At 68.0% G+C, this 56,797-nt stretch carries 49 protein-coding genes, 1 pseudogene and 2 riboswitches (1 of these 52 cut by a window edge); of the genes and pseudogenes, 18 read left to right on the top strand and 32 right to left on the bottom strand.

Annotated elements, in window-relative coordinates; translation table 11 throughout:
• The 3 genes from AC1DDH_RS14610 to AC1DDH_RS14600 form a co-directional block, all read right to left on the bottom strand.
• Positions 1-289: the 5' end (the start) of a GNAT family N-acetyltransferase gene (locus AC1DDH_RS14610; RefSeq protein WP_476955709.1), read on the bottom strand. 719 nt of this gene lie to the left of the window's left edge; the window shows 289 of its 1,008 coding nt (coding positions 1-289); its start codon is at positions 287-289; its stop codon lies off the left edge, out of view.
• Positions 290-291: 2 nt separating this feature from the next.
• Complete coding sequence (locus tag AC1DDH_RS14605) at positions 292-1,677, bottom strand: glycine--tRNA ligase (protein WP_028278290.1); 1,386 nt, start codon at positions 1,675-1,677, stop codon at positions 292-294.
• 136 nt (positions 1,678-1,813) lie between these two features.
• On the bottom strand, positions 1,814-2,779 hold the full coding sequence (locus AC1DDH_RS14600) for a DMT family transporter (protein WP_476849379.1): 966 nt from the start codon (positions 2,777-2,779) through the stop codon (positions 1,814-1,816).
• A gap of 33 nt (positions 2,780-2,812) precedes the next feature.
• Here AC1DDH_RS14600 and AC1DDH_RS14595 point away from each other — a divergent pair, with 33 nt between their 5' ends.
• Positions 2,813-3,049 (top strand): RNA-binding S4 domain-containing protein, encoded by a 237-nt coding sequence (locus tag AC1DDH_RS14595; RefSeq protein WP_018774572.1) that lies wholly within the window; start codon positions 2,813-2,815, stop codon positions 3,047-3,049.
• A gap of 47 nt (positions 3,050-3,096) precedes the next feature.
• On the opposite strand, the gene AC1DDH_RS14590 is transcribed toward AC1DDH_RS14595, so the two are convergent.
• Positions 3,097-3,753, bottom strand: a complete 657-nt coding sequence (locus AC1DDH_RS14590; RefSeq protein ID WP_476871577.1) for an alpha/beta hydrolase — start codon at positions 3,751-3,753, stop codon at positions 3,097-3,099.
• 94 nt (positions 3,754-3,847) lie between these two features.
• Between AC1DDH_RS14590 and AC1DDH_RS14585 the strand changes: the two genes are divergently transcribed.
• Together AC1DDH_RS14585 and AC1DDH_RS14580 are read left to right on the top strand one after the other, a co-directional pair.
• Positions 3,848-4,720, top strand: a complete 873-nt coding sequence (locus AC1DDH_RS14585; RefSeq protein ID WP_043437127.1) for an SGNH/GDSL hydrolase family protein — start codon at positions 3,848-3,850, stop codon at positions 4,718-4,720.
• 113 nt (positions 4,721-4,833) lie between these two features.
• Complete coding sequence (locus AC1DDH_RS14580; protein ID WP_476955728.1) at positions 4,834-5,460, top strand: hypothetical protein; 627 nt, start codon at positions 4,834-4,836, stop codon at positions 5,458-5,460.
• Here AC1DDH_RS14580 and AC1DDH_RS14575 read toward each other — a convergent pair.
• The 3 genes from AC1DDH_RS14575 to mmsB form a co-directional block, all read right to left on the bottom strand.
• Complete coding sequence (locus tag AC1DDH_RS14575; protein WP_476955708.1) at positions 5,457-6,023, bottom strand: isochorismatase family protein; 567 nt, start codon at positions 6,021-6,023, stop codon at positions 5,457-5,459. The two genes, AC1DDH_RS14580 and AC1DDH_RS14575, sit on opposite strands and share 4 nt — an antisense overlap.
• A 135-nt stretch (positions 6,024-6,158) precedes the next feature.
• Positions 6,159-7,643: a CoA-acylating methylmalonate-semialdehyde dehydrogenase gene (locus tag AC1DDH_RS14570; RefSeq protein WP_476887200.1), complete on the bottom strand. Its 1,485-nt coding sequence runs from the start codon at positions 7,641-7,643 to the stop codon at positions 6,159-6,161.
• Positions 7,644-7,696: 53 nt separating this feature from the next.
• Positions 7,697-8,599 carry a 3-hydroxyisobutyrate dehydrogenase gene (mmsB, locus tag AC1DDH_RS14565; RefSeq protein ID WP_243179644.1) on the bottom strand — a complete coding sequence of 301 codons (903 nt, stop codon included), beginning with the start codon at positions 8,597-8,599 and terminating at the stop codon, positions 7,697-7,699.
• 201 nt (positions 8,600-8,800) lie between these two features.
• On the opposite strand from mmsB, the gene AC1DDH_RS14560 reads away from it, so the two are divergent.
• The gene (locus AC1DDH_RS14560; RefSeq protein ID WP_223914225.1) at positions 8,801-9,700 is read left to right on the top strand and encodes a LysR family transcriptional regulator; all 900 of its coding nucleotides are present in this window, start codon (positions 8,801-8,803) and stop codon (positions 9,698-9,700) included.
• Between the two features lie 140 nt (positions 9,701-9,840).
• Here the strand turns inward: AC1DDH_RS14560 and AC1DDH_RS14555 are convergent, their stop codons facing one another.
• The 3 genes from AC1DDH_RS14555 to AC1DDH_RS14545 form a co-directional block, all read right to left on the bottom strand.
• Positions 9,841-11,223, bottom strand: a complete 1,383-nt coding sequence (locus AC1DDH_RS14555) for an MFS transporter (protein ID WP_476849373.1) — start codon at positions 11,221-11,223, stop codon at positions 9,841-9,843.
• A gap of 166 nt (positions 11,224-11,389) precedes the next feature.
• On the bottom strand, positions 11,390-12,529 hold the full coding sequence (gene metX / locus AC1DDH_RS14550) for a homoserine O-acetyltransferase MetX (RefSeq protein WP_476872751.1): 1,140 nt from the start codon (positions 12,527-12,529) through the stop codon (positions 11,390-11,392).
• 11 nt (positions 12,530-12,540) lie between these two features.
• Positions 12,541-12,656: riboswitch (SAM riboswitch) on the bottom strand.
• Between the two features lie 183 nt (positions 12,657-12,839).
• Positions 12,840-14,156, bottom strand: coding sequence for a bifunctional o-acetylhomoserine/o-acetylserine sulfhydrylase (locus tag AC1DDH_RS14545; protein WP_476887199.1), 1,317 nt, complete (start codon positions 14,154-14,156; stop codon positions 12,840-12,842).
• 61 nt (positions 14,157-14,217) lie between these two features.
• Positions 14,218-14,333, bottom strand: a riboswitch (SAM riboswitch).
• A 169-nt stretch (positions 14,334-14,502) separates the two neighbouring features.
• On the opposite strand from AC1DDH_RS14545, the gene AC1DDH_RS14540 reads away from it, so the two are divergent.
• Positions 14,503-15,141 (top strand): VOC family protein, encoded by a 639-nt coding sequence (locus tag AC1DDH_RS14540; protein WP_223914077.1) that lies wholly within the window; start codon positions 14,503-14,505, stop codon positions 15,139-15,141.
• Between the two features lie 174 nt (positions 15,142-15,315).
• On the opposite strand, the gene AC1DDH_RS14535 is transcribed toward AC1DDH_RS14540, so the two are convergent.
• On the bottom strand, positions 15,316-16,083 hold the full coding sequence (locus AC1DDH_RS14535) for a CPBP family intramembrane glutamic endopeptidase (RefSeq protein WP_476872749.1): 768 nt from the start codon (positions 16,081-16,083) through the stop codon (positions 15,316-15,318).
• 100 nt (positions 16,084-16,183) lie between these two features.
• Here AC1DDH_RS14535 and AC1DDH_RS14530 point away from each other — a divergent pair, with 100 nt between their 5' ends.
• Positions 16,184-16,864 carry a histidine phosphatase family protein gene (locus tag AC1DDH_RS14530; protein WP_028278302.1) on the top strand — a complete coding sequence of 227 codons (681 nt, stop codon included), beginning with the start codon at positions 16,184-16,186 and terminating at the stop codon, positions 16,862-16,864.
• Positions 16,865-16,911: 47 nt separating this feature from the next.
• On the opposite strand, the gene AC1DDH_RS14525 is transcribed toward AC1DDH_RS14530, so the two are convergent.
• From AC1DDH_RS14525 to tdh, 4 genes are all read right to left on the bottom strand, one after another.
• Entirely contained in the window at positions 16,912-18,144 is a 1,233-nt protein-coding gene (locus AC1DDH_RS14525) for an amidohydrolase family protein (RefSeq protein WP_476871581.1), read from the bottom strand.
• A gap of 11 nt (positions 18,145-18,155) precedes the next feature.
• The gene (locus AC1DDH_RS14520) at positions 18,156-19,292 is read right to left on the bottom strand and encodes an NAD(P)/FAD-dependent oxidoreductase (RefSeq protein ID WP_230008567.1); all 1,137 of its coding nucleotides are present in this window, start codon (positions 19,290-19,292) and stop codon (positions 18,156-18,158) included.
• Positions 19,293-20,058: 766 nt separating this feature from the next.
• On the bottom strand, positions 20,059-21,270 hold the full coding sequence (locus tag AC1DDH_RS14515) for a glycine C-acetyltransferase (protein ID WP_476932206.1): 1,212 nt from the start codon (positions 21,268-21,270) through the stop codon (positions 20,059-20,061).
• A 97-nt stretch (positions 21,271-21,367) separates the two neighbouring features.
• Positions 21,368-22,414 (bottom strand): L-threonine 3-dehydrogenase, encoded by a 1,047-nt coding sequence (tdh, locus tag AC1DDH_RS14510; RefSeq protein ID WP_476871583.1) that lies wholly within the window; start codon positions 22,412-22,414, stop codon positions 21,368-21,370.
• 180 nt (positions 22,415-22,594) lie between these two features.
• Here tdh and AC1DDH_RS14505 point away from each other — a divergent pair, with 180 nt between their 5' ends.
• A complete protein-coding gene (locus AC1DDH_RS14505; protein WP_476955707.1) occupies positions 22,595-23,503 on the top strand; it encodes a LysR family transcriptional regulator in 909 nt (302 codons plus the stop codon).
• Between the two features lie 3 nt (positions 23,504-23,506).
• On the opposite strand, the gene gatB is transcribed toward AC1DDH_RS14505, so the two are convergent.
• The 4 genes from gatB to AC1DDH_RS14485 form a co-directional block, all read right to left on the bottom strand.
• A complete protein-coding gene (gatB, locus tag AC1DDH_RS14500; RefSeq protein WP_476955706.1) occupies positions 23,507-25,012 on the bottom strand; it encodes an Asp-tRNA(Asn)/Glu-tRNA(Gln) amidotransferase subunit GatB in 1,506 nt (501 codons plus the stop codon).
• Positions 25,012-26,577, bottom strand: coding sequence for an Asp-tRNA(Asn)/Glu-tRNA(Gln) amidotransferase subunit GatA (gatA, locus tag AC1DDH_RS14495; protein ID WP_476887196.1), 1,566 nt, complete (start codon positions 26,575-26,577; stop codon positions 25,012-25,014). The genes gatB and gatA overlap by 1 nt, the downstream gene beginning before the upstream one ends.
• Positions 26,578-26,581: 4 nt before the next feature.
• Positions 26,582-26,878, bottom strand: coding sequence for an Asp-tRNA(Asn)/Glu-tRNA(Gln) amidotransferase subunit GatC (gatC, locus tag AC1DDH_RS14490; protein ID WP_026537696.1), 297 nt, complete (start codon positions 26,876-26,878; stop codon positions 26,582-26,584).
• A gap of 176 nt (positions 26,879-27,054) precedes the next feature.
• Positions 27,055-28,536, bottom strand: a complete 1,482-nt coding sequence (locus AC1DDH_RS14485) for a CitMHS family transporter (protein WP_476955705.1) — start codon at positions 28,534-28,536, stop codon at positions 27,055-27,057.
• A gap of 169 nt (positions 28,537-28,705) precedes the next feature.
• On the opposite strand from AC1DDH_RS14485, the gene AC1DDH_RS14480 reads away from it, so the two are divergent.
• Together AC1DDH_RS14480 and AC1DDH_RS14475 are read left to right on the top strand one after the other, a co-directional pair.
• Positions 28,706-30,460: a sensor histidine kinase gene (locus tag AC1DDH_RS14480; RefSeq protein WP_476955704.1), complete on the top strand. Its 1,755-nt coding sequence runs from the start codon at positions 28,706-28,708 to the stop codon at positions 30,458-30,460.
• Entirely contained in the window at positions 30,453-31,124 is a 672-nt protein-coding gene (locus AC1DDH_RS14475; protein ID WP_223914086.1) for a response regulator, read from the top strand. Before AC1DDH_RS14480 ends, AC1DDH_RS14475 begins: the two co-directional genes overlap by 8 nt.
• Here the strand turns inward: AC1DDH_RS14475 and AC1DDH_RS14470 are convergent.
• The 11 genes from AC1DDH_RS14470 to AC1DDH_RS14420 all read right to left on the bottom strand — a co-directional run bounded on the left by AC1DDH_RS14470 (position 31,121) and on the right by AC1DDH_RS14420 (position 43,374).
• Positions 31,121-32,836 carry a SulP family inorganic anion transporter gene (locus tag AC1DDH_RS14470; RefSeq protein ID WP_476872744.1) on the bottom strand — a complete coding sequence of 572 codons (1,716 nt, stop codon included), beginning with the start codon at positions 32,834-32,836 and terminating at the stop codon, positions 31,121-31,123. The genes AC1DDH_RS14475 and AC1DDH_RS14470 overlap by 4 nt on opposite strands.
• An 82-nt stretch (positions 32,837-32,918) precedes the next feature.
• Entirely contained in the window at positions 32,919-33,302 is a 384-nt protein-coding gene (locus tag AC1DDH_RS14465) for a RidA family protein (protein WP_476849359.1), read from the bottom strand.
• 114 nt (positions 33,303-33,416) lie between these two features.
• Complete coding sequence (locus AC1DDH_RS14460) at positions 33,417-33,920, bottom strand: GNAT family N-acetyltransferase (RefSeq protein WP_476955703.1); 504 nt, start codon at positions 33,918-33,920, stop codon at positions 33,417-33,419.
• Between the two features lie 112 nt (positions 33,921-34,032).
• The gene (locus AC1DDH_RS14455) at positions 34,033-34,869 is read right to left on the bottom strand and encodes an inositol monophosphatase family protein (RefSeq protein ID WP_476955702.1); all 837 of its coding nucleotides are present in this window, start codon (positions 34,867-34,869) and stop codon (positions 34,033-34,035) included.
• Positions 34,866-37,193: an NAD-dependent DNA ligase LigA gene (ligA, locus tag AC1DDH_RS14450; protein ID WP_476955701.1), complete on the bottom strand. Its 2,328-nt coding sequence runs from the start codon at positions 37,191-37,193 to the stop codon at positions 34,866-34,868. The genes AC1DDH_RS14455 and ligA overlap by 4 nt, the downstream gene beginning before the upstream one ends.
• Before the next feature lie 132 nt (positions 37,194-37,325).
• Entirely contained in the window at positions 37,326-38,507 is a 1,182-nt protein-coding gene (locus AC1DDH_RS14445; RefSeq protein WP_476887191.1) for an MFS transporter, read from the bottom strand.
• Between the two features lie 53 nt (positions 38,508-38,560).
• Positions 38,561-39,349 carry a PP2C family protein-serine/threonine phosphatase gene (locus AC1DDH_RS14440; protein WP_476955700.1) on the bottom strand — a complete coding sequence of 263 codons (789 nt, stop codon included), beginning with the start codon at positions 39,347-39,349 and terminating at the stop codon, positions 38,561-38,563.
• Between the two features lie 154 nt (positions 39,350-39,503).
• Positions 39,504-40,778 carry an adenylate/guanylate cyclase domain-containing protein gene (locus AC1DDH_RS14435; protein ID WP_476887189.1) on the bottom strand — a complete coding sequence of 425 codons (1,275 nt, stop codon included), beginning with the start codon at positions 40,776-40,778 and terminating at the stop codon, positions 39,504-39,506.
• Complete coding sequence (locus AC1DDH_RS14430) at positions 40,768-41,367, bottom strand: PH domain-containing protein (protein WP_476887188.1); 600 nt, start codon at positions 41,365-41,367, stop codon at positions 40,768-40,770. Before AC1DDH_RS14430 ends, AC1DDH_RS14435 begins: the two co-directional genes overlap by 11 nt.
• Positions 41,360-42,298: a biotin--[acetyl-CoA-carboxylase] ligase gene (locus AC1DDH_RS14425; RefSeq protein ID WP_476955699.1), complete on the bottom strand. Its 939-nt coding sequence runs from the start codon at positions 42,296-42,298 to the stop codon at positions 41,360-41,362. The genes AC1DDH_RS14430 and AC1DDH_RS14425 overlap by 8 nt, the downstream gene beginning before the upstream one ends.
• A 185-nt stretch (positions 42,299-42,483) precedes the next feature.
• Positions 42,484-43,374 carry an SDR family oxidoreductase gene (locus AC1DDH_RS14420; RefSeq protein ID WP_476955698.1) on the bottom strand — a complete coding sequence of 297 codons (891 nt, stop codon included), beginning with the start codon at positions 43,372-43,374 and terminating at the stop codon, positions 42,484-42,486.
• A gap of 204 nt (positions 43,375-43,578) precedes the next feature.
• On the opposite strand from AC1DDH_RS14420, the gene AC1DDH_RS14415 reads away from it, so the two are divergent.
• From AC1DDH_RS14415 to AC1DDH_RS14395, 5 genes are all read left to right on the top strand, one after another.
• Entirely contained in the window at positions 43,579-45,162 is a 1,584-nt protein-coding gene (locus AC1DDH_RS14415) for an acyl-CoA carboxylase subunit beta (RefSeq protein WP_079551557.1), read from the top strand.
• A 77-nt stretch (positions 45,163-45,239) separates the two neighbouring features.
• Positions 45,240-45,473, top strand: a complete 234-nt coding sequence (locus tag AC1DDH_RS14410) for an acyl-CoA carboxylase subunit epsilon (protein ID WP_459385969.1) — start codon at positions 45,240-45,242, stop codon at positions 45,471-45,473.
• Between the two features lie 120 nt (positions 45,474-45,593).
• Positions 45,594-47,294, top strand: a complete 1,701-nt coding sequence (locus AC1DDH_RS14405; protein ID WP_476955697.1) for a DUF885 domain-containing protein — start codon at positions 45,594-45,596, stop codon at positions 47,292-47,294.
• 630 nt (positions 47,295-47,924) lie between these two features.
• Positions 47,925-49,394, top strand: a complete 1,470-nt coding sequence (locus tag AC1DDH_RS14400) for a glycoside hydrolase family 71 protein (RefSeq protein ID WP_476955696.1) — start codon at positions 47,925-47,927, stop codon at positions 49,392-49,394.
• Between the two features lie 257 nt (positions 49,395-49,651).
• Positions 49,652-51,106: a dicarboxylate/amino acid:cation symporter gene (locus AC1DDH_RS14395; protein WP_476955695.1), complete on the top strand. Its 1,455-nt coding sequence runs from the start codon at positions 49,652-49,654 to the stop codon at positions 51,104-51,106.
• A 103-nt stretch (positions 51,107-51,209) separates the two neighbouring features.
• Here the strand turns inward: AC1DDH_RS14395 and AC1DDH_RS14390 are convergent, their stop codons facing one another.
• Positions 51,210-51,752 (bottom strand): hypothetical protein, encoded by a 543-nt coding sequence (locus tag AC1DDH_RS14390; protein WP_476955694.1) that lies wholly within the window; start codon positions 51,750-51,752, stop codon positions 51,210-51,212.
• A gap of 205 nt (positions 51,753-51,957) precedes the next feature.
• Here AC1DDH_RS14390 and AC1DDH_RS14385 point away from each other — a divergent pair, with 205 nt between their 5' ends.
• The 4 genes from AC1DDH_RS14385 to AC1DDH_RS14370 all read left to right on the top strand — a co-directional run bounded on the left by AC1DDH_RS14385 (position 51,958) and on the right by AC1DDH_RS14370 (position 56,455).
• Positions 51,958-52,356 (top strand): YbjQ family protein, encoded by a 399-nt coding sequence (locus tag AC1DDH_RS14385; protein ID WP_476871593.1) that lies wholly within the window; start codon positions 51,958-51,960, stop codon positions 52,354-52,356.
• A gap of 74 nt (positions 52,357-52,430) precedes the next feature.
• Positions 52,431-53,132, top strand: a complete 702-nt coding sequence (locus tag AC1DDH_RS14380) for a TetR/AcrR family transcriptional regulator (protein WP_476947762.1) — start codon at positions 52,431-52,433, stop codon at positions 53,130-53,132.
• Position 53,133: 1 nt separating this feature from the next.
• A complete protein-coding gene (locus AC1DDH_RS14375; protein ID WP_476955693.1) occupies positions 53,134-55,680 on the top strand; it encodes an MMPL family transporter in 2,547 nt (848 codons plus the stop codon).
• Between the two features lie 199 nt (positions 55,681-55,879).
• Positions 55,880-56,455: a hypothetical protein gene (locus tag AC1DDH_RS14370; RefSeq protein ID WP_476932193.1), complete on the top strand. Its 576-nt coding sequence runs from the start codon at positions 55,880-55,882 to the stop codon at positions 56,453-56,455.
• Between the two features lie 58 nt (positions 56,456-56,513).
• Here the strand turns inward: AC1DDH_RS14370 and AC1DDH_RS14365 are convergent.
• Positions 56,514-56,797: pseudogene (locus AC1DDH_RS14365) on the bottom strand (HNH endonuclease); the annotation flags it as partial.

Raw genomic sequence — 56,797 nt, 5'->3', positions numbered from 1 at the left:
TGGTCAGCAGTGTGGACCCGAGGCCGGCGCGGCGGTGGTCCCGGGCGACCTCGACATACGCCCAGAGCCGTTCAGGGTGCAGCGAGGCCTCGTGGACCACGGCGGCCGCCACCGGAATGGCGACACCGTCCACAACGTCCTCGGCCACGATGCAGCGGCGCCATGGGGAATTGCCCGAGGGCGACAGCGTCCCGCGGAACTGTCCGGCCTGGACGGTCTCAGGGCCGCCCCAGATTTCCAGCAGCGCGAGGTCGTCGCCTTCCCGCCATTCCCGGTATGCGATGGCCATGTTCAGGCGCCGATCAGCCGTGCGGCCAGGTAGCCCTCCACCTTGTCCAGGGAGACGCGTTCCTGGCTCATGGTGTCGCGTTCGCGGATGGTGACGGCCTGGTCCTCGAGCGTGTCGAAGTCCACGGTGATGCAGAACGGGGTGCCGATCTCGTCCTGGCGGCGGTAGCGGCGGCCGATGGCGCCGGCGTCGTCGAACTCGATGTTCCAGCTCTTGCGCAGCTGCGCTGCGAGGTCCTTGGCCTTCGGGGACAGGTCCTCGTTGCGGCTCAGCGGCAGCACGGCCGCCTTCACCGGCGCCAGGCGCGGATCGAGCTTGAGCACGGTGCGGATGTCCACCCCGCCCTTGGCGTTGGGGGCCTCGTCCTCGGTGTAGGCATCGATCATGAAGGCCATGAACGAACGGGTGAGGCCGGCCGCGGGCTCGATCACATACGGGGTGTAGCGTTCGTTGGTGGCCTGGTTGAAGTAGCTCAGGTCCGCGCCGGAGGCCTTGGCGTGGGTGGAGAGGTCAAAGTCGGTGCGGTTGGCGATGCCCTCGAGCTCGCCCCACTCCGAGCCCTGGAATCCGAAACGGTATTCGATGTCCGTGGTGCCCTTGGAGTAGTGGCTGAGCTTGTCCAGCGGGTGCTCGAAGAAGCGCAGGTTCTCTTCGCGGATGCCCAGGCCCGTGTACCAGGACATGCGTTCCTTCATCCAGTACTCGTGCCACTGCTCGTCGGTGCCGGGCTCGACGAAGAATTCCATCTCCATCTGCTCGAACTCGCGGGTGCGGAAGATGAAGTTTCCGGGCGTGATCTCGTTGCGGAAGGACTTGCCGATCTGGCCGATGCCGAAGGGCGGCTTCTTCCGCGAGGTGGTCAGGACGTTGGAAAAGTTCACGAAGATGCCCTGGGCCGTTTCGGGCCGCAGGTAGTGCAGGCCTTCTTCGCTGGCGACGGGGCCAAGGTAGGTCTTGAGCAGCCCGGAGAATTCATGCGGCTCAGTCCACTGGCCGCGGGTGCCGCAGTTGGCGCAGGCGATGTCCTTGAGGCCGTTCTCGGCGGGACGGCCCTTCTTCTCCTCGTACTCTTCCTCGAGGTGGTCCGCGCGGTAACGCTTGTGGCAGGACAGGCACTCCACCAGCGGGTCGGAGAACACATCGACGTGGCCGGAGGCCTCCCACACCTGACGGGGCAGGATGACGGAGGAATCCAGGCCTACGACGTCGTCGCGGCCGCGGACCACGGACTGCCACCACTGGCGCTTGATGTTTTCCTTGAGCTCGGCGCCGAGCGGGCCGTAGTCCCACGCAGAACGGGAGCCACCATAGATTTCACCGGCCTGGAAAACGAATCCCCGGCGCTTGGCGAGGGAAATGATCTGGTCGAGGACGGATTTTGCTGCCATGGGAACTCCAATTTTCTACAGGGCCGCTGGGTGCGGTCCGTGGTGTTGGCCCCGGGACGCCGGCTGGTTGCCGGCCGGGACAATACGAACAAAGCGATACGAACAGTGCAATGCAAACTCCAAGCCTACCGGCCCGCTACCGCTTCAGCGCGCCCTTGGGCCAGGGCAGGGTGGCCAGGACGATGGCGCCGAGCGTCAGGATGGTGCCGAGGACCGTCGGGAGGGCGATCACCGTTCCGGGCACCGGCAATATGAGGTCCAGTCCGAGGGACCCCAGAAGCTGGCCGGCGATCATGCCGAGGCCGGTGACCAGCACGCCCAGGCTGCGGACCAGGAGGGCGCCGATGCCGATGAAGATGCAGCCGAGCGGGCCGCCAAGGTAGTACCACCACTGCGCCGGGAGGGGGCTGCCGGCCCCGGCCACGGCGAGTTTGATCAGCCATGCCACCCACAGCAGGGCCGCTCCGGCGATGAAGTTCACGAATGTCGCGGCGATGGGGGTGCCGTAGTGCACGGTGGCTGTGCCGTTCATGGCCTGCTGGAAACTCATCAGGAACCCGGCCAGGAGCGGAAGCATCACTGGGACCAGCAACTGCAGCCCGGATTCCCCGGCGCTGAACCTGGGCGACACCGCCCAGGCGACGGCGGCGACGGTGAGCACACTGCCGATCACCCGGATGCCGGTAATGGGCCTCTTCCCCGCCGGTCCGATCCCCATCCGGTCCACCAGCAGGCCGCTGAGGGTCTGCCCCGTCACGGCGGCCACCGTGAAGAGGGCGACGCCGAGCAGTCCCACGGTGAAGGACTGGGCGAAGACGAAGAGGGCACCGATGCAGCCGGCCAGGACGTAGTACGGCGGAAACTGCCGTTCGCGCACGGCCGGCAGGATCCGCGCCAGCCCTGCCCGGCCCCGGGGCAAGGCCAGGGAAATGACCGTCATGACCAGCAGTCCGGTGCTGAAGCTGACGACGGCGGCACCGATTCCGTCCCCCAGCGCCACCCCGAGGGCGCCGTTGATCCGGCCCTGGATCGGGATGAACAGTCCCGTCGCGACGGCCATGGGCAGGCCGACGATTAGCGGAAGACGGCGGTGATGGGTCATAGGTGCCACCTTAGGTCAGGCATTATTGCTTGTATGAGCAATCCGGAATTCGAAGACATCACTATCCGCGACAGCATGATCCGGCTGGGCCAGCTGCTGAAACTTGCGAATCTGGTCGAGGACGGCGTGGAGGCCGCGGAACTGATCAAGAACGGGCTGGTGAAGGTCAACGGCGAAATCGACGAGCGCCGCGGCCGCCAACTGCACGACGGCGACACCGTCACCGTGAACGGCCGGACCGTGCGGATCAGCGCGCCCCCGGCCGCCTAGCCGCCTGTCCCGGCGTCGCTTCCCGGCGCACAACTTCTCCGGCGCGCCTACTTCTTGGCGTTGAGCACCACGTGCGTGAGGAACTCCGAGACGTGGCCGATCTCCTGCTGGTTGATGCCGTGCCACATGCCCGTGTAGAGGACCTTGGTGAGCAACACGTGCTTGCGCACCCAGCCGACGGTGTAGTCGATCTTGTCCTCGGTGATCACGGGGTCCTGCTGGTCCCGCCCCCAGAACAGCGGCACAGTGCCGTCCAGTTCGCCGTCGCGGAAGCTGGGGTCATCGCCGGCATCGACGACAAAACCTGACAGCCCGACGACGGCGGCAAAGTCCGCCGGCCGCTGCCGCAGCAGCGTGGTGGCCATGGCCATGCCCATCGAGAACCCCAACAGCGTCACCGACGGGTGGTTGGCTTTGACGCCGTCGAGCCAGTCCTGAACGTAGCCTGCCGCGACCTTGACGGCGTCGAGCGAGTAGTCAATGGACCCTGTCAGCGGGAACCAGGTGAAGCCCGGTCCCATGGCGATCGGGGCGCGCAACGAGGCCACCGCGAATTCCTGCGGCAGCATCCCGGCCAGGCTGAGCAGATCCTGTTCGTTGGCGCCGTAGCCGTGCAACAGGACAAGAAGCGGCTTGCCGGCCCGTTCCTGCTCCGGCTGGGACCATTGGACGACAGGGGCGGGGAAGGCGTCAGCGTGAGTCATGGAACTATTCTTACAGTTACCCGGCGGTAACAAATTACGGTGGCGCAGCTAAACGCGAACAGTGCAGGATAAGGGGGTGAGCAATACCGATCCCATGGAAAATTCACCGGACACCCCAGCCGAGACCACCGTTGACACCGTCACCCACCCGTGGACCCGGTATGTGGCGATGGGCGACTCATTCACGGAGGGCATCGGCGACCCGGAACCGGCCAGTCCGGGCGGCCATCGGGGCTGGGCGGACCGCGTGGCCGAGGAACTCAGCCGTGGGCACAACGACTTCGCCTACGCGAACCTGGCCGTCCGCGGCCGGCTCCTGCAGCAGATCGTGGACCAGCAAATGGCTCACTGCCTGTCCCTCAAACCGGACCTCATCACGCTCTCCGCAGGCGGAAACGACCTCATCCGCCCGGGCGGCGATCCGGACGTGCTGGCCGAAAAGCTGGATTCGGTGGTGCAGATCCTGAGCCTGGGCGGCGCCACCGTCGTCCTGTTCAACGGCCCGGATACCGGCTCCACAGTGCTGGGCCGGATCCGCAGCAAGGTGGCCATTTACAACGAGAACCTGCGCACGATCGCCGCGCGCCACGACGCCGTGATCGCGGACATGTGGTCGCTGCGCCAGCTCAATGACCCGCAGATGTGGAATGTCGACCGGCTGCATTTCTCACCGCTGGGCCACCACACGATCGCGGCCATGGTGCTGGACTCGCTGAACGTCGAGCACACGCTCCAGCCCCTCTCCCCCAAACCGCTGCCGCAGCGCAGTTGGCGCGAGGCGCGCAGCGGGGACCTGGTGTGGGCCAGGGAGTATTTCGTCCCCTGGGTGGTCCGCCGGCTGCGGCACCGCTCCTCCGGCGACGGCATGACGGCCAAGCGGCCGCTGGCCGGCCCGGTGTTCGGTCCCGGCGTTCCGCTTGGTTCAGGCGAAGGCCCGCCCGGCGCCGAGGACGCTGTCCGGTCCTGAGGCTTCGGGCCTGAGCCTGCCGGGCATAAGCTGGAGGGACACTTCTCCGGCCCTACAGATGAGCCCGCAGATGAGAAGGCCCAGCAGCTGAAAGGCCCAGTACCGTGAGCAGTATGTTCTTCTGGATCATCGTGTTGTCCTTCCTGGTTCCCGTGGCGATGCGCCTCTACCGCAGGTCTGCCCGCGGCCGGAACCAGGGCACGCCGGGACAGTTCGGCCGGTTCCCGGGCAGCCAGAACAACCCCGGCCAGGGCAACCAGCCGCGTGATGGCTACACCCAGCAGGACTACTTCGGCGGCTTTGGCCAGCTGGGCGCCCCGAAGCAGTCGGGTCCGGCCAACGAGCCGTATCCCAGCCCGCAATACCCCAGCCCGGAGTATCCCAGCGCGGAGTACCCGAACCCGCAGAACCCCAGTCCCCGGTTTCCGGACCAGCCGTTCCCGAACCAGCCGTACCCCGGCCAGCAGTACCCGAACCCGGTCGGCTACCAGTCGCCCGTCCCCTACGAGGACAGCCCCGAGTACCTGAACAACCCGCCGCAACCGCAACGGCCGCAGGCATCGCAAACTCCCCCGGCGCCGGGCGCGGGACAGGCGCAGGCGCCGCAGTCTCCGCCGCCGCCGTCGGCGGGGCAGGGCTACCGGGCCCGCAAGCTGGCCGAGCTCGACCAGCAGTACACCGACGGCAAGCTGTCCATGGAGGACTACATGGCCCAGCGCGCGGAAATCATGAAGGGCTAGGACCCTGCTGGGCCGGCGAACTCGACGTCGGCCGCCTTGACGGTTCCTGCCGTCCGCCCCGGCGCCTTGTGGTACTGCCAGTACAGATTGGTGTGCGCGACCACCAGAGCCGGCGGCGGGGCGCCGTACTCGGTCAGGTCCTCGGTGGTGTGGGCGTCGGCGACCAGCGTGACGTCGTAGCCGCGGGTGATCGCGCCGTGCAGGGTCGAGCGGATGCACTCGTCGGTCTGCGCACCGGCCAGGAAGAAGCGCCCGATGCCGCGCCCGGCCAGCACGGATTCGAGGTCGGTGGCCTCGAAGGCGTCGCTGTACTCCTTGGCCACGAGCGGCTCCGAACTGAGGCGTGCGAGTTCCGGCACGTACCGCCATCCGTTGCTGCCGCGCGGGAGTTCCTCACCGCTGTGCTGCACCCAGACGACGTCCACCCCGGCGTCGCGGGCCTTGTCCACGAGCGCGGCGATTGTTGCGACGACGTCGTCGCGGCGGTATGCCTCGGCGACGACGCCGATCTGCATATCGACGACGAGCAATGCCGTGTTGGGACGGTTGAAGAGCGTGGTCACAATGCCTCCTGCATTCCCGGTGTCTGCCCACTCTAATCCCGAGGCAGCAAACAACGCGGGGTCACTTGCGGCCCATGATCCGGTGCCGGATGGGCGATAAGTGACCCCGCGTTGCCTTTGTTGGGGGTTGCGGCGTCAGTCGACCTGGGGGAAGCCGAGGTCGATCACCGAGGTGGACGGGTCCGGCCAGCGGGTGGTGACCACCTTGCCGCGGGTGTAGAAGCGGATGCTTTCCGGGCCGTACATGTGGGTGTCGCCGAACAGCGAATTCTTCCAGCCGCCGAAGGAGAAGGTGCCCACCGGCACCGGGATGGGCACGTTGACGCCCACCATGCCGGCCTCGACGTCGAACTCGAACTGGCGGGCGGCGCCGCCGTCGCGGGTGAAGATGGCCACGCCGTTGCCGAACTCGTTGTCGTTGACCAGCTTCACGGCGTCGGCGTAGGTCTCGACGCGGACCACGGAGAGTACGGGCCCGAAGATCTCGTCGTCGTAGACCTTCATTCCGGGCTTGACGTGGTCGATCAGGCTGACGCCGATGAAGAAGCCGTTGGAGTCGAATTCGTGTTCGCGGCCGTCCACCACCACGGTGGCGCCCTCGTTGGCCGCGCCGGCAACGTAGGAGGCCACTTTGTCGCGGTGCTCGGCCGTGATGAGCGGACCCATCTGGGAGGCCGGGTCCGTGCCCGGGCCGATCGTGAGGGCTGACATGCGGGTGGTGATCGCCTCCACGAGGTCGTCGGCGATGCTGCCGACCGCGACGAGGACGCTGACTGCCATGCAGCGCTCCCCGGCGGAGCCGTAGGCGGCCGAGACGGCGGCGTCCGCGGCCATGTTGAGGTCCGCGTCCGGCAGGACCACCATGTGGTTCTTCGCGCCGCCCAGGGCCTGGACGCGCTTGCCGTGATCAGCGGCGCGCTTGTAGATGGACTTCGCGATCGGCGTCGAGCCGACAAAGCTGATGGCCTTGACCGCCGGGTGTTCCAGCAGGACGTCCACGGCTTCCTTGTCGCCGTGGACGACGTTGAGCACCCCTGCCGGCAGCCCGGCCTCAGCGAAGACCTGGGCGATGAAGATGGCGGAGGACGGGTCCTTCTCGCTCGGCTTGAGCAGCACGGTGTTTCCGCAGGCCAGGGCGCTGCCGATCATCCACAGCGGCACCATGGCGGGGAAGTTGAACGGCGTGATGCAGGCGACGACGCCGACCGGCTGGCGGACCGAGTGGACATCGACGCCGCCGGAGACCTGCTCGGAGCGTTCGCCTTTGAGCATGTGGGAGAGCCCGGTGGCGAATTCGATGTTCTCCAGGCCGCGGGTGATTTCACCTTCCGCATCCGAGAGGACCTTGCCGTGCTCGCTGGTGAGCAGGGCCGCGAGTTCGGGCCGGCGCTGCATGAGCAGTTCACGGACCTTGAAGAAGATGGCGGTGCGCCTGGCCAGGCTCGTGGCGCGCCAGCCGGGCAGGGCGGCGCGGGCGGCCTCGATGGCCTCCTCGACGCGGGCGGCGGAGGCCAGGGCGACCTCTTTCTCCTGCTCGCCGGTGGCCGGGTTGAACACGGGGCCGAAGCGCTCGGCGTCGGAGATCAGGGCGCCGTTGATGAAGTGCGGGATGCGTTCCATGGGTGGGTCTCTTTCGTGAGGGGCAGGGCCGTGGGGGGCAGGGCTGTGGGGGGCTAGTTGGCGGACTCGAGGGTGCCGTCGACGAGCTTGACGATCATCGAGCAGTCCTGGCCGGACTGGCCGGAGTCGATGAGGCGCTGGAAAAGCTGCTGGACGTGCTCGCCGAGTTCCAGCGGGGTGCCGGTGTCCCGCGCGGCGCTGATGGCCAGGCCGATGTCCTTGTTGGCCAGTTCGGTGGTGAATGTCGGGGCGAAGTCGTTGTTGGACGCGGCGGTCGGCACGACGCCGGCCACGGGGTACCAGGTGCGCAGCGCCCAGCTGTCGCCGGAGGAGACCGACGCGATGTCCCAGAAGACCTGCTTGTCCAAGCCGAGCCGCTCGGCCAGGACCGCGCCCTCGGCGGTGGAGGCGAGGTTGATGAAGAGCATGAGGTTGTTGCAGATCTTCGCGGCCTGGCCGGTGGTGGCGCCGCCGGTGGGGATGATGTTCGCGGCCATGGGGCGGATGTATTCGGTGGCGTCGGCGACGGCGCCGGCCTCGCCGCCGATCATGAACGTCAGCGTGGCGGCCTTCGCGCCGCTCATGCCGCCGGAGACGGGTGCGTCGACGAAGCGGAAGCCGGCGGCGGCGGCGGCGTCGTGCAGGGCCTGCGCGGAGGCGATGTCAATGGTGGAGGAATCCACCAGGAGGGTCCGGGTGTCCGCGTGGGCAAGGACGCCGTCCTGGCCGAGGTACACGGCGCGGGCGTGCTCACCTTTGGGGAGCATGGTGAAGACGACGTCGGCGCCGGCGACGGCCTCGGCGATGCTGCCGGCGGCCTTGACTCCCCCGGCCTCGGCGGCGGCAACGGCTGCGCTGTTGAGGTCGAAGCCACGGACTTCGTGTCCGGCGTTTGAGAGGTTGACGGACATGGATCCGCCCATGTTTCCGAGTCCGATCCAGGCGATGACTGCCATGGCTTAAGCTCCTTTGCTTGATGTGCTGCCGGGCGCCTCGACGCGCTCCGGCGTGAAAGCCGAAACTCCGGCGCCCCGGTGTCCACCATCACACCCTGTTAGAGTGCAATCAAGGTAAAAAATCACAGATGCCATGTGCACAGATGCACAATCATGGCTCTGGCTCCGCCACACTCGCTGCAGAGGGGGACAATAGTGGACTTGCGCCGGCTACCGAGCCCCGACGACCTGCTGATCCTGCTGACCGTGGCACGCCTGGGCCGGTTCAACGCCGTGGCCGAGACGCTCGGCACCACCCACACCACCATTTCCCGCCGCGTCCTGGCCCTCGACAAACAGCTCGGCGGCCGGACGCTCGAACGCAGCCCGCACGGCTGGGAGCTGACCGAACTCGGCAGCCAGGCGGTCGCGGCGGCGGAAGCTATCGAGGGCACTCTCGGTGCCCTCTCCAGCAGCATTGCCCGCTCCGGCGACGTGGTCTCCGGCCTGGTCCGGATCAGCACCCCGGACGGCTTCGGCGCCGAATTCCTGGCCCCGGCCCTCGTCCGGCTGCAGCGGGCGAATCCGCTGCTCAACGTCGAACTGCTCAGCGCCACCCGCAAGGTGAGCCAAAACCGCTCCGGTGTGGACCTGGAAGTGGTGGTGGGCAACATGGACACCACCACCGCCCGCGCGATCTTCCTGAGCAACTATTTCCTCAGGCTGTACGCCAGTCCCGGCTATGCGCAGGAGCACGGGCTTCCGGCAACGCTCGACGACGTCCGGCAACACGGCTTTGTCTCCTACGTGGAATCGGCGCTCCAGGTCGCCGAGCTGGGCCACCGTTCAACGCAGCTGCCGGTGCCGCGGTCCAGCTTCCAGGCCACAAGCGTCTTCGCCCAGCTGGAGGCCGTCCGGCGGGGCGCCGGGATAGGCCTGCTCCCCAATTTCCTCGTGGCGGGCCGGCCGGAATTTCTGCCCGTCCTGCCGGACGACTTCCAGCGCCAGCTGCCCATCTGGGCTGTGGCCCGGCCCGAGGCGCTGCGTTCGGCCCCGGTCCGTGCCGTGCTGGAGGCGATTCGCGGCGAAATCCGGGAGCGGCAGGATGTGCTGTCCGCCTGAGGCGCCCAGCGCAGCCGGACCGGTGCCTGTGGCGTTAGCCTGCGGCGTTAGCCTGCCGCGTTAACGCAGACTGCCCGGGTCCGCGCGGTGCGCGGATCCGGGCAGTCTGCCCCCACCGGGTCTGGTGAGGCCGGTGAGGATTACCGCTTGCTGGCGGCGAGGAGGTCGGCGGTGCCACGGGCGTCGGCGGCGTCGACGTCGCGGAGCGAAATGCCGCGGGTTTCCTTCAGGAAGAACACCGCAACCAAAGTGACCACACAGGCGCCGAGGAGGTAGATGGCGACCGGGACCGAGGACTTGTACTGGCTCAGGAGCGCGACGGCGATGATCGGAGCCAGCGAACCGGCCACAATCGAGGTGACCTGGTAGCCCAGCGAGACACCGGAGTAGCGCATCCGGGTCGGGAACATTTCGGCCATGAGCGCCGGCTGGCCGGCGTACATCAGGGAGTGGAACAGCAGGCCGATGGTGATCGCGGCGAGGATGATGAAGTCGTTCTTGGTATCCATCATCGGGAAGGCGAAGAAGCCCCACGTGCCGCCGAGGATGGCGCCGGCCATGTAGACGGGCTTGCGGCCGACGTTGTCCGAGAGCCTGCCGACCATCGGAATCACGGCGAAGTGGACGAAGTGCGCCACGAGCAGCAGCAGCAGGATCCGCGAGGTGTCCGTCTGGACGACGACCTTCAGGTACGTGATCGAGAACGTGACCACGAGGTAGTAGAGGATGTTCTCGGCGAAGCGCAGGCCCATCGCGGTGAAGACGCCGCGCGGGTAGCGGCGGAAGACTTCGGCCACGCCGTAGCCCTTGTTTTCAACCTCGACTTCTTTTTGGGCCTCCAGGAAGATGGGGGCGTCCTGGACCTTGGTGCGGATGTAGTAGCCGACCAGCACGATCACGGCGGAGAGCCAGAAGGCGACGCGCCAGCCCCAGCTGAGGAAGTCGGCGGAGGACAGCACGGAGGACAGCGTGAACAGCACGGCGGTGGCGAGCAGGTTGCCGAGCGGAACGGCGGACTGGGGCCAGCTGGCCCAGAACCCGCGGGACTTGCTGGGGCTGTGCTCGGCGACGAGGAGGACGGCGCCGCCCCATTCGCCGCCGACGGCGAAGCCCTGGGCGAAGCGCAGGAAGACCAGCAGCGCCGGGGCCCAGTAGCCGATCTGCGCGAAGGTGGGCAGGCAGCCCATCAGGAAGGTGGAAACGCCCACCAGGAGGATGCTGACCTGGAGCAGCTGCTTGCGGCCGAACTTGTCGCCGAAGTGGCCGAAGACGATGCCGCCGATCGGGCGGGCGACGAATCCGACGGCGTAGGTCAGGAACGCGGCGATAATGCCGTCGAGTTCCGTGCCCGAATTGGGGAAGAACGTCTTGCCGAAGACCAGCGTGGCGGCGGAGGCGTAGAGGAAGAATTCATACCACTCCACCACCGTGCCGGCCATGGAGGCCGTTACTACCTTCTTCAGTCCGGACGTTTTGACGTCCGGCTCGTCTGCGCGCGTTGTCGCGGCGTTTTCCGTGCTCATGTGAACTCCTTCGGTGTCGCCTTCGACACCCTGCGGACCATTGGACTGAGGACGCCCGTGATGTAGGGCACATGGCGTCATTCCCCATGAGTATGGACGCTCCCGCCCTGAGCCTCAACGGCCATTAGTGCAGAGCGCATCTGCAAAAATGCACAAGCGGGCCGGCCTAGTGGCCGAAGAAGGTCCCCCGAAGCTGCCCGCTCAGCTGGCCGATTTCGGTCAGGAAGCCGTCGTGGCCGATCGGCGCTTCAATGATGTGCAGTTCCGGGCCGCCCGGCAGGGCCTCTGCCAGTTGACGGGACTGGGCCGGGAAATACAGGCGGTCCGAGTCCACGGCCGCCACCAGGAACTCGGCGGTGGCCGGAGCCAGTGCCTCCCCGAGGCTTCCGCGCCCCCGGCACACATCGTGGCTCATGAGGGCTTCGGTGATCGCGATGTAGCTGTTCGCGTCGAAACGCCGGGCCAGTTTGCTGCCCTGGTGGTCCAGGTAGCTTTCCACCTGGTAGCGCCCGCGTCCGGCCAGCGATCCGGCTTCCAGGGGCGTCTCGGACTCCTGGGCGTTGCGGCCAAACCGGCCGTCCAGTTCGGCCGCTGAGCGGTAGGTGATGTGCGCGATGCGCCGGGCGAGGGCGAGCCCTGCTTCGGGTTCCGGGCCGCCGTAGTAGTCCCCGCCCTTGAAGTGGGGGTCCTGGCGGATGGCCAGCGTCTGGGCCTGCGCGAAGGCAATCTGTTCGGCGGTGCTGCTGGCGCCGACGGAAATCACGGCGCAGCGCCGGACCCGGCCGGGAAACGTGACGGCCCATTCAAGGGCGCGCGCGCCGCCGAGCGAGCCGCCCAGCACCGCGTACCAGCTGCCGATGCCCAGGGCATCGGCCAGCCGCGCCTCGGCGGCGGCGGTGTCCCGCAGGGTGACCAGCGGGAACCGCGATCCCCAAGGGCGCCCGTCGGGGGCCGGGGTGGAAGGCCCGGTGGATCCGTAGCAGCCGCCCAGGATGTTGATCGAAACGACGAAATACTTGTCCGTGTCCACGGGAGCCCCGGGTCCGGCGAGCTGTTCCCACCAGCCGGGCTCCCCGCTCTCGCCGCGGGTCACGTGTGTGTCGCCGGTCAGGGCGTGTTCAATGAGCACGGCGTTGGAGGCGTCCGCGTTCAGGGTCCCCCACGTCTCGTAGGCGAGCACCACATCCGGCAACGGAGTCCCGGATTCGAGCTGCAGATCACCGATCCTGACGAACTGGACGGTCCCGTCAGGGGTCCGGGATGGTTTGGTTTCGGGAACACCCGTGCGGGTGACGGCAATCGTCATGTGAGGACCTATCTTCGCGCTTGCCCGCCGTCAGCTGACCGGCAGGCCAGGTCTTCACCCGGGGCACCCCGCCGCAAAAGGAGGGTTGCCGGCCAGCAAGCCGGGGCTGTCGCTGGCACTCATGACCTGGTACGAGTCTACGAAACGGGGTGCGGAAATGACGAAGATTATGACTTCCATGTGACAGCCGGACCCGTCAGCACCGCAGACTCCCCACCTTTGACAGCCGTGACCGGCGGGTCGCCCCGAAGTGCCGGCGATTCCCGGTGTCATGCCCGTAAAGGTGGGGAAATTCGGCGTGGGCTTCGGCCTAGGCGGACTTGGCCGCGCGGAATCCGGCGTCGAGGTCCGCCAGGATGTCGTCAATGTGCTCCAGTCCCACCGAAAGCCTCACCAGCCCGGGGTTCACCCCGGCGATCACCTGCTGTTCGGGCGAGAGCTGGCTGTGGGTGGTCGACGCCGGATGGATCACCAGCGACCGGACATCGCCGATGTTCGCGACGTGCGAGTGCAGTTCGAGGGCATCGACGAACCGCTTGCCGGCCTCCGCTCCCCCTGCAATGTTGAACGCCACGACGGCGCCGGTCCCCTTGGGCCCGTACTTGCGGCCGCGCTCGTACCAGGGGCTGGACGGCAGCCCGGCGTAGGCGACCGATTCGACGTCGTTCCGCCCCTCCAGCCAGTGCGCCACCTTCGTGGCGTTGGCCACGTGGCGCTCGACGCGCAGGCTCAGCGTTTCGATGCCCTGGGCGATGAGGAACGCGTTGAACGGGGACACCGCGGAGCCGAGGTCGCGCAGGAGCTGGACCCGGGCCTTGAGGATGTAGGAGAGATTCGCGCCCAGCGCGCCGCCCGCTCCGAGGTCGCGGGCATAGACCAGGCCGTTGTAGGTGGGGTCGGGGGTGTTGAAGCCGGGGAACCGCTCCGGGTCCTTCCCGAAGTCGAAGTTGCCGGAGTCCACGATCACGCCGGCGATCGCGGCGCCGTGCCCGCCGAGGTACTTGGTGGCGGAATGGACCACGATGTCCGCGCCCCACTCGATCGGCCGGATCAGGTAGGGGGTGGAGAGCGTGTTGTCGACAACCAGCGGCACGCCGGCCTCGTGCGCCACCCGGGAGACGCCCTCGATGTCCAGGACGTCCTGGCGGGGGTTGGAGACCACTTCGCCGAAGAACAGCTTGGTGTTGGGCTGGACGGCGTCCCGCCACTGGTCCAGGTTGTCCGGGTCCGCCACGAAGGTCACGGAGATGCCGAACTTCTTCAGCGTGTGCGCGAGCAGGTTGTAGGTTCCGCCATAGAGGCTGGGGCTGGCCACCACATGGTCCCCGGCCTCGGCGATATTGAGGATGGCGAACGTCTCGGCGGCCTGGCCGGAGCTGAGCAGCAGCGCCGCGAGACCGCCTTCCAGGCTGGCGACGCGCTGTTCGACGGCATCCTGGGTCGGGTTGCCGATCCGGGTGTAGATGGGCGCGAGCTCGGCGAGCGCAAAGCGGTTCGCGGCGCTTTCGGCGCTGGGGAACACGAACGACGTCGTCTGGTAGATAGGCAGGGAACGCGCGCCGGTGGCGCTGTCCGGCTCCTGGCCGGCGTGGATCTGGCGGGTTTCAAAGGACCAGGCGTTGGACATTGGTGCTCCTCGAGTCACTGGGCACAGCACCGGCCGGGGCTTTCGGCCCGAACCGGAAAAGGCGCCGCGCTTGCCCTCCGGCGGGCGCCGGACGGCCAGGTCATCACCCGGGGCACCCCACCGCGATACGAGGGTTGCCGGCCAGCAAGCCGGGGCTGTGCGCTGGCACTCATAACCTGACTCCAGTGTAGGAATGGCGGCGGAGCCCTGGATAGCTTTGTGACGAAGATGAAGACGGCCGCCGTGACGGAGCATCCGGGGCGCCGCGTTCCGCGCCCCAGGACGTCCCACGACGGTTAGGGGAGCCTAAGCTGAGAGGTCCATCACAAAGTGCCAAGATGATGGCATGCGCATGGATCACGTCTCTTACGCCTGTGAACACGATGGCTTGGCAGCCACCACTGAACGTATTGCGTCTGCCCTCGGCGTTGAAGCCGTGAAGGGTGGAGTGCACCCCCGTTTCGGGACACGCAACATGATTATCCCGCTCGCGGGACACAAGTACCTGGAAGTCGTGGAGGTCCTGAACCACCCGGCTTCCGACAAGGCCCCGTTCGGCCAGGCCGTCCGGGCACGCTCCGAGGCCGGCGGCGGCTGGATGGGCTGGTGCGTCGAGGTTGACGACCTGGCCCCGTTCGAGGAGCGGCTCGGCCGCGCCGCCGTCAACGGCAACCGGAAGTTTCCCGATGGCCGCGAACTGGTCTGGAAGCAGATCGGCATCCTGGGGCTCATCGCCGACCCCCAGGTGCCGTACATGCTCAAGTGGGAGGGCGACCCGGAGTTGCACCCGTCCAACGCCTACGCGAGCGATGTCAAGATGTCCGCACTGACCATTGCCGGTTCGGCCGAGCGCGTCACGGAGTGGCTGGGCGAACCGGTTGAAAAGCCGCTGGAAGACGTCGCCGTGAACTGGATCGCGCCGCACGGTACTCCCGGCATCCTCTCAGTCACCTTCGAGACCGCCTCCGGAGCGGTCACGATCTAACGCTCCACCCGCCCCACGCTTCGGCCGCCATCTCTTAGGTGCCAACGATGTCACCTAGGAGACGGCGGCCGAGATCATTTAAGGCCTGCTCCTAAAAGCAACGCGGGGCCACTTCGCGCCCGTCCGGGGGCTCCGGATGGGCCCGAAGGGACCCCGCCTTGCTTTGCGGGGAACTCAGCCCAGGCCCACGGCCTTGCCGAACAGGCTGAACCCCACGAACGCCACGGTGTCCAGGATGGCGTGGGCGATCACCAACGGCATCACCCGTTTGGTCCGGATGTAGAACAGCGCGAAGACGACGCCCATCACCGCGTTGCCGATGAACGGCCCGAACCCCTGGTACAGGTGATAGCTGCCGCGGAGCAGGGCGCTGGCGGCGATGGCCGCCGGCACGCTCCAGCCCAGTTTCCCGAGCCGGTCCAGCAGGTACGCCACCACAATCACTTCCTCGACCACCGCGTGCCGGATCGCGGACAGGACCAGCACCGGCACGGTCCACCAGTACGCGTCCAGGGCACTGGGGATGATCGCCGTCGTGATCCCCAGCGCCCGGCCGGCGGCGTAGAGCCCCAGGGACGGAATGCCGATGAGCGCGGCGAGTCCGAGACCCTGCAGGAGGTCCTTGCCGGGCCGGGCGAAGTCGAAGCCGATCCTTCGGAACGCCGAGGTTCCGCGCTCACCGGCCGGCCAGTGCTCGGTGAGGAAGTAGATCACGAGGGCCACCGGGACCAGGGCGAAGATGATGTCCAGCAACTGGTAGGTGAGGTCGAAGTATTCGCGTGCGCTCTGTGAGCGGTTCAGGGTGGATGTCCCCTGGGCCAGCGGCGCCGTGGTCATCTTGTCCAGCAACTGCACCAGGGAGTAGATCGCGGACTGCCCCAGCGACAACCCCAGGACAATCAACACTTCGAACCGCAGCCGACGGCGGGAGGGAACCAACATGGTTCTATCTTGCCTGCACTTGCCGATAGTTTGCTGGTGCCCGCGGGGTGCCGGCCGCGCCGGCACCCCCGGCTTTTTGGGAGCCCTATGCTAGGGGAGTATGAGTGCGCCCCGGAAAATCATCATGATCCGGCACGGCCAGTCTGCCGCCAATGCCGACACCTCGATCTACAACCGTGTTCCGGACTACCGGATCCCGTTGACCGCGCTGGGCCTGGAGCAGGCCACCGCGGCCGGGGAGGAGGTCCGGCGCCAGCTGGACGGCCGCCCCGTGTGCGTCTACGTCTCCCCTTACCTGCGCGCCTACCAGACCCTCGAGGCGCTGAATCTCGGCCCGCTCGTGGAGCGGGTGATCGAGGAACCGCGCCTGCGCGAACAGGACTGGGCCAACTTTCAGATCGCCGGCGACATCGAGGACCAGAAGGAGCTCCGCAACGCCTACGGGCACTTCTTCTACCGCTTCCGCGAGGGCGAGTCCGGTTCCGATGTGTATGACAGGATTTCTTCCTTCATGGAAACCCTGCACCGGCACTGGTCCCGGCCCGGCTATGCCCCGAACGCGCTGTTTGTGACGCACGGATTGACCATGCGGCTGTTCTGCATGCGCTGGTTCCACTGGTCGGTGGAATATTTCGAGTCCCTGAATAACCCCGAGAACGCCGAGGTCCGCACCCTGCTGCGCACTTCGCACGGCAAGTACGAGCTCGACAAGCCCTTCACGCAGTGGGAGAAGAGGCGCGTGGACGAGACCGTCCTCGACGCACCGCCCATGATGTTCTAGGGCGGCCCGGCCGGGGCCGGAGCCAGCCAGGTCAGCGGACCGGCCCGCTAACGGACCGGCTGCGCTACACCGGCGCGCCACACCGCGTGCGTCAGGGGGATGCCTGGCCGGTAGGCCAGATGCGTGGCGGAAGGCGCGTTGAGCAGGTGCAGGTCCGCGCGGTGTCCGACGGCGATCGAGCCCACCGCGCGTTCGCCGTCGGCGTCGTTCCCGGACTCCCGGCCCAGGGCCAGCGCGCCGCCGTAGGTCGCGGCGCGCACCGCCTCGTGGACGCTGAGCCGCATCTGCAGCACGGCGGTGGTGACGCAGAACGCCATGGAGCTGGTGTAGGACGTGCCGGGGTTGCAGTTGGAGGCCAGCGCCAGCTGCACGCCGGCGTCGAGCAGTTCACGGCCGGGGGCCAGCGGCTGCCGGGTGGAGAGATCGCAGGCCGGCAGGCACGTGGCGACCGTGCCGCGCTGCCCGGATCCGGGCGTGCCGCTGCCGCCGGCGGCGTCCCAGCCGGACCAGCTGCCGGCAAGGGCATCGACATCCGCGGCCGAAAGGTAGTTCACGTGGTCCACGCTCGCGGCGCCGACTTCCACGGCCAGCCTGACGCCGGGGCCCTCGCCGAGCTGGTTGCCGTGGACGCGCAGCCCCAGCCCGGCGGCCTTGCAGGCCAGCAGCACCCGGCGGGACTGGTCCTCGTTGAACGCGCCCTGCTCGCAAAAGACGTCGGCCCAGCGGACGTAGGGCAGGACTGCGGTGAGCATCGGCCCGCAGACCAGCTCCGTGTATTCTTCCGCGTCCATCCCGGCGGGCACAAGGTGCGCCCCCAGGTAAGTCACCTCGTCCGCCACGGTGGAGGCGATGCGGGCGCTGCGGGCCTCGTTCTCGAGGTCCAGGCCGTAGCCGGTTTTGGTCTCCAGGTAGGTGGTGCCCTGCGACACGGCCTCCGCGACGCGGCCCATCGCCAGCCGGGTCAGGTCGAAGTCGCTCGTGCTCCGGGTGGCGCCGGTGGTGACGGCGATCCCGCCGGCGCTGTAGCTTTCTCCCGCCATCCGGGCCTCGAACTCGGCAGTGCGGTCCCCCGCGAAGATCAGGTGCGTGTGCGAGTCGACCCAGCCCGGGAGGAGCGCCCGGCCACCGGCATCCACCCGTTCGTCCGCGGCCGGGGCGTCGGCCGCGGGCCCTAGCCAGGAAATCCGCTCCCCCTCGATCACCACCGCCGCGTCGCGGAGGACGCGGTGTTCCGCGTCCTGGGTCATCAGTTCGGCGATATTGGTGATGAGGGTACTCATGGATCCATTCTTCAGCGCCGGATGGACCAGCGGGTCGCGGCCAGCGCCTCCGCTGTCCGGGATGCCGGACTGGCCTCGGTGGACGGGGGCACAGCCGGGGTCAGGGCCGGGGCGGTGCCCTGGCCGGCGAGGATCAGCCCGGCGGCCAGTTCCGCGACGCCGGATGAGGTCTGGAATCCGTACCCGCCCTGGCCGGCGAGCCAGAAGAATCCGGTGGCCTCGGCGTCGAACCCCACCACCGGGACGCCGTCGGCCGCCTCCGTGCGCAGCCCCGTCCAGGCCGTGCGGACGTTCCGGATCCCGAGCGTCGTGATCTCGTTGAGCCGGGCGATGACCCGTTCGATGTCGCCGGGATAGGGCCGGGCGTCCTCGGGTCCGCTCGGCACGTGTTCGGCGGGCGAGATCAGGACCTGGCCGTTGTCCGGCCGGAAGTAGAAGCTGTCATCGGCCGCCGCCACCATCGGGCTGGCTTCCGGGAGGGGATTCTCGACGTCGACGATCGCCGCGGTGCGCCGGTACGGCTGCAGGCCGAGCTTCTCGACGCCGCTGAGGACGGCGAGCTCGTCGGCCCAGGCACCGGCGGCATTGACCACGACGGCGGACTGGAAGCCTTCCTGCCCGGCGCCCAGTTCCCAGCCGGTGCCCAGCCGCTGGGCGGAATGGACCCTGGCGCCGGTAATGATGTCCACGCCGCCGGCCACGGCGAGCCGCCGGTGGTCCTCGAGCAGCACGGGGGCGTTGCAGGCGAAGGACCCGGTGTCCAGCCCGGCGGCGCTGAACGAATCCGGGACCAGGGCCGGGCACAGATCCAGTGCCTCGGCGTGGGTGATCCGCTGCATGTGTCCGCTTGCCTCCGCCCGGACGGTGGCGTCGTCCCCGATCAGCATGAAGCTGCGCGGGGTGAGCACCGGTTCCGGACGTTCGGCGTCCTGGGCCGCGATGAGGTCGAGCGTCCGGACGGTGAGCTCCTGGACCACAGGCGGTCCGTAGCTGGGAATCAGTTGCCGGGCTGAGCGGGCCGAGGTGTGGTACGCCAGGGTCTGCTCGGCTTCGATCAGGGCCACGCTGCAGTGCCCGGCCAAGGCGGAAGCAAGGGACAGGCCGGCGATCCCGCCGCCGACAATTACGACATCGTAATGAGCTGACATGATCCCATCCTTGCAGATCGTCGGGTCAGGTGATCACGTCCCGGTATCCGGCGTTTGCCGCAACCTGCTCCCGGGCGAGCAACGTCAATCGGGTCCCACAGTCATCACCTGCGCCGTTGTTGGGTCCCAGTGCGTTGAAATCCAGTGGCTCACGGTGTTCTCGGCACATGCCGTCTCCACGATTCCGAGTTTGGCGGCAACCTTCTTGGAACCCCGGCTGCTTGGATAAATTGTGCACACCGCCCCGGGACATGCCCTGCCATGGTCCGCACGACCGGACATGTCCCTCGTTGCCCCGGGCCGGCCCGGGACATGCCCCTCGTTGGTCGTGGCCGTTGGACATGGTGGCATTATGTCCAGTCCTCGCTGCCGGGGCTGGGCATGTCCCCCGTTGCGGCGTACCGGCACGGGACATGCCCTTCGTTGGTCGTGGCCGTTGGACAGAGTGGCATTATGTCCAGTCCTCGCTGCCGGAGCTGGACATGTCCCCCGTTGCCGCGTGCAGGCCCGGGACATGCCCTGCCATGGTCCGCGCGCCTGGACATGTCCCCCGTTGCGGCGTACCGGCCCGGGACATGCCCCTCGTTGGTCGTGGCCGTTGGACATAGTGGCATTATGTCCAGTCCTCGCTGCCGGGGCTGGGCATGTCCCGCGGACAAGCCAGAGGAGGAAGCCGGGATGAACGGGCAAGGCCGGGGCAAGGCCGGCAGGGTGGGGCCGGACCCCGTGCTGAAAGCGGGGGGGTCCGGCCCGGCGATCAGGCGGACTAGGCTGCTGCCACCGCCGCGCGGCTGCGCACGAACGCCTGGACGCAGGCCTCGACGTCGTCGGCGCTGTGTGCGGCCGAAAGCTGGACGCGGATCCGGGCGGCGCCCTTGGGCACCACCGGGTAGCTGAACGCCGTGACGAAGACGCCGTTGTGGAGCATGGCATCGGCCACCTTGGCGGCCATGACGGCGTCGCCGAACATAACCGGGACAATGGCGTGCTCGCCGGGGAGCAGGTCGAAGCCTTCCTCGCTCATGCGGTTCCGGAAGAGCTCCGCGTTGGCGAAGAGCTTGCCGCGCAGTTCGCCGGAGTTTTCCACGAGGTCCAGGGCCTTGAGCGTGGCCGCGACGATCGCCGGGGCCAGCGAGTTGGAGAACAGGTAGGGGCGGGCCTTCTGGCGGAGCATCGCCACCACCTCACCGCGGCCCGAGACATAGCCGCCGGAGGCGCCGCCGAGGGCCTTGCCGAACGTGCCGGTGTAGATGTCCACGCGGTCCGAGACGCCGGCGTGTTCCGGCGTGCCGGCACCGGTGGCTCCCATGAAGCCCACCGCGTGTGAATCGTCCACCATGACCAGGGCGTCGTACTTGTCGGCGAGGTCGCAGATCGCTTCGAGCGGGGCCAGGAAGCCGTCCATCGAGAAGACGCCGTCCGTGACGATGATCTTGCGGCGGGCCGGGTTCTCCTGCGTGGTGGCCTCGATCAGCTTCGATTCGAGGTCCGCCATGTCCTGGTTGGCGTAGCGGAAGCGCTGGGCCTTGCAGAGCCGGATGCCGTCAATGATGGACGCGTGGTTCAGGGCGTCCGAGATGACGGCGTCTTCCGGGCCGAAGAGGGACTCGAACACGCCGCCGTTGGCGTCGAAGCAGCTGGAGAACAGGATGGTGTCCTCGGTGCCGAGGAACGCCGAGACACGTTTTTCCAGTGCCAGGTGCAGGTCCTGGGTGCCGCAGATGAAGCGCACGCTGGCCATGCCGAAGCCGCGCTCGTCCATTGCGGTCTTCGCCGCGGCGATGATGTCCGGGTGGTCGGCGAGGCCCAGGTAGTTGTTGGCGCAGAAGTTCAGCACGTCGGCGCCGGTCTCGCCGATCTGCCCGGCCTTGATGCGGTTGGCCTGCGGCGAGTCGATGTGCCGCTCGGTCTTGAACAGACCGGCGCTGCGGATCTCATCGAGTTCGTGCTGCAGCTGGTCCTTGATGGCTGAATACATGGGTTGGCTCCTCGGCTGGTTGGATGCGGGGGCGGAATGCTGTGCGTGGAAGGCGCTGTCTGGCAGGGGCCCGGAAGCGCGCGGTCAGGAAAGGGGCCTAGAAAACGGTCCAGTCGAGGACCACCTTGCCGCCGACGCCGGCGCGGGCCACCTCGAAACCCTTTTCCCAGTCGGTGGCCGGCAGCGTGTCCGTGACCACGGCCGAGATGTTTGCGTGCAGGGCAGGGTTGGAGGAGAGCATGGCGCTCATCGCGTACCAGGTCTCGAACATTTCGCGGCCGTAGATGCCCTTCATGGTCAGCATGTGCGTGACCACCTTGCCCCAGTTGATGTCGATGGACTGGCTGGGCAGTCCCAGCATCGCGATCCGGCCGCCGTGGTTCATGTTGTCGATCATCTCAGGCAGCGCGGTGGGGTGTCCCGACATTTCCATGCCGATGTCGAAGCCTTCGCGCATGCCGAGTTCGCGCTGGGCGTCCTTGACCCGCATTTTCGAGACATCGATCGCGAGGTCGACGCCGAGCCTGCGGGCCAGTTCCAGCCGGGGCGCGGAGACGTCGGTGATCGCGATCTTGCGGGCGCCCGCGTGCCGGGCGACGGCGATCGCCATCAGGCCGATGGGTCCGGCGCCGGTGATCAGCACGTCCTCGCCGACCAGCGGGAAGCTCAGGGCGGTGTGGACGGCGTTGCCGAAGGGGTCGAAGATGGCGCCGAGTTCCGGGGTGACCGAGGGGTCCTGGTGGACCCAGACGTTGGTCTCGGGGATCACCACGTACTCGGCGAAGGCGCCGTCGCGCTGGACGCCGACGCTGACGGTGTTGATGCACATCTGCCGGCGGCCGGCGCGGCAGTTGCGGCAGATTCCGCAGACAATGTGGCCTTCGCCGGAGACCCGGTCCCCCACCTTGACGTCCAGGACGTCCTCGCCGGTCTCCACGACCTCGCCGTAGAACTCGTGGCCGGCGATCAGGGGGGCGTTGATGATGCCCTGCGCCCAGGCGTCCCAGGCCTGGATGTGCAGGTCCGTGCCGCAGATGCCGGTGGTCATGACGCGGATCTTGACGTCGCCGGGGCCGGTCTTCGGCTCGGGACGGTCGACGAGCTCGAATCCTGCGTGGGCGCCGGCTTTGTAGAGAGCCTTCATGGGCCTTCCTAACTGTGCTTTTGGGGTCCTGCTCCGCGCGTTCTGTTCCGCGTGTTCTGTTCCGCATGCGGGGCGGGCGTGTGGGTCAACTCACCCCATTAGACCCACCAGAAAGCATTAGCACAACCGAATTCTTCTCAATCGACGAATTAGCAATTGCTGTTGCATAGAATGGCTGTCATGGAAATCCACCAGCTGGAGATGTTGCGCGAACTCGGAGCACTGGGCAGCGTCAAGGCCGTCGCCGAAACCCTCCTGGTGACGCCGTCGGCCGTGTCCCAGCAGCTGGCCGCACTGCAGAAGACCGTGGAGGTGCCGCTGACCCGCAAGGAGGGCCGGAACCTGGTGCTCACGGAGGCCGGGCAGGTGTTGGCGGACGCCGGGGCCGCGGTGGTCAGCGCGATGGCGGATGCGAAGATGGCGATCGGCGCCTACCATGGCTCGACGGTGGCGCCGGTGACGCTCAGCGGTTTCCACAGCGCCGGGCAGGCATTGTTCGCGCCGCTGGCCCGGCTGCTGGACGGCCCGGGCCAGCCGCGGATTCTGCTCTCCGACGAGGACGTCGCGCAACAGGATTTTCCCGCCCTGACGGCGCGCTATGACCTGGTCCTGGCGCACCGGATGGACCACAGCCCGCGCTGGCCCGAGGAACGCGTCGCGGTGATCCCGCTCGCGCATGAGCCGCTGGACGTGGCACTGCCGGCCGGGCACCGGCTGGCCGGCCAGCGCGCGGTGACGGCGGACGACGTCGTGGGCGAACCGTGGGTGACGAGCCGCGCCGGCTACTCCCCCGCCGACGTGCTTTCCGCCGTCGCGGCGGTCTCCAGCCGTGAGCTGAACATCGTGCACCGCATCAACGACTACTCGACCGTGGCGGCGCTCGTGGCGGCCGGCGGCGTGATCGGCCTGCTGCCGCGGCACACCGCGCGGCCTGTGTTGAACCCGGACATTGTGCTGCGGCCGCTGGAGGGCATCAGCACCCGGCGCCGGATCGATGTCCTGGCCAGGCCGGAGAACCTTAAACGCACATCGGTCATGATGGTCTGCGAAGCTCTGCAGACCATCATGACCGATTTAGTGGGCGGCTAGGGGCTAGCCCTCGACGCCGAGGCGCTGGAGGATCAGCTCGCGGACGCGGCCGGCGTCGGCCTGCCCGCGGGTGGCCTTCATGACGCCGCCGACGATCGCGCCGATCGCCTGGAGCTTGCCGCCGCGGATCTTGTCCGCGACGCCGGGCTGCGCGGCGAGGGCCGCGTCGATCGCTTCGAGCAGCGGGCCGTCGTCGGAGACCACGGCGAGGCCGCGCTTCTCGACGATTTCCGCCGGGGTGCCTTCGCCGGCGAGCACGCCGTCCAGGACCTCGGAGGCCATCTTGTTGTTGATCTTGCCGTCCTCAACCATCTTGTTCAGTTCCACGATGGTGGCCGGGTTGACGCCCAGCTGGCCGGGATCGACGTCGGCGTTCTTGGCGCGGCCGACGATCTCGCCCATCCACCATTTGCGGGCCACGGTGGCGGTGGCGCCGGCGGCGATGGTTTCCTCGATCTCGTCCATGACGCCGGCGTTGACGACGTCGCGGAACTCCAGGTCCGAGTAGCCCCAGTCGGCCTGCAGCCGCTTGCGGCGCGCGGCCGGCGGCTCGGGCAGCGTGGCCCGGAGCTCCTCGACCCATTCGCGGGACGCGGTGATCGGGACCAGGTCAGGTTCCGGGAAGTAGCGGTAGTCGTCGGCGTCGGACTTGGCCCGGCCCGACGTCGTGGTCCGCGTGTCCTCGTGCCAGTGGCGGGTTTCCTGGATGACCGGCTCGCCGGAGTCCAGCACGGCGGCGTGCCGCTGGATCTCGTAGCGGACCGCGTGTTCGACGGCGCGCAGCGAGTTGACGTTCTTGGTCTCCGAGCGGATGCCGAAACGTTCGCGGCCGTGCGGGCGCAGCGAGACGTTGGCGTCGCAGCGGACGTTGCCGCGCTCCATCTTCGCGTCCGAGACCCCGAGGTTCTTGACGATCTCGCGGACGGCAGCCACATAGGCCTTGGCGAGTTCGGGGGCGCGGCTGCCGGCGCCCTCGATCGGCTTGGTGACGATCTCGACCAGCGGCACGCCGGAACGGTTGTAGTCCACCAGGGAGTAGTCCGCGCCCTGGATGCGGCCGGTGGCGCCGCCCATGTGGGTCAGCTTGCCGGCGTCCTCCTCCATGTGCGCGCGTTCAATCTCGACCCGGAACACGGTGCCGTCGGAGAGCTCGATGTCAAGGTAGCCGTCGTAAGCGATGGGCTCGTCGTACTGGGAGGTCTGGAAGTTCTTCGGGGTGTCCGGGTAGAAGTAGTTCTTCCGGGCGAAGCGGCAGGTCTCGGCGATCTTGCAGTTCAGCGCCAGGCCGATCTTGATCGAGGACTCGATCGCGGTCTTGTTCACCACCGGCAGCACGCCGGGCATGCCGAGGTCCACCTCGTTGACGTTGGTGTTCGGCTCATCGCCGAAGACGTTCGGCGCGGAGGAGAACATCTTGGTCTTGGTGTTGAGCTCCACGTGGACCTCGAACCCCAGGACGGGATCGTACTTGTCCATCGCCTCTTCGAAGCTGAGGGTTGCGTCAGTCATTAGTGTGAGCCTCCGTGGCTTGAGGCGGCGGCAGCCGCAGAAGTAGCAGTGAGCGAGGGGGCCTTTTCCAGCAGCGGGCCGCCCCACTGCGCCTCGAGCAGGGATTCCAGGACCGCGCCGACGCGGTACAGGCGGGCATCCTGGCGGGCCGGGGCCAGGAGCTGGATGCCCACGGGCAGTCCGTCCTCGTCGGCCAGGCCGCCGGGCAGGGACAGGCCGGGGACGCCTGCCATGTTCGCCGGGATGGTGGCGACGTCGTTGAGGTACATCGCCAGCGGGTCGTTGAGCTTCTCGCCGAGCTTGAACGCCGTGGTCGGCGCCGTCGGGGAAATCAGCACGTCGGCCTTTTCGAAGGCGGCGTCGAAGTCGCGCTGGATCAGGGTGCGCACCTTCTGGGCCGAGCCGTAGTAGGCGTCGTAGTAGCCGGCGCTCAGGGCGTAGGTGCCCAGGATGATGCGGCGCTTGACCTCGTCGCCGAAGCCGGCGGCGCGGGTGGCGCCCATGACCCGCTCGATGGTCATGGGACCGTCCTTGGGCAGGACCCGCAGGCCGTAGCGGACGCCGTCGAACTTGGCCAGGTTGGAGGACGCCTCGGACGGCATGATCAGGTAGTAGGCGCCCAGGGCGTACTTGAAGTTGGGGCAGGAGACCTCGACGATCTCGGCGCCCGCGCCCTTGAGCAGCTCGAGGGATTCGTTGAAGCGGTTCTCGACGCCGGCCTGGTAGCCCTCGCCGTGGAGCTCCTTGATGATGCCGATCTTCATGCCCTCGACGTTGCCGGTCCTGGCCGCGGCCACGAGGTCCTCGAGCGGGTCCGGCAGCGAGGTGGAGTCGCGCGGATCGTGCCCGCCAATCACCTGGTGCAGCAGGGCCGAGTCGAGAACCGTGCGCGAGACCGGGCCGATCTGGTCCAGCGAGGAGGCCATGGCGATGGCGCCGTAGCGGGAGACGCCGCCGTAGGTGGGCTTGACGCCGACCGTGCCGGTGACGGCGCCGGGCTGGCGGATGGACCCGCCGGTGTCGGTGCCGAGGGCCAGCGGGGCTTCGAAGGCCGCGACGGCGGCAGCGGAGCCGCCGCCGGAGCCGCCGGGGATGCGGTCAAGGTCCCAGGGGTTGTGCGTGGGACCGTAGGCGGAGTGTTCGGTGGAGGAACCCATCGCGAATTCGTCGAGGTTGGTCTTGCCCAGGATCGGCATCTTGGCGGCGCGCAGGCGCTCGACGACGGTGGCGTCGTAGGGGCTGTGCCAGCCTTCGAGGATCTTCGAGCCGGCCGTGGTGGGCTGGCCGATCGTGACGATGAGGTCCTTGACGGCGATCGGGACGCCCGCTAGGACGTGGAGCTCTTCGGCGGCGGCACCGCCGGCGGCGCGGATCGCATCCACTTCGGCGGCGACGGCGAGCGCCTCGTCGGCGTTGACGTGGAGGAAGGCGTGGACCTTGCCGTCGACGGCGGCGATGCGGTCCAGGTAGGCCTGGGTGACCTCGACGGCGGTGATCTCGCGGGCGGCCAGCTTCTCGGCGAGCGCGGCGGCGGAGAGGCGGATCAGTTCGTTGTTCTCAGTCATGGTCTTAGTCCTCATCCAGGATTGCCGGGACCTTGAAACGGCCTTCGTACGCGTCGGGGGCACCGGAGAGGGATTGCTCGGCCGTAAACGTGTGGCCCACGACGTCCTCGCGGAACACATTGGTCAGCGGAATTGGGTGGGACGTGGCCGGGACGTCATCACCGGCGGCTTCACTGACGGACTTCACTGAATCCACGATGACGGCGAGTTCGCCGGCCATCCTGTCCAGCTCTTCAGCACTCATCTCGATGTGCGCGAGTTGCGCGAGATGCGCGACGTCGTCGCGGTTGATCGCAGCCATGGATCTCCCCTGCAAGGTATGGATTATTTTCCGTCCCAGTCTACGTGGGTTGGACGGTGGTTACTGTCCGCCGCCTGGAACGACGACCACAAACAACGCGGGGTCACTTACGGTCCATCCGGAGGTCCCGAATGGGCCGTAAGTGACCCCGCGTTGGTTGGTGTTGTTGGGAGTGGTTAGCCGATGCCGATGGCTCCGGTGAGCACTCCGACGCCGAGCATCACCAGGGAGATCACGGCCGTGCGCCACAGGACCTTCTTGTGGTGGTCGCCCAGGTCCACCTTCGCGAGGGAGACCAGGAGCAGGATGGCCGGCACCAGGGGGCTCTGGAGGTGGAAGGGCTGGCCGGTGATGGAAGCGCGGGCCATGTCGGCGGCGCTGACGCCGTAGTGGGCCGCCGTTTCGCTCAGGACCGGCAGGACGCCGAAGTAGAAGGCGTCGTTGCTCATGAAGAACGTCATCGGGATGCTCAGGACGCCGGTGATCACGGCCATCAGCGGACCCATGTCCGACGGGATGATCTGGACCAGCCATTCCGACATGGCCTTGACCATGCCCGTGCCGTTGAGGACGCCGGTCAGGACCGAGGCGGCCATGACCATGCTGACGACGGCGACGATCGAGGGAGCGTGCGCGATCAGCTGGGCGCTCTGGTCCTTGACCTTGGGGAAGTTGACCAGCAGGGCGATGGCGGAGCCGACCATGAAGACGAACGGGAGCGGAATGACGTTGGCGACGAGCGTCGCCATGACCGCGACCGTGAGGCCGAGGTTGAACCAGAACAGCTTGGGACGGAGGGTCTTGCGGTTGGGGTCCAGGGCGGTGTCGGCCATGGCGGAGTCGCGGTCGTCAACGAGGGAATCGGCGCGCTCCAGCACTGCAACGGACGATCCTTCCGGGGAGAGCCCGGCGGGCGAGGCTCCGGGGCCCTTGCGGCCGCGGGGGATGCCGGTACCGCCGGCCGCGGTGCCGCCTGCTGCGCCGTCTGCGTCGCCGTCGAAGGCTGCGGCTGTATCCGGGACGCCCCAGATCTCGGGGGCGACGGCGCGGAGGCGGTTGCGTTCCTGCAGGCCGAGCAGCCAGGAGAAGACCAGCACGACGATGAGCCCGGCGATGAGGGACGGGACCATGGGCACGAAGACATCATTGACGTCGAGCTTCAGCGCGGAGGCGGCGCGGGCGGTCGGGCCGCCCCAGGGCAGGATGTTCATGGTGCCGTTGGCCAGGCCGGCCACGCAGGTCAGGACCACGGGGCTCATCTTCAGCCGCAGGTAGACCGGCAGCATCGCCGCGGTGGTGAGGATGAAGGTGGTGGAGCCGTCACCGTCGAGGGAGACCGCTGCCGCGAGGATGGCCGTGCCCAGGACCACCTTGGCGGGGTCGTTGCCGAGCTTTCGCAGGATGAACCGGACCAGGGGGTCAAAGAGCCCGACGTCGATCATCAGCCCGAAGTAGATGATCGCGAACATCAGCAGTGCGGCGGTGGAGGTCATGGATTTCATGGAGTCCATGACCATCGGGCCGATCCCGAGGCCCGCGCCGGCGAAAAGCCCGAAGACTGTGGGAACAATGATGAGCGCCAGCACCGGCGTCAACTTCTTCGTCATGATCAGCACCATGAATACCGCGATCATGGCGAATCCTAGTAATACCAGCACGGCCGGCTCCTTCTTCGTTGAATGACACCACTCCGGTGTGATGCGCACTACAGACGTTAGAGTGGCGCCCGTCACGACTGGGTCTTTGGCTCAATTGATTGGCATACTGCTTATTGGATGCATTTTGCGCATTTTGCTCACGTCCGTACCAACCCCAGGCAGGAGCCCGATGAAGCGCCGCACAGCTCTGCCGGCCCTGCGCTTTTCGACCCAGACACTGCTGCTGCAGCTCGGCGTCGTGGCGCTGGTGGTGCTGCTGAGCAGCGCCGTCCACGCCTGGCTGAGCTATGACCGGCTGGGCCGCGAGGCGGAGAACCAGGCGCTGACCCTGGCCCGGACGGTGGCCTCGGACCCCTCCGTGCGGGCTCAGGTCCAGTCCATCAGCGCCCTTCCCGCCGCTCCCCCGGCCGCCGAGCTGTTGGCCGGTCCGTTGATGGCTGCCGCGGAGGGTGCCCGCACCCGCACCGGGGCCCTGTTCGTGGTCATTACGGACGAGACCGGCATCCGGCTGGCGCACCCCGACGCGGAGCGGCTGGGCGAAAAGGTCAGTACCGACCCCTCGGACGCCCTCGCGGGCCGGGAGGTCACCACGCGGAACACGGGCACGCTGGGCCCGTCCGCCGGCGCCAAGGTCCCGGTGTACGCCCCGGAATCGACGGCGGTGGTGGGCGAGGTGAGCGTGGGCTACTCCACCGAGACGATCAGCCAAAGCCTGGCCCGGGACATCATCCCCATCGCCGTCACGGCCGCCGGCGCGCTGCTGGCCGGCGTGCTCGCCTCCTTCCTGCTGCGGCGTCGGCTCCAGCGGCTGACCCTCGGGCTGGAACCCGAGGAGATCAGCACCCTGGTGCACGACCAGGTGGCCGTGTTGCAGGGCGTCGACGACGGCGTGATCGGCGTTTCGGCCGACGGCAGGGTCAGCGTTTTCAACGCCGCCGCCCAGCGGCTGCTCGGTGTCCCGGACCTCGCGGGCACGGCCTGGGCCGCCGCACCGGTCCCGGAGCAGCTCAAGGCCCTGACCCGGGCCGATGCGGCCGAGGGCGAGGCGGTGGAACTCGTGGCCGGCGGCCAGGTGCTGGTGGTGAGCGCCCGCAAGGCCCTGCACGGCCGCGAGGACCTGGGCTGGGTGGTAATGCTGCGGGACCGGACCGAGCTGCAGCAGCTGACCCGCCAGCTCGACGCCGTCGGCACCATGTCCGCGGCTTTGCGGGCGCAACGCCACGAGTTTGCCAACCAGCTGCACACGATCGCCGGGTTCATGAGCATCGGCCAGCCCCAGCAGGCCCAGGACTATCTCGCCAAACTGGCCGGCACCGGGCCGCTGGCATTCCCGGTGGACCAGGCCGAGCTGCTCCAGGACCCCTACCTGCAGGCCTTCCTCGGTGCCAAGGGCGTCGAGGCGGACGAGCGCGGCGTGAGCCTCCGCCTCGGGCCGGAATCCGTGGTCCGCGGCCACGTCACCGAACCCCAGGACGTCACCACAGTCCTGGGGAACCTGATCGACAACGCCGTGAACGCCGCCGTCGCCGGTTCCGCGGCCGAGCGCTGGGTGGAAGTCGAAGTGCTGGACGAACCGGGCATCAACGGAGGCGCCGGCACACTCCACATTGTGGTGGCCGATTCCGGCGACGGCCTGGGCGGCGGAATGACAGCCGCCGAGACCGAGGGGGTCTTCGCGGAGGGCTACACGACCTCGGTCCGGCCCGCGCGCCCTGGCGGAGGGCAGGGCCTGGGGCTGGCGCTGTCCCGGCAGCTCGCGCGCCGCCGCGGCGGAGACGTGCGGGTGCTCGAAGCCGGCTCCCCCGGCGGCCCGGGCGCCGTTTTCGTGGCCACGCTGCCGGGAACCACCGAACCGGGGCCAACGCTGCCGGGAAATACCGAATCTGGAATCACTGAAGCAAACCGGGAGGACAACGATGTCTGAAGATTTCAGGGTGCTGATTGTCGACGATGATTTCCACGTCGCCAAGCTGCATGCCGCCTATGTGGATTCGGTGGCCGGCTTCCTGGCGCTGCCGCCGGCCGGCTCGGCGTCCCAGGCGCTGCAGGCCATCCACAGCCTCCGCCCGGACCTGGTGCTGCTGGACGTCTACCTGCCGGACGCTTCGGGCCTGGACCTGCTGCACCAGCTGGACGTCGACACCGTGATCCTCAGCGCCGCCTCGGACACGGCCTCGCTGCGCCTCGCGTTCCGCCGCGGGGCACTGGGCTACCTGCTCAAGCCCTTCACGGCCGAATCCCTTTCGCAGCAGCTGCGCTCCTATGCACGCTACCGCCGGATCCTGGCCCAGCCGGGCTCCGTCAGCCAGGAGACGGTGGAGCGCGCCAAGCGCGCCCTGATCCCGGGCGACGTCGTCGCCTCGGCACGTCCCCGCTCCGCCACCGAGGCCGCGGTGCTGGAATCCCTGGTGCCCGGCGAGCAGTATTCAGCCGCCGACGTCGCCGCCCGGGTCGGCGTGTCCCGGGCCACCGCCCAGCGGTATCTGTCAGCGCTGGCGGACGACGGCGCCGTCGACATCCAGCTGCGCTACGGCACCACCGGGCGGCCCGAGCACCGTTACGGAATCCCCGCCCCGGCCGGCCACTAGGCGCCGTCGGGCTCCTTCTGTGCCGCCGCCTGCTCCGCCTGCACGGCCCTGTGGATGTTGCCGTGGATCATGTCCGCCCCGATGCGCTCGATCACGCCGTCCCGCTCCAGGACCGCCCGGACCGCGGGCTTCAGCCGGGTCAGGCGCAGGTTGACCCCGGCCTCCCGGGCGAGGATGACGATGTCCGCCACCTTTGCCGCCCCCTGCGAGTCGACGAAGTTGATCCCGCCGCAGTCGAGCACGATCCCGGTGAGCCCCGGCGTCGACTGGATGACGTCGCGCAGGCGGTCCTCCAGTGCATCGGCCGTGGCGAAGAACAGGCCGCCGTCGAACCGGATCACGGCAATGCCGGGAACGGTCTCGTCGCCGGGATGCTCACCGGCGTCGCGGAAGACCTGGGTCCCGGGCTCGCGGCCCAGGTCGGGCATCTCCGGATGGGTCGCCACCCGGACGAGCCAGATGAGCGAGAGCCCGATCCCAATGACGACGCCCGCCAGCACGCCGAAGATGAGGGTGCCGATGATCGCCGCGACCGCAATCCAGAAGTCGAACTTCTGCACGCGGGCCAGCCGCCGCAGCTCGGGCACGTTCATCATGCCCATGACGACGGCCTCGATGATCAGCGCCGCCAGCACGGGCTTGGGCAGGATCGAGAACAGCGGCGCCAGGAAGAGCAGCGTGAGCAGCACGGTGATGCCCGAGGTGAGGGAGGCCAGTCCGGTCTTCGCCCCCGAGTGGTCGTTCAGCGAGCTCGCGGACAGGCTCGTCGAGACGGGCATCCCCTTGAAGAGACCCGAGGCAATGTTGGCCATTGACTGGGCAATGGATTCCTGGTTGATGTCGATCTGGTAGCGGTGTTTGGCAGCGAACGCCCTGGCATCCCCGGCGGTCTGGGAGAAACCGATCAGGACCAGCGCCACCGCCGCGAGCGCCACGGTGCCGACGTGGTCCCACATCAGCTGGCCGTCCGGGACCTGCAGCGAGGGCAGCCCGCTGGGGACGTCGCCCACCAGGGCCACGCCCTTGGCCCCGAGACCGAAGAGCGCCTCCGCCGCCAGTCCGCCCACCACCAGGACCAGGGCGCCGGGGACTTGGGGAGCGATGGCTTTCAGCCCGAAGACGACAGCCAGCGCGATGACCCCCACCACCACGGTGGTCGGCTGCGCCTCGCCCAGGGTGCCCAGCCAGGACCACAGCTCCTGGAGCGGGTTGGAGCCGGTGACCTCGGTCCCGGTGAGTTTGGGGAGCTCCCCGATCACGACGTCGATCGCCGCGCCGAAAAGGAAGCCGGTGACCACGGCCTTCGAGAGGAACTGCGCGATCCAGCCCATCTTGAAGACGGCAAGAATCAGGAACAGGATCCCGGAGGCGAGGGTGATTCCGGCAACGAACGAGGCGATATCCTGCTCGCCGGTGATGCCTGCCGCGAGCACGGCGCTCGCGGCCACCGCCGCCAGGCCCGAGCTCGGGCCCATCGAGATCTGCCGGCACGTGCCGAAGATCGCGTACACGATGGCGCCGGCGGCCGCGGCATACAGCCCGTTCTGCAGCGGAATCCCGGCGATGCCTGCGTACCCGAGGTTCTTCGGAACGATCAGGGCCGCGACGGTGACCCCGGCAATCAGATCGCCGCGCAGCCACGAGCGGTCATAGGAGCGGAACTGGCCGATGAGGGGGATCCTGGCGGGCCCCTGCCCGGGTGCCTTGGTCATGCGCTCTTCTTACTCCAAGTCCGGCGGTTCCGCCAGAGTCCCCCCGGCCCCCGCAACGCCCCGGGCAAGCGTCGCTTTGGCCCTAGGCGGCGCTCTTTTGGGCGACGAGTTCGATCTCGACGAGCATCTTGGGATCCAGGAACGGCAGCACGTGAACGAGGGAGAGCGTGGGGCGGATGTCGCCGAAGACCTCGCCGTGGGCCCGGCCGGCCTCTTCCCACTGGCTGATGTCCGTCAGGTACAGCTTGGACTGCACCACGTCCTCGAAGCCGAAGCCGGCGTCGGCCAGCACGGCGCCGAGCTTCTGCAGGATGTAGCTGGTCTGGGTATAGAAGTCTTCGCCCACGATTCCGTCCTCGCCGCTGGCGGCGGTCGCGGAGATGTAGAGGGTGTTGTCCACCTGGACAGCCCGGGAATAGCCGAGGGTCTGTTCCCAGGTGGAGCCGGTACCGAAGGTCTTGCGCATGGTGGGCCTTTCGCAGTTGCCGCAGGGATCGGCACAACTGTAGGGCGCAGGACGGCCGGGCCGCCAAACCGGGTTGCTTTGTGTCGGCGGACCTGCGCGGGGCCTCCGCCCGGGCTAGAGTTCCTGGCGGTAAACGAGCAGTTTGATGTCTGTGCCCGGCACGAGCCAGTCGCGCTCCGGCGCCCGGAGGAAGCCCGTCTTCTGGTAGAGGCCGTGGGCGCTTTCCCAGCTCTCGCCCGTGGTGAGGGCCACGGCGTGGATGCCGGGCAGGGCCCTGGCGTGCTCCATGATGGCCTGGACCATGGCCTTGCCGGCACCGCTGCGCTGCACGGAGGGGTCCACCACGAGCATCCTGAACTCGAGCTCGTCGCTGAAGGCGATGTCCGCGTAGGGCTCGCCGGCGACCGCCAGCGTCACGGAGCCGAGGACCCGGCCCTCACGCTCGGCGACCCAAACCGTCGCGGCAGCCGCGCGCTGCCCGACGTTCTGGATCTGCTGCATGTAGGGGTGGTCGGCGCTCTCAAAGTAGCCCGCCGCCAGGTAGGCGTCCCGGGTGATGCGCGCTATGGCGTCGAAGTCGGCCGGAACGGCGGGGCGAATGAGGATCTGCGAAGGCACCTGTCAATGGTACGGGCGCCCGGCCGGGGCCGTGCCCGGAAAGGCCGTTTCCGTGACTGAACTATCACTCAGGCGCATCTGACAGGCGTAGAGCCTGCCCGGCGAGACGACGTTAGAGCGGGAACTTGCCGGAGAGTTCCAGCGGCCCGGCGCACGTCCATGCTGCGAGGCGCTCGTCGTCGGAGGGGCCGCCGGCCAGGGGGCTGGTGAGCCGCGGCCGGCGCACCCAACAGCCTGCCTCCTCGGCGATCAGGGCCCCGGCGGCGAAGTCGTGTTCGTTGAGCCCGCGCTCACCGTAGGCGTCGTGCGTGCCGTCCGCCACGAGGCACAGGTCCAGTGCCGCGGACCCGAGCCGGCGCATGTCGGCGAAGCCGTCCATCAGGTTGCCGAGGCCTGCGGCCTGTTCCGCCCGCACGCCGGGATCGTAGCTGAAGCCCGTGGCCAGGATCTGGCCGGTCTGTCCGGGGACCGGGCCGAACAGGGCGGTCACGTGGCCCTGCTCCTGGAGCCAGGCGCCCTCGCCGCGGGACGCGTAGTAGGTGCGTCCCAGCGCCGGTGCGCTGACGACGCCGGCCAGCCAGACGCCGTCGGCGTCGGCCACCGCCACGGAGGTGGCGTAGTAGACGATGTTGCGGATGAAATTGGTGGTGCCATCGAGCGGGTCGATGGACCAGCGGTAGCCGCTGGGCTCCGCCGGCAGGACGGTGCCGCCCTCCTCCCCGGTGATGATGTCCCACGGCCGGGCGGCGGTGATGACGTCCCGGACGGCGGCTTCGGCGGCGAGGTCGAAGGCGGTCACCCAGTCTCCTGAGTCGCCCTTGTTGCTGACGTCCAGGGCCGCGGTCTTCCGGGTGGCCAGGACGGCGGCGCCCGCCGCGGCGGCCGACTTGGCCAGTTCGAGCAGCTCCGGAATGCCAGGTGCGGGAGGACCCGCGGAGTGGGAACTCATTCGGCCGCCGCAACCTCGACGACGGGGACCCCGCCGTCGTCGGCCGGGTCCGGGACGCCGTCCGCGCCGGTGCCGGCCGGCCCGTTCGCCAGCAGGGCACGGAAGCCGTCCTCATCCAGGACCGGGACGCCGAGCTGTTCGGCCTTGTCCAGTTTGGTGCCGGCGTTCTCGCCCGCCACCACGTAGCTGGTGTTCTTCGACACCGATCCGGCCGCCTTGCCGCCGCGGATCAGGATGGCTTCCTTGGCCTCATCGCGGCTGAAGCCCTCGAGGCTCCCGGTCACCACCACGGTCAGCCCCTCCAGCGTCCTGGGCGTCGACTCGTCGCGTTCGTCCGCCATCCGGACGCCGGCGTCCGCCCAGCGGTCCACGATGTCGCGGTGCCAGTCCTCGGCGAACCATTCAGTCAGCGCCTGGGCGATGACCGGGCCCACGCCGTCCACGTGGGCGAGCTCCTCCTCGGAGGCCTGCCGGATGGCGTCCATGCTGCCGAACGCGGTGGCGAGGGCGCGCGAGGCCCGCGGGCCGACGTGCCGGATGGACAAGGCCACCAGGATCCGCCACAGCGGCTGGGATTTCGCTTTTTCCAGCTCCCGGAAGAGCTTGTCCGTCGTGGCCGTGGGCTTGGACGGGGTCTTGGTGGTGGCCTTGGTGAAGAAGTAGGGCACCAGCTCGAATTCCCCTGTGCCGGCGCCCTTGGAGCGCTTCTCCCGGCGGACACGGACGTCCGCGAGCTGCTCCGGAGTGAGGTCGAACAATGTCGCCTCGGTGGTCAGCGGCGGCTCCGCGGGCTCGGCCGGCTGGGTCAGTGCGATGGCGGCTTCCCAACCGAGGGCCTCGATGTCGAAGGCGCCGCGGCCGGCAAGGTGGAAGACGCGTTCGCGCAGCTGCGCCGGGCAGGACCGGGAGTTGGGGCAGCGGATGTCCACGTCCCCTTCCTTCCCGGGGGCCAACGGCGTGCCGCACGAGGGGCATTCGGTGGGCATGATGAAGTCGCGGACGGGAGGGTCCTGCTGGTCCCGCAGCGCCAGCACCGGGCCCACAATTTCCGGTATCACGTCTCCGGCCTTGCGCAGCACCACAATGTCGCCGATCTTCACGCCCTTGGCCTTGACCACTTCCTGGTTGTGCAGGGTGGCCATTTCCACGGTGGAGCCGGCAACCTTGACCGGTTCCATCACGCCGTACGGGGTGACCCGGCCGGTGCGGCCGACGTTGACGGCGATGTCGAGCAGCTTGGTATGGACCTCTTCGGGCGGGTACTTGTAGGCCACTGCCCAGCGCGGCACCCGGGTGGTGTAGCCCAGGGCCCGCTGGGTGGCGAAGTCGTCCACCTTGATCACAATGCCGTCGATCTCGTGGGTGAGGCTGTGCCGCTTGTCGCCGTAGCGCTTGATGAATTCGAGCACGTCGGAAAGCCCGGCCAGGACCTCGAAATACGGGCTCGTCGGCAGTCCCCACTCGGCCAGCTTGCGGTAGGTCTCGGACTGGCTGGCGGTGTCGAGACCCTCGCGGGCGCCGATGCCGTGGACGTACATCCGCAGCGGCCGCTTGGCGGTTTCCGCGGGGTCCTTCTGCCGCAGCGAACCCGCGGCGGCGTTGCGCGGGTTGGCCAGCGGCGCCTTGCCGGCCTCGATCAGGGCTTCGTTGAATTCCGCGAAGGCCTGCGACGGGATGAAGACTTCGCCGCGGACTTCCACCTCCGCCGGGAAGCCGGTGCCGCTGAGCTGCTGCGGGATTTCCTCGATGGTCAGGACGTTGTGCGTGATGTCCTCGCCGGTGGTGCCGTCCCCGCGGGTTGCGGCCCGGACCAGGGCGCCGTCGCGGTAGAGCAGGTTGACGGCCAGGCCGTCGATCTTCAGTTCGGTGAGCCACGACGGCGGGTTCCCGCCGTTGCCGAGCTTGGCGACGCCCGCCTCGGCCTTGACCATCCAGGCCTCCAGCTCCTCGAGCGAGAAGACATCCTCCAGGCTGTACATGCGCTGCAAATGCTGCACGGCGGCAAACGCCGCTGACACCTCGCCGCCGACTTCCTGTGTGGGCGAATCGTTGGCCACCAGTTCCGGATGCATGGCTTCGAGCGTTTCCAGCCGACGGTAGAGCTCGTCGAACTCGGCGTCGGAGATGATCGGCGCGTCCTGCTGGTAGTACGCAAAGCGGTGCTTGCGGACCTGCTCCACGAGGTCCTCGTACTCCGCACGGATGTCCCCGGACGGGACCTGCTCCCCCGCGGGGCCTTGAGGGTCCGTGACGTGCCCGGGGGCTGCTTCGGCTGCTTCTTCAGTCCCTGCTGCGGTCTCTGCTGCGGTCTTCCCTGTGCTCACAGACCTATCCTGCCCTAGATCCCCGACATTGTCCGGTCCAGGGTCCGGTCTGGGGTCCGGTCCGGCCACAGATCGAACAGGTGATCACCTCGCCCGGCCCGGGGACGAATTCTGCGCCGGTGGAGAGCCGTGCTAGCCGCTGTTGACGACGGCCAGATCGGCGGCCGGGCGGTCGCGCACGCCCAGTTTCGTGAGCGCGAGTGGGCCAAGGACGGTTCCGCTGAGGATGATGCCCGCGAAGATCAGGCATGAGAGCTGCCACGATCCACCGTCGTACAGCAGACCCGCCAGCAGCGACCCGGCTGCTGCCCCGAGCATCTCGGAGTTGGTCAGCAGGCTCATGCCGCGGCCCACGCGGTGCCGGTTGACCTCAGCTACGACTGCCCGCTGGATCGGCAGCAAGATCGCCCATGAGGCACTCGTGAGTACCCAGAGCGCGGCGATCACGAGCGGGCTGGGCGTGAACGCGAGGCCGGCCGCAGTCAGTGCCGACGCGACGGACGCGAGGACGTATCCCGTACGCCGGCCCCGCCGTTCAACGAACCGGTGCAGCGCTCGTGGCATAACCGTAAGCACGATGCCGCCCGGCAGGTAGATGAGTGCAATCTGGTAGACCTCCAGCTCAAGCGCCTTCTGCAGGTGAAGCAGCAGGAGCAGCGACACACCGGCCTCGGCGACTGCGGTCATCAGCGCGATCAGCAGCAGCGGGGCGAGGCGCCTGCCTTCGCCCCGGAACCCGTCCAACGGCTCCTCCTGCGGTGGCGCCAGGAACTTTGGCACGCGGAGCAGCAGGACCGCGGCGATAATACAGGCAACGGCGAGGGTCCCGAAGACCCCGCTGAAGCCGGTCAGAGGCAGCAGGACCATCGCTGGAATCCAGAAGAACCACGATCCGAGTGCTTCGGAGGACAGCAGCCCGGCCAGCGAGCCGGAGTCGCGATCGAGGAACTCGGCCGCGATTGCCCGGACCGCAATCCAAAAGAACGCGCCGCCGATACCGCCAACAATTGCAGCGGCGAAGGCGAGCGGCAGCGACGTCGCGACGGCGTAGCCGACGCAACTCACCGCGTAGAGCACGGCTCCGGCCGCAGCCGCTGTCGTTCGCACCCGGGTGTCCACCAGCCAGCCGGAAATCGGACGTGCGATCACCGAGACGACGAGCTCGACGGCGACGAGGGCTCCGATCGCGCTTGGCCCGATGCCGAGTTCAATGCCGCCCCAGAGCGGGATCAGGAAGTCCATTATTTCCGCGGACCCTCCAATCAGGGTTGCGGCAGTGCCCGCTGCTTTCCTTCGATCCGGCTTAGTCCCCATGCCCGCGATCCTAAGGGACGAACCGCGAATTCGGTCTGACGCTGACCGCGAGGTCAGGCTGGCTCGTCCACGATTGCAGTCCGGGCGTCGACCACGATCGCCGTGATGTTGTCCCGGCCGCCGCTGCGCAAGGCCGCCTGGATCAGTTCGTCCACGGCCGCCTGGGGGTCGGCCTCGGCCGCGAGGATGCCGGCGATCTTCTCATCGCTGAGTTCGCCGTTGAGGCCGTCGGAGCAGACCAGCATCCGGTCGCCGTCTTCAAGGGGAACCAGCCAGAAGTCGGCCTCGGAGTCATCCCCGGTTCCCAGCGCCCGTGTCACCACGTGCCTGCGGGGGTACACGGCGGCCTCGGCCTCGGTGATCTGGCCGGTGTCGAGGAGTTCCTGGACTTCGGAATGGTCCACGCTGATCTGTGCGAGCTGGCCGTGGCTGTACCGGTACGTGCGGGAGTCTCCGATGTTGAGGACAAGCCAGTACGGAACGTCCTGTTGTTCCACCACCACGACGCCGGACAGGGTGGTTCCGGCACGCGATCCGGTGGCGTGACGGATGCCCGCATCGGCCATGAGCAGGTACTCCTGCAGGATGTCCGCCGTCGCATCCCGGCTGCCGGTCTTGGACTGTGGCAGCTCGGCCAGGGTGCGCACGCAGATGCCGCTGGCAACTTCGCCGGCCTCGTGCCCGCCCATGCCATCCGCCACGGCGAAGACGGGGTCAGCGGCAATGAAGGAGTCCTCGTTCGCCTCGCGGCGCAGTCCCCGGTCCGTGCCGTACCCGCAGCGCAGTAGCGGTCCCTGTTTTCCGTCCGAGGGCGGGATGGGGGCGTCTGGCGATGGGTTCATGGCGGTCCTCAATACAGTGGTGCGCGGCTTCACTGGTGCGCGGGGGTTGACGGCGTTCACAACCCGGCCGGATCGCAACTGCCGGTCCGACTATTGCATACGCGCCGCTCAGCTGAGAAGCCCGCCACGGCCTGCCGCCGGGCTGATCCGGCGTTCAGTCCAGGATCAGGCCCCGGCCGCTGCCGGGCTGCAGCTGCACCGGGTGGATTTCACCGAACCCGCGGACGTCCTCGGCCGGCCGGGGCACCAGGACGAAGCGTTCGTCCTGCTCCAGCGCGGCCGCGGTCATCGAATCCACCAGCACGGTTCCAGGGTCCGCGAGAGCCGTCAGGCGGGCGGCGAGGTTGACGGTGGGTCCGTAGATGTCGCCGAGGCGGGAGAGGATGCGGCCCCAGACCATGGCCACGCGGGCCTGGGGCAGGATCTCGTCGTCGGTGAAGGCGCGGGACAGGGCCAGGGAAATCTCGGCGCCGGCCGCCGGAGTCTCGGCAATGTACAGGACCTCGTCGCCGACGGTCTTGACCAGCCGGCCGCCGCCGACCGAGATGATTTCGGCGCACTTGTTCTCGAAGCGCTGCACCAGCTGGGCGAGCGTCTTCTCGTTCATCCGGCGGGACAGGCTGGTGTAGGAGACAAGGTCGGCGAAGCCGACCGCCCGGGCCAACGGCAGGGGCGCATCGTCTTCGTCGCCTTCACGGCCCTCTTCGCTGGACTGCAGCCCGGCTTCGGCCCGGACGGCCAGGCGCTGCACACCGGCGTTGAGCTGGCGGCGCCAGGAGTAGGCGAGCATCTCCTCGAGGGGGTCGATCAGGTTCGGCAACTCGCTGACGAGCCGCTTGCGGGCGACGGCGTCAGTGACGCCATGTTCCTGGACCATGTCCTCCACGAGGGCCTCGATCTGCCACACCACCATCCGGTCGGTCATCTGGCCGATGGCCCGGGTGATGGAGATTGCGGCTTCCTCGGTGAGCTTGCCGTCGCGCACCAGGTCCACGATGGTGGACAGGGCGGCCTGGTCACGCTCGGTGAAGGCGACATCTTCATCCCCGAGGTTGGGAAAACCCAGGGCGCGCCAAAGTTTCCGGGCAGAGAGCAGCGAGAGCCCCGCACCGGCGGCGACTTCACGACGCCGAAGCTTGCGTTCTCCGCCCAGCAGCCGCGCTTCCAGGGCCTTGGCGGCGAGCCGTTCAGCGGACATCGTGCCGGTGGGCGGGGCCACGGGTTCAGGTTCGGCGGGTTCGTCGGGCTCGACTTCGTCGGGCTCGACTTCGTCGGGTTCGGCGGCGGGTTCGATGAGCGCGCCGGCTTCGGCGCCGAAGGCGGTCCCGGCGTCGCTGTCGGCGGCAGCCGAACCGGCGGCGTCCTCGGGCTCCCGGGGCAAATCCGGGGCAGCGAGATCGATGTCCTGGTGGACGTTCTCAGCGTTCATCTCTTCCACCTTCTCTCGTCTCCCACGGCCAGGCCTCGCCCGGGTTGTAGGTCATGCCATCGGCGCCGGACACCTCGCCCTGCGGGAGGTCGTCGATGGCGTCCAGCAGGAAATTACGGAATGTCGCGACCTCCGGGACATCGGGGACCACCGTTCCAAGGGGGTACCCGGTCTCCAAGGATATATTCCCGGAGTGCAATAGGCGCTGCAACAAGGATTGCTCAATGGCCACATGCCGGACGGCGGCGAGGGGTATCTGTTCATCGCGCCGCCGTAACATGCCGTATCGGGCAACTATGCGCTGGCTGGTGAGGATGTAGCGGGTGGCGTGCCACGCAATGACCCGCGGGAGGCAATAGCCCAGCAGCACCCACGCCGCCAACGCCAGGCACACGGCGAGGAGCCAGGGCGTCCACTCTTTCGGGACGAGGGGGACGAGCCGCGCCGGACCGCCCTTGACAACCCAGGCGCAGGCGTACGCGGCCAAGGCCGGAACAACAATGAACATCAGCGCCGGGACAATGAGCATCCTGGGCTGGGGCCGGGTCACCACAATCACTTGCTCTCCCGGCAGGAGCACTCTACGCATAGCCGCTTTCTGCTCCGCCGCTGCCGGCGCCTTGGCCGCCGGTCCCGGCCGGGTTCCACGGCCTCAGGTGCACGACGTCGCCGGCGGTCACCACATGTTCATGGCCCGCGGCATCGACCACCAGGAGTGAGCCGTATTCGTCCAGGCGCGTGGCGTGGCCAATGATCTCGTGGTCGCCCGGGAGTTGGGCCCGGACCTGCTTGCCGAGGGTTGAGAGGAGGTGCTCCACGCGTTTGTGCAGCGACGGGCCACCGGCCATGCCGGCGGTGGGGTCGCCGTCGGCGTTGCAGAAACTCCGGTACAGGGTGGCGAAGCGGGACAGGTAGCTCTTCAGGAGCTCCGTCCGGTCCACTGTGTCGGGATTCTCCAGCAGCACGGAGGTGGCGGTGGGAACCGGGAGTTCGGGCTCCGTCAGCGTGACGTTCAGGCCGGTGCCGAGGATGACCGGCGGCGCGCCGCCGGCGCCGAGCGGGCCGAGCTGGGCCAGGATGCCGGCGATTTTCCGGCCCCGGACCAGGACGTCGTTGGGCCATTTGAGTTCCGCCGGAAGGCCTGCCGTTTCCGTCAGGGCCTCACGCAGGGCGAGGGCGGCCAGGAGGGAGAGCCAGGAGTACCTGTGGGTCGGCAGCGGCCGGCCGGCCGCGTTGACTGGCAGGAGCACCAGGGAGACGGAGACCGAACTGCGGGCCGGCGCCTCCCACCGGCGGTCGAGCCGGCCGCGCGCGTCGCTCTGGTACTCGGCGGTCAGCACTGACAGGTCCGGCCACGCGCCGGGATCCTCGGTCACCCCGCGGAGGAGATCAGCGTTGGTGGAGCCGGTGGACTCAAGCACCGTCAGGCGCGGAATTCCGTTCGCGGACAGGAACGCCTCATCGCTGAGGGCACTCAGGTCCAGGGGCGGACGGTCCGGGGTTTCCTGCGCGGTTTCCATCCTTGAATCCTACCGAGGAAAGCGCACCGGGGCCGCGGCCGTCTGCCTCACATGCCTCCGCCGAAACTCCCCACTTTTGGCCGGGGTGTCCGGCGTGTCGGCCGGACACACCGCTGATTCCGGCGCCCGGACGCCAAATGAGGGGAAATTCCGCGGGGCAGACGGCCGCAAAACACCCAGCAAGTTCAGAGGAAGATGTCCGGGACCAGCAGGGCCTCCGGCGCGCCGAGGCTGTACGGGCTGAAGTCCGTCACCCCTGCCGCCGCGAGAACCTGTTCATCGGTGTAGAAGTTACCGCTCCGGCTGCCGTGGGCGGGGACCGCGTTGCCGCCGGTCAGCACGGCGTGGGCGGCGTCGGCCATGATTTCGGGGCTGCGGGCGCCCTTGACGATCATGTCGCCGCCGGGCATGTTGCGGATCGCCGCGGTGTCGATCAAGGTGCACGGCCAGAGCGAGTTCACACTGACGCCGTCGGCCTTGAGCTCCTCGGCCAGCCCCAGCGTGGTCAGGCTCATGCCGTACTTGGCCATGGTGTAGGCCAGGTGCAGGCCGGCCCACTTCGGATCCAGGTTCAGGGGCGGGGAGAGCGTGAGGATGTGCCCGGCCCCGGAGGCGCGCAGGGCCGGCAGCGCCATCTTCGAGAGCAGGAACGTCCCGCGGACGTTGATGTCCTGCATGAGGTCGTAGCGCTTCATGTCCATGTCGTCGGTGGTGGAGAGGTCGATCGCCGAAGCATTGTTGATGACGACGTCGATCCCGCCAAAGTGGTCCACAGCGGCGCCGACAGCCCCGGCGACGTCGGCGTCGTTGCGCACGTCGCCGACCAGCGGCAAGGCCTGGCCGCCGGCGGCCTCGATCTGTTCGGCGGCGGTATACACGGTGCCCTCCAGCCTGGCGTGGGGCTGGCCGGTCTTGGCCATCAGGACGATGTTGGCGCCGTCCCGGGCTGCGCGGAGCGCGATGGCCAGGCCGATGCCGCGGCTGCCCCCGGAGATGAGGACAGTGCGGCCCTGGAGGGAACCGGCGGCCTGGTACGGCCCTGTGGCGGTGCCCGAAGCATCGTTGCTTGAAGTCATGCCCACACTCTAGCCGACCAATGTTACTGGCGGGTAACAAAGTGGTGAGGGAGTTTCGCGGCGGGAAAATTGTAGGTTCCCTACAGCGGCACCGGCCAATACCGTCACTAGACTTGCCAGCAGAGCCCTGCTTTTGTGGATTCCAGCCAAAGGACCCCACGCGACGGGCGCCGTACAACCTTGCGACAGAGCCGGAGAAACTTGATGAGCCACGATCTGACCACGACTGCGGGAAAGATTGCAGATTTCCGCGACCGCCAGGCCCGTGCCGAACAGCCCTCCGGCCCGGAAGCGATCGCCAAGCAGCACGCGCGCGGCAAGAACACCGCCCGCGAGCGCATCGACCTGTTGCTGGACGCCGGCTCCTTCGTCGAATTCGATGCGCTGGCCGTGCACCGCTCCACCGCCTTCGGCATGGAGAAGAAGAAGCCCCTCGGCGACGGCCTCGTCTCCGGCTACGGCACGGTGGACGGCCGCCCGGTTGCGGTCTACAGCCAGGATTTCTCCGTCTACGGCGGCTCGCTGAGCCAGGTCAACGGCGAAAAGATCGTCAAGGTCCAGGAGTTCGCGCTGCGCAACGGCTGCCCCGTGGTGGGCATCCTCGACGGCGGCGGTGCCCGCATCCAGGAGGGTGTCGCCTCCCTGGCGATGTTCGCGGACATCTTCCGCAACAACGTCCACGCCTCCGGCGTCGTCCCGCAGATCTCGCTGATCATGGGCCCCTCCGCCGGCGGCGCGGCCTACTCCCCCGCCCTGACCGACTATGTGGTCATGGTGGACAAGACCTCGCACATGTTCATCACCGGCCCGGACGTCATCAAGACCGTCACCGGCGAAGACGTGGACATGGAAACCCTCGGCGGCGCCCGGCAGCACAACGCCAACACCGGCACCTCGACGTACCTGGCCTCCGACGAGGCCGACGCCGTCGAGTTCGTCCGCGAACTGCTCGACTTCCTGCCCTCCAACAACCTCGCCGAGGCCCCGGTGCTGGAGCACCAGCAGGAACTGGAGGTCGACGACGACGACCTCGCCCTGGACGCGCTGATCCCGGACTCGGCCAACCAGCCGTACGACATGCGCAAGGTCATCGAGCAAATTGTCGACGACGCCCACTTCCTCGAGATGCAGTCCCTCTATGCCCCGAACGTGATCATCGGCTACGGCCGGGTCGAGGGCCACACGGTGGGCATCGTGGCCAACCAGCCCATGCAGTTCGCCGGCACCCTGGACATTGCGGCCTCGGAAAAGGCCGCCCGCTTCGTCCGGCACTGCGATGCCTTCAACATCCCCATCATCACGCTCGTGGACGTGCCGGGCTTCCTGCCGGGCAAGGACCAGGAGTTCCAGGGCATCATCCGCCGTGGCGCCAAGCTGCTCTACGCGTATGCCGAGGCCACCGTGCCCAAGCTGACCGTGATCACCCGCAAGGCCTACGGCGGGGCCTACATCGTGATGGGCTCCAAGAAGCTCGGCGCGGACCTCAACCTGGCCTGGCCCACCGCCCAGATCGGCGTCATGGGCGCCCAGGGTGCCGTGAACATCCTGTACCGCCGCGAACTCGCCGCGGTGGCCGAGGATGGCGGCGACGTCGAGGCCAAGCGCGCCGAGGTGATCCGCCAGTACGAGGAAGAGCTGCTCAACCCCTACCAGGCCGCCCAGCTCGGCTACGTGGACGCCGTCATCGCACCGTCCGAGACCCGGCTGCAGATCATCAAGGGCCTGCGCGCCCTCCGGGACAAGCGGGCAGCCCTGCCCGCCAAGAAGCACGGGAACATCCCGCTGTGATCCCCACCCGCCCCCTAACCTCGCAAGTCCCCACCGGCTCCCAGCCTTCGCAAGCTCAGGCCGGGTCCCTCGCCGGCGTGGGCCCACGGCCAGAAGGACCCGCCGACAGCCTCGACTCGCCGCTTCTCTCAGTCGTGAAGGGCGAACCGACGCCGGAAGAGTTGGCGGCGCTGACCGCCGTCGTGCTGTCCCTGGGGCAGACCCAGCAGGCGGCACCGGAAAGCCCCGGCGTCCGGCACTGGGTCCGCCGGCAGCAGCTTCGGCTGGCGCCGAGGCCCGGTCCGCAGGCCTGGCGCCGCAGCCTGGGCTGAGCCGACGCGGTTCAGCGTCCTGGCAAGGCCTGCCCGCAGCCTAAATCTGCACGGGAGAGTTGCGCGCGAAAAAATTCAGCGACTCTTTCATAACCGCGGCGGCCGGGCTAGTCTCGTCGGGTGACTACCGAAATCATCGCCTCAGACAACACTGCCCCCGCGCGCCAGCAGACGGCCATTGACGCCGTCGCCGACGCCTACACGGACACCCTGATCCGGCTTAACCCGAGCTTCGCCACCGAACTCGGCCTGCCCGGGCACGAGACGGAGTACCAGGATTTCTCCCCCGCCGGCCACGAGGAATTCGCGGCCGCCGCCCGCGAGGCACTTGCGGCGCTGGACGGGCTGGAGCCGGCTGACGACGTCGACGCCGTCACGCTCGACGCCATGCGCGAGCGGTTGGGCCTGCAGCTGGAAATCCACGAATCGGGCTGGGCCACGGCCGATCTGAACAACATCGCCTCCCCGTCCCAGGACATCCGCGCGATCTTTGACCTCATGCCGACGGATACCGCCGGGCAGTGGGAGCACATCGCGGGCCGGGCCTACAATGTCACCGCCGCAATCGACGGCTACATCGAGTCGCTGCGTTCGGCGATGCAGGACGGCAAAGTGGCCGCGGCCCGCCAGGTTTCGATCGTGATCGAGCAGGCCACCAAGCACGCCGCGGACGACGGCTTCTTCGCCAAGCTCGCCGCCGGCGCCAAGACCGCGGACGGCCCGCTCCCGGCGGAACTGCAGTCCCGGCTCGACGCCGGCGCGGCAGCTGCCCGGGTGGCGTACTCCCGGCTCGCAGGTTTCCTCGAGTCCGAGCTCCTGCCCGTCGCCCCGGCCAAGGACGCTGTGGGCCGCACCCGCTACGCCCTGGCCTCCCGGGACTTCCTCGGCGCCACCGTGGACCTGGAGGAAACCTACGCATGGGGCGTCCAGGAACTCGACCGCCTCATCGCCGAACAGGAACGGGTGGCAGGCGAAATCCGGTCCGGCGCCACGGTGGAGGAAGCCAAAGAGATCCTCAACAACGATCCCGCCCGCCAGCTCAAGGGCACCGACGCCCTCCAGGCCTGGATGCAGGAACTGTCCGACAAAGCCGTCGCGGAGCTCGCCGGCGTCCACTTCGAGATCCCGGACGTCATGAAAACGCTGGAGTGCCGGATCGCGCCCACCGATGAAGGCGGCATCTACTACACGGGACCCTCGGAGGACTTCAGCCGCCCGGGCCGCATGTGGTGGTCCGTGCCGGCCGGTGAAGACACCTTCACCACGTGGGCCGAAACCACCACCGTCTACCACGAGGGCGTGCCCGGCCACCACCTCCAGGTCGCCACCGCCACCTACCGCCGGGAGCTGCTGAACAAGTGGCGCCGCAGCGTGTGCTGGACCTCGGGCCATGGCGAAGGCTGGGCACTCTACGCGGAGAAACTCATGCAGGAGCTCGGCTACCTCAATGATCCCGGCGACCACATGGGCATGCTGGACATGCAGCGCATGCGTGCGGCCCGCGTGGTGTTCGACATCGGCGTGCACCTGGAACTCGAAGTCCCCGAGCGCTGGGGCAGCGGCATCTGGACCTCGGAGAAGGGCTTTGACTTCCTCCGCGCCAACCTGCCGATCAGCGAGGGGCAGCTGAAGTTCGAGTTCACCCGCTACCTGGGCTGGCCGGGACAGGCCCCGTCCTACAAGGTGGGCCAGCGGCTCTGGGAGCAGATCCGGGAAGAGCTGGAATCCCGCCCCGGCTTCGACCTCAAGGCCTTCCACACGAAGGCCCTGAACATCGGCTCGGTGGGCCTGGACACTCTCAAGCGCGCGCTCCTGGGGTAAGCCGGGTTCCGTGGGCTGACCTGCACGGACAGTGGGCAGACGGCCGGTTGGGGCGACTATTCGCGGGGCGAAGTCGCCGCAGCCGGCCGTCCGTCTGTCCCGGGCAAATGGACCTTGGCCCAATAGTCGACTAGTCTCTGGGGGACACATTTTCTGGGCTTTTGAACGCCCGGGTCGGCGGCTGGGGCTGCGACTCAAGTGTCCGGTGTACCTTTGCCCTCCGGCAGGGCGCCGGTCATGCAAGTACCTCCGCAACTGCGGCATGGTCTTGCTGACTGTCAGTATGCGCGCGTCGTCCCCGCAGCAATTACGCGGGACAACGCCTATGAACCAGGCGCATGCATAGAGGTACCAGCACCTTGGTCTCCGGTGCGAGCTATTGACAATAGAATCCCGCGTGAACGAATAGCGCCAGCATCCCGGCGCTCCGCGAAGGAGCGCAGAGGAAAAGCCAGGCGCTGAGCTTCTGCCGGAACCTCGCTGAGGCATCCTGCAGCGGCTGACGATTGCCGGGCATACACAAGACCCCATATTGGAGCCCCTATGAGGAATATCGCCTCATTCCTAAGTCCACCGACCAATGACGCCGCGAAAGCGCGGACGCGGATCCGGAAGCGCACAGCGGCATCCGTGGTTGCGACGGCCGTCGTCGTGGCTGCGGCCACGCTTAGCGCCCCGGCACCCCTGAACGCCGCGACGCCGACTGCCACGCCCACCGCTACGACAACGGCGTGCAATCCGCTGCCCTTCAACCTCCCGGCGCCCGCGAACCGGCACACCTCGGTGAAGAAGGCGTGGGCCTACTACTTCCCGCCGTTCCCGCTCGCAGTCGACAGCCCCGACGCCACCCGCGACGTCTACCCGCGCTGGATGGACACCCACAACTCCGCCAACGGCGCGTACGACCTCCGGGACCGTCCGGCTGCTCCCCAGCGTGCAACCCAGACCACCTGGCGGCAGGCCGATTTCGAGAAGGAGGTCCGGCAGGCAGTCGGAGCGGGCCTGGACGGATTCATCTGGGAATACAACAGCTCCACCGATATCCGCTGGCAGCAGCTGCCGGCCATGCTCGCCGCCGCCAAGGCGGTTGACCCAGGCTTCAAGATCATGCTCAGCCCGGACTTCAACACGGCCGCCGGCTCCACCTCTGACAGCGTTTACAACAACGTCATGAAGGTGAAGGACGACCCGTCCATCTACCGGAACAATGCCGGCATCGTGCTCGCCCCGTTCTTCCCGGAACGCAAGACTCCCTCGTGGTGGGACGGGCTCCGGAGCCGCCTCGCCTCCTCCGGCGTCAAATCCAACCTCGTACCCATCTTCATTTCGTGGGGCGGAGGAACCCAAAAGACGGACTGGAACAATTCGGTGTCCGGGTATTCGCAATGGGGCACCCGCACCGCCAGCGGCGTTCCGACCCTCGCCAAGGAAAGCGCTGAAGCCCACCGCCGCGGCAAGACCTACATGCAGCCGGTGGCGTTCGAGGATTCACGGTCCTACGACGGGCGGTACTGGGAATCATCCAACAGCTCCACCCTGCGCGATTCCCTGGCCTCGGCGGTCACCAGCAACGCCGACTCCATTGCGCTCATCGCCTGGAACGACTACACCGAGTCCTGGGTGGCACCTTCCAAGGACCGCGGCTATGCCGTGCTGGACATGGCTGCCTACTACATTTCCTGGTTCAAGAACGGGGTCAAGCCCGCGATCACCCAGGATGCCTTGTACTGGAGCCACCGCTCGCACCCCACGAACGCTCCGTATTCGATGACCCCCATCGGTCGCAACGGCAAACCCACGCCGATGTACATCCCGAACGGTGACGCGGCGAAGAACGAAGTCGAACTCGTGGCCGTGCTGAAGACCCCGGGGCGTCTGACAATCACCCAGGGCAGCAACGTCAAGACCATGGACGCCCCGGCCGGACTGACCTCCTTCAAGGTTCCGCTCGTGGCCGGGACCACGCCGTCCTTCAAGCTCGCACGTAGCGGGGCGACGGTCCAGACAGTCACCAGCAACACCCCGGTGCGCTCCTCCGTGGCGTACCAGGACATGATTTACCACGCAGGCGGCGGCGTCGCAGGCACCTGCGCACGCTAGGCCCTCCCTGCCCGGGATGGCAGTTCGCGGCAGTGTGTCTCCAGAGCACTGCCGCGAACCGTCATCTCGCGCCTCACCGGGCGGCCCGGGCCGCCCGGCGACGAGACAATCACCACACCGCTTGCCGGAATAACTTCACAAAAGCCCCTGCCGGCGCGGCAAGCCCGGGCATTCCGCGGCGCGGGGCCACCCGTGGCGCCGTAACATTTCTCAACATCCGTTCGTCATGCTATTGGCAACGGTCCTAGCGTGTTCCGGTGACCACTCAGACAAGCACCCCCGCACCCGCTGGAAAGACCGGGTTCCAGCTGCCCAAATGGGCCGGCTCGTTCGGCTTCCAGATCATTGCCGCCCTGATCGTCGGCCTGGGCCTTGGCCTGCTGGCCAAGTACACCGGCAGCACCAAGGCCAACCCCAACGCCCTCGGCACCACGCTGCAGACCATCGGCTCGAGCTACGTCTCGCTGCTGCAGACCGCCGTGGTCCCCCTGATCTTCACCGCCGTCGTCAGCTCAATTTCCAACCTGCGCGCCGTTTCCAACGCGGCCCGGCTGGCTTGGAACACGCTGCTCTGGTTCGCGATCACCTCGCTAATCGCCGTGCTGATCGGCATCGGCCTGGGCGTGCTGCTGCAGCCCGGCGCCGGAACCGGCATCAGCCAGGAAGCGAAGTACGCCGGCAAGTCCGGTGACTGGTGGGCCTTCCTGACCGGGCTGTTCCCGAAGAACTTCCTGGGCCTCGGCGCGACCACCACCGTCACTGACGGCGTCGCCACCACCGCCGTGAGCTTCAACGTCCTCCAGATCCTGGTAATCGCGATCGCCGTCGGCATCGCCGCGCTGAAAGTGGGCAAGGCGGCCGAGCCGTTCCTGGCCCTGAACGCCTCCGCCCTCGCCGTCATCCAGAAGGTCCTCTGGTGGATCATCCGGATCGCGCCGCTGGGCACGGTCGGCCTGATCGGCAACGCCGTGGCCGTCTACGGCTGGGACACCATCGGCTCGCTCGGCAAGTTCACCGTGGCGATCTACATCGGCCTGGCGCTCGTGCTGTTCGTGGTCTACCCCGTGCTGATCCGCAGCCACGGACTGTCCATCAAGCAGTACTACTCCGGCGTGTGGCCGGCCGTGCAGCTGGCCTTCGTCTCCCGCTCCTCGATCGGCACCCTGCCGCTGACCCAGCGCGTGACCGAACGAAGCCTGGGTGTCCCCCGCGCCTACGCCTCCTTCGCCGTGCCGCTCGGCGCGACCACCAAGATGGACGGCTGCGCGGCGATCTACCCGGCCGTGGCGGCGATTTTCGTGGCCCAGTTCTTCGGCATCCAGCTCGACTTCACCCAGTACCTGCTGATCGCACTGGTGTCCGTGCTCGGCTCTGCCGCGACCGCCGGCACTACGGGCGCCGTCGTGATGCTGACGCTGACGCTCTCCACGCTGGGACTGCCGCTGGCCGGCGTCGGCCTGCTGCTGGCCATCGACCCGATCCTGGACATGGGACGCACCGCCGTCAACGTGGCCGGGCAGGCATTGATCCCGGCGATCGTGGCCAAGCGCCAGGGCATCCTGGACGAAACGCTGTACAACGCGCCGCGGAACGGCGATCCGTTTAGCGACGACGTCGACGACGTCGATGGCACCGCGGCCGTCGACCCCTCCGCCGCCGCCACTCCCGCGGCAGGACGGGACGAGCGGGAACTGGCTGACGCCAGGGCGTAACAACAGAACGAGTGTTCACCAGAGAAGTCCCCGGGAATCCCCGGGGACTTCTCTGGTTTACCGGCTTCGGCTTTAATCGGCCTCGGCCCGAGTCCGCCCGGACCTAGTGTCCGCCGATCACACCCTTTTCGGCGGCCTTGGTGACTGCGTCCGCTTCTGCCTGGGTCAGGGTGCCGTCCTTGACGGCCTGGTCCAGCCGGGGCTTCAGTGCCGCGGCGTGATTGGCCTGTTCCGCGGTACGCAATTCCTCCAGGGCAGCGGTGACCTTGGCTTCATCGATGCCGAGCGACTTCGCCAGGGACGCGGCCAGGGCCTTCTCCATTGCGGCGCGGTCCGGCTTCTGCCCTGGGGCCGGCGGGGTGGCCGGCCTGTTGGCTTCGCGGAAAGTCTTCAGGGCGTCGGTGACCTTCGCCTCGTCGACGCCGAGCTTGGCGGCGAGTTCTTTGGCGCGGGAGCCGAACTCCGCACCGCCGTGGCCGCGATGTCCACCGCGCATGCCGTAGCCGTCGGCGAAGTTGTTCCCGGGAGCACTCGAGCTGGGTGTCGGCGTCGTGGTGGCGGAGGCCATCCCGGCGACTCCGAGCCCTGCGCCCAGTGCCACGGCCGCCGCCCCGAGGCCGAGCGCGATTTTCGTTGTGCGTGACATCTGCTGTCTCCTGGATCTGCCGCGCGGTGACGGCGCTTGAAGCTGATGGTTCGTCCGGGGAAGGCTGCTCCACGAGCATCTTCAGTCTGCACCTGCCCCAGCAGAGATAGCTGTTTCCCAGCTTTCACTTTCCTGTGAATCCGGCAGGGACGCTCAGAGGGCAAAAAGAGGGCAAAATGGCGGCAAAGGTGGATAGGCTCTGGGCATGCTGATCGTCACTTCGAATGACATCCCGGGCCACCGGATCGACGCCGTCTTCGGCGAAGTCATGGGCCTGACCGTCCGCTCCCGGGACATCACGGCCCAGCTCATGGCGGGCTTCCGTTCCCTGGGCGGCGGCGAGGTGCTGGAAATGACGAGGGCCCTCTACGACAGCCGGCAGGATGTCATGGCCCGGATGGTGGCCGAGGCCGAGCAGCGCGGCGCGAACGCCATCGTTGCCATGCGCTTCGATACATCGGCGATCGGGCAGAACTGGACGGAGATCTGCGCTTACGGCACAGCCGTTTTTGCCATGCCGCTCTCGCAGAATGAGCCCGGGGCAACGGGCCAGTCGATCTACCTGACCAATTCCGGCGACGCGGCAGCCCAGCTCAAGCCTTGAGCGCCGATCCTGCCAGCCCCACCGCCCCTGGAAAATACTTGCCCAGAGTGCAAACATGCACGTAGTGTAAGCGCGTGTCCCCATCGCCCTCCCCCTCCGCCGCCCACGCCGCCGCATCCGGCGACCTCGGTGTCCCCTCGCGCCGCGAACTGAACAAGGCCGCTACCCGGCAGGCCATCACGGACGCCGCCATGGACCTGCTCCGCACGCGGGGACCCGGAAACTTCACGGTGGAGGACATCGCCGACGCCGCCGGGATCTCCCGGCGCACGTTCTTCAACTACTTCGGCAGCACCGAGGCGGCGCTCGCCTCGGTGACGTTCGGCTTCTTGGACACGGCACTTCAGCAGTTCCGGCTCCGCCCGGCAGGCGAGCCCATCCTGGAATCGGCCCGCGCAGCCCTCGTTGAACTGGCCGATCCCATGACCGTCGCACCGGTGGCCGAGCTCTACAGCCTGGGCCAGACCAACCCCCAGCTCAGCCGCTCCGAGCTGGAAGCCTGGGACCACTGCACCGAACAGATCATCGACGCCGCCCGCGAACGTTTTGCGCTGGCGGCGGCCGGCGACGTCGACGAGCTCTACCTCCGCGCCCTCGCCGGCTCTGTCATCTCGTGCGGAAAAGCCGCCATGGATGTCTGGTTTGCCCGCTGCGGCGGCGACCTGGCCCCCGAGTCCCTGTCCGTCCTGCGCCAGCTCCTGATCGATTCCATGGGCCTCCTCGGCTCCGGATTCGCGTCCCACTCCCCCGCCACCCCTTCCCCAGATCGGCACTGACATGGCCCTGTTGCTCTACCGTCTCGGCAAGTTCTCCTACCGCCACCGCTGGCTCGTCATCTCCCTCTGGCTCGCCGTCCTGGTGGCCGTCGGCGGCGCGGCTGCGGCCTTCCACGGCACCATGTCCAACAACTTCCAGATCCCCGGCACTGAAACCCAGCAGATGGCGGACAAGCTGAAGCAGGAGCTGCCCAAGTCCTCCGGCGGCTCGGCCGGCATCGTCTTCGAGTCGCAGAACGGCCCGTTCACGCAGGCCGGCAAGGACGCGGTCTCGGCTGCGCTGACCAAGCTGAAAGCCCTCCCCGATGTTCAGGGCACCGTGGACCCGTTCGCCACCCAGGCCCAGCTGGACAAGGCCGTCACGGATCTTGCCGCCGGCGAGCAGCAGGCATCCGCAGGACAGGCGCAGCTGGACGCGTCGGCCGCCCGACTGGCCGCCGGCAAGGCCCAGCTGGCCGCCGCCGAGCAGCAGATGACCGCGGCCGGCATGTCCGCCGGGGCCATCGACGCCCAGCTTGGCCAGCAGAAGGCTGCCCTCGCCGCGGGCCAGGAGAAGCTCGACGCCGGGACCAAGGAACTCGAGGCCGGCGCGGCCAAGCTGGCCCTGGCCAAACGCCAGTTGGAGGCCTCGCAGGGCATGCGGTTCGTGTCCGAGGACGGCACTGCGGCAATCGCCCAGGTCCAGTTCAAGACCTCGATCAACGGGCTGGCCCCCGCCGTGCGCCAGCAGGTCCAGGACGTCGCCCACGAAGTCTCCTCTGCCGGCGTGACCGCCCTGGCCAGCAAGGAAATCACGGAGGATGTTTCGGAGTTGTTCGGCATCTCGGAGATCCTCGGCATCGCCATCGCGGCGCTGGTGCTCATCGTCATGCTGGGAACCCTGATCGCCGCCGGGCTCCCCCTGCTGATGGCCCTGGTCGGTGTGGCGGTGGGCGTCGGCGGCACCTTTGCCCTCAGCGGCGCCGTCAACATGAGTTCCATCTCCCCGATGTTGGCGCTTATGCTGGGCCTCGCCGTCGGCATCGACTACTCCCTGTTCATCGTCAATCGTCACCGCGGCCAGCTCCTGGCCGGCATGGACGGCGAGGAATCCGTCGCCCTCGCCACCGGCACCTCGGGCAACGCGGTGCTGTTCGCGGGCCTGACCGTCATCATCGCCCTCGCGGCCCTCGTGATCCCGGGCCTTCCCTTCCTGGCCGTGATGGGCCTGTCCGCCGCCGCAACGGTGGCAGTCGCCGTCGTTGTCGCCCTGACCCTCACCCCTGCCGTGCTGTCCCTGATCGGGCCCCGGCTCATCTCCCGCCGGGTCTGGGCCAAGGCGGAGAAGCACAACGCCGCCCCCGGCCACGAGAGCGCGGACCGTGCCCGCGACGAACGCCGCAGCAAACAGGGCTGGGGCGGACTCGTCACCCGGCACCCGGTCCTGGCACTGCTGGCCGGCGTCCTGCTGCTGGGCATCGTGGCGCTGCCGGCCAGCCAGTTGCGGCTCGCGCTGCCCGACGGCGGGTCCGAGCCTGTGGAGTCGCAGGCGTTCAAGGCCTATGACGTCACCGGCCGCAGCTTCGGCGAAGGCATGACGGGCCCGATCGTGGTGGTGGGCGACTTCCCGGCCGGCCTGAGCGCGGAGGAAGCCACAGCCAAGCAGCTCGACGTCGCCGACATCCTCCGCGGCACTGGCAACGTCACCGCCGCCATTCCTGTGGCGCTGAGCGAGGACCGCCGCACCGCGGTGTTCCAGGTCATCCCGCGGGAGGGCCCGGCCAGCGCGAGCACTGTCCAGGTGGTCTCCGAGCTGCGCGCCGAAAAGGACCGCATCAAGGATTCCACCGGGGTCAGCATCGGCCTCACGGGGCAGACTGCCGGCAACGTCGACGTCTCCGCCAAACTCGGCGATGCCCTGCCCCCGTACCTGGCCATCGTCGTCGGGCTGTCCCTGATCCTGCTGTTGCTCGTGTTCCGCTCCATCGTGGTACCGCTGCTGGCCACGGGCGGTTTCCTGCTCTCGCTCGCGGCCGCCTTCGGAGCCGTCGTCGCGGTCTACCAGTGGGGCTGGCTGGGAACGGTGTTCGGCGTCGAAAACCCGGGCGCCGTGCTGAGCTTCCTGCCAATCATCCTGATCGGCGTGCTGTTCGGGCTGGCCATGGACTACCAGGTGTTCATCACCTCGGGCATGCGTGAGTCCTTCATGCACGGGGAATCGGCCCGGCATGCGGTCCGCACCGGCTTCAGCCATGCCGCGTCCGTAGTCACCGCCGCCGCCATCATCATGGTCAGCGTGTTCGCCGGCTTCATCTTCTCGCACCTGAACATGGTCCGGCCGCTGGGCTTCGCGATGGCCTTCGGTGTTCTGGTGGACGCGTTTGTGGTCCGCATGACGATTGTTCCGGCCGTGATGTACCTTCTCGGCGAGAAGGCGTGGTGGCTGCCCCGCTGGCTGGACCGGATCCTGCCGGACGTCGATGTCGAGGGCGCCAAGCTCCGGCCCGCGGCTTCAGCCTCAGCTTCGGCCGACAGCGAGCCCGAGCCGGAGGAGATCGGCGCGCGCTAAAGCCCGCCGACGAGTTGCCCTAAAGCCGCCCGCTGATCATTCTGATCGGCGGGCGGCTTTTTGTGCGTGCAAGCCTGGACAGCTTGAGATCCGTTCGACGCCGGTTCCCCACCAACGCCGCAACGGGTCACATTCGAACTTTGCTCACTAACTTCTGCCATCCGGCCGGAGAGCAAGCCCTGTCGGTAGTATCTCCGGCATGGAAACTTTCCTCTGGCCGGGCTGTGAGTCCACTCACGGCGAGACCAACGTCGCCGTTCTCGTGCCGGGTGCGGGGTACAAGGTCGAATCGCCTCTTCTTTACTGGTCTGCAGAACAGTTGCGAGACCGCGGCTGGCAAGTGCAGGCAATTCGCTGGACCGACGATGATGAACCTGGGGATGACCCCCACGGGTTCGCGGCTCGTGCAGTTCAGCAGGCGTTCGCCGAGTTTCCGCACGCCGACCATCGACTCATCGTGGCCAAGTCGTTTGGCTCGTTCTCTATTCCTTGGGCGGAAGAGGCTCAAGTGCCAGCTATTTGGCTCACACCGATCCTCACGGATGACGTCATTCGGCGGACACTTGCTGAAACAAGTAAGCCGGATTTGCTCATCGGTGGATCCAAAGACAAGTTTTGGGCAACCGCTGCGTTGTCAGAAACCGCACCGACGTTCGTTGACATTCTGGACGCCAATCACTCGTTGGAAGTCCCGAAGGACTGGCGTGCCTCCTTGGCCGCGCACGTTCAGGTGTTCACGGCCATTGAGCGATTCCTAACCAGCCGACTCCTCTGACCGTCCCACTTCCTTCATCGGGAGAAAGTGCATCTCAAACCACGTGAAGCCGGGCCGCTCAGGCCGCCAGTGAGCCTGAGTGCCGCATACGCTTGAGCGTCTTCGCGCGATGGCGCTCGTCGCGGCGCTGGCGGCGGGAGCCCGGCTGGTCTGTGGCTGACGGCCGAAGCGGTGTTCCGGGCAACGGCGGCGCGGTGGAACGGTACGTGTGGCCGGTGGGGGTGGTGAGTTCGATGGTGTGCCTCGCGCCGATGCTCGAGGCGGATCCGGGTGCGGCTTCGGGGCTGGGGCGTGCTTTCCAGCCGGGGGTTTCTTTGGTGTGGTTGCAGGCTTCGCAAAGTC

The organism is Arthrobacter sp. 10T425 (assembly GCF_056393985.1).
This window is presented reverse-complemented; position numbering and strand designations above follow the sequence as displayed.

Excerpts from the sequence above, each read along its gene's own strand:
- gatA (WP_476887196.1), bottom strand. The coding sequence starts at position 26,577 with ATGACTGAGAACAACGAACTGATCCGCCTCTCCGCCGCCGCGCTCGCC.
- AC1DDH_RS14525 (WP_476871581.1), bottom strand. The coding sequence starts at position 18,144 with ATGAGTACCCTCATCACCAATATCGCCGAACTGATGACCCAGGACGCG.
- AC1DDH_RS14470 (WP_476872744.1), bottom strand. The coding sequence starts at position 32,836 with ATGACCAAGGCACCCGGGCAGGGGCCCGCCAGGATCCCCCTCATCGGC.
- AC1DDH_RS14445 (WP_476887191.1), bottom strand. The coding sequence starts at position 38,507 with ATGGGGACTAAGCCGGATCGAAGGAAAGCAGCGGGCACTGCCGCAACC.
- AC1DDH_RS14430 (WP_476887188.1), bottom strand. The coding sequence starts at position 41,367 with ATGCGTAGAGTGCTCCTGCCGGGAGAGCAAGTGATTGTGGTGACCCGG.
- mmsB (WP_243179644.1), bottom strand. The coding sequence starts at position 8,599 with ATGGCAGTCATCGCCTGGATCGGACTCGGAAACATGGGCGGATCCATG.
- gatB (WP_476955706.1), bottom strand. The coding sequence starts at position 25,012 with ATGACTGACGCAACCCTCAGCTTCGAAGAGGCGATGGACAAGTACGAT.
- AC1DDH_RS14505 (WP_476955707.1), top strand. The coding sequence starts at position 22,595 with ATGGAAATCCACCAGCTGGAGATGTTGCGCGAACTCGGAGCACTGGGC.
- AC1DDH_RS14605 (WP_028278290.1), bottom strand. The coding sequence starts at position 1,677 with ATGGCAGCAAAATCCGTCCTCGACCAGATCATTTCCCTCGCCAAGCGC.
- AC1DDH_RS14370 (WP_476932193.1), top strand. The coding sequence starts at position 55,880 with ATGGAAACTTTCCTCTGGCCGGGCTGTGAGTCCACTCACGGCGAGACC.
- AC1DDH_RS14420 (WP_476955698.1), bottom strand. The coding sequence starts at position 43,374 with ATGACTTCAAGCAACGATGCTTCGGGCACCGCCACAGGGCCGTACCAG.
- AC1DDH_RS14595 (WP_018774572.1), top strand. The coding sequence starts at position 2,813 with ATGAGCAATCCGGAATTCGAAGACATCACTATCCGCGACAGCATGATC.
- metX (WP_476872751.1), bottom strand. The coding sequence starts at position 12,529 with ATGACGATTGCCGTCACCCGCACGGGTGTTCCCGAAACCAAACCATCC.
- AC1DDH_RS14590 (WP_476871577.1), bottom strand. The coding sequence starts at position 3,753 with ATGACTCACGCTGACGCCTTCCCCGCCCCTGTCGTCCAATGGTCCCAG.
- AC1DDH_RS14580 (WP_476955728.1), top strand. The coding sequence starts at position 4,834 with ATGTTCTTCTGGATCATCGTGTTGTCCTTCCTGGTTCCCGTGGCGATG.
- AC1DDH_RS14425 (WP_476955699.1), bottom strand. The coding sequence starts at position 42,298 with ATGGAAACCGCGCAGGAAACCCCGGACCGTCCGCCCCTGGACCTGAGT.
- AC1DDH_RS14600 (WP_476849379.1), bottom strand. The coding sequence starts at position 2,779 with ATGACCCATCACCGCCGTCTTCCGCTAATCGTCGGCCTGCCCATGGCC.
- gatC (WP_026537696.1), bottom strand. The coding sequence starts at position 26,878 with ATGGCTGCGATCAACCGCGACGACGTCGCGCATCTCGCGCAACTCGCG.
- AC1DDH_RS14480 (WP_476955704.1), top strand. The coding sequence starts at position 28,706 with ATGAAGCGCCGCACAGCTCTGCCGGCCCTGCGCTTTTCGACCCAGACA.
- AC1DDH_RS14530 (WP_028278302.1), top strand. The coding sequence starts at position 16,184 with ATGAGTGCGCCCCGGAAAATCATCATGATCCGGCACGGCCAGTCTGCC.
- tdh (WP_476871583.1), bottom strand. The coding sequence starts at position 22,414 with ATGAAGGCTCTCTACAAAGCCGGCGCCCACGCAGGATTCGAGCTCGTC.
- AC1DDH_RS14385 (WP_476871593.1), top strand. The coding sequence starts at position 51,958 with ATGCTGATCGTCACTTCGAATGACATCCCGGGCCACCGGATCGACGCC.
- AC1DDH_RS14545 (WP_476887199.1), bottom strand. The coding sequence starts at position 14,156 with ATGTCCAACGCCTGGTCCTTTGAAACCCGCCAGATCCACGCCGGCCAG.
- AC1DDH_RS14415 (WP_079551557.1), top strand. The coding sequence starts at position 43,579 with ATGAGCCACGATCTGACCACGACTGCGGGAAAGATTGCAGATTTCCGC.
- AC1DDH_RS14475 (WP_223914086.1), top strand. The coding sequence starts at position 30,453 with ATGTCTGAAGATTTCAGGGTGCTGATTGTCGACGATGATTTCCACGTC.
- AC1DDH_RS14440 (WP_476955700.1), bottom strand. The coding sequence starts at position 39,349 with ATGAACCCATCGCCAGACGCCCCCATCCCGCCCTCGGACGGAAAACAG.
- AC1DDH_RS14455 (WP_476955702.1), bottom strand. The coding sequence starts at position 34,869 with ATGAGTTCCCACTCCGCGGGTCCTCCCGCACCTGGCATTCCGGAGCTG.
- AC1DDH_RS14585 (WP_043437127.1), top strand. The coding sequence starts at position 3,848 with ATGGAAAATTCACCGGACACCCCAGCCGAGACCACCGTTGACACCGTC.
- AC1DDH_RS14515 (WP_476932206.1), bottom strand. The coding sequence starts at position 21,270 with ATGTATTCAGCCATCAAGGACCAGCTGCAGCACGAACTCGATGAGATC.
- AC1DDH_RS14390 (WP_476955694.1), bottom strand. The coding sequence starts at position 51,752 with ATGTCACGCACAACGAAAATCGCGCTCGGCCTCGGGGCGGCGGCCGTG.
- AC1DDH_RS14375 (WP_476955693.1), top strand. The coding sequence starts at position 53,134 with ATGGCCCTGTTGCTCTACCGTCTCGGCAAGTTCTCCTACCGCCACCGC.
- AC1DDH_RS14540 (WP_223914077.1), top strand. The coding sequence starts at position 14,503 with ATGCGCATGGATCACGTCTCTTACGCCTGTGAACACGATGGCTTGGCA.
- AC1DDH_RS14535 (WP_476872749.1), bottom strand. The coding sequence starts at position 16,083 with ATGTTGGTTCCCTCCCGCCGTCGGCTGCGGTTCGAAGTGTTGATTGTC.
- AC1DDH_RS14570 (WP_476887200.1), bottom strand. The coding sequence starts at position 7,643 with ATGGAACGCATCCCGCACTTCATCAACGGCGCCCTGATCTCCGACGCC.
- AC1DDH_RS14435 (WP_476887189.1), bottom strand. The coding sequence starts at position 40,778 with ATGAACGCTGAGAACGTCCACCAGGACATCGATCTCGCTGCCCCGGAT.
- AC1DDH_RS14465 (WP_476849359.1), bottom strand. The coding sequence starts at position 33,302 with ATGCGCAAGACCTTCGGTACCGGCTCCACCTGGGAACAGACCCTCGGC.
- AC1DDH_RS14555 (WP_476849373.1), bottom strand. The coding sequence starts at position 11,223 with ATGAGCACGGAAAACGCCGCGACAACGCGCGCAGACGAGCCGGACGTC.
- AC1DDH_RS14520 (WP_230008567.1), bottom strand. The coding sequence starts at position 19,292 with ATGTCAGCTCATTACGATGTCGTAATTGTCGGCGGCGGGATCGCCGGC.